Source organism: Clostridium tertium (assembly GCF_017873245.1).
GTDB lineage: Bacteria > Bacillota > Clostridia > Clostridiales > Clostridiaceae > Clostridium > Clostridium tertium.
The window spans coordinates 57672-115342 of sequence record NZ_JAGGJY010000001.1 but is presented as its reverse complement, the minus strand read 5'-3'; the positions used below and the strand labels follow the sequence as shown (position 1 = coordinate 115342).

At 27.8% G+C, this 57671-nt stretch carries 55 protein-coding genes and 2 other annotated features (2 of these 57 cut by a window edge); of the genes, 12 read left to right on the top strand and 43 right to left on the bottom strand.

Features of this window, described 5'->3' with window-relative positions:
• The 8 genes from J2Z25_RS00560 to J2Z25_RS00525 form a co-directional block, all read right to left on the bottom strand.
• On the bottom strand, positions 1–2048 hold the 5' portion of the coding sequence (locus tag J2Z25_RS00560; RefSeq protein ID WP_209737568.1) for a DNA topoisomerase IV subunit A. Its footprint begins 859 nt before the window's first position; only the first 2048 of its 2907 coding nucleotides appear in the window; it begins with the start codon at positions 2046–2048; its stop codon lies off the left edge, out of view.
• A gap of 20 nt (positions 2049–2068) precedes the next feature.
• Entirely contained in the window at positions 2069–4018 is a 1950-nt protein-coding gene (locus J2Z25_RS00555) for a DNA gyrase/topoisomerase IV subunit B (RefSeq protein WP_209737566.1), read from the bottom strand.
• Positions 4019–4468: 450 nt separating this feature from the next.
• A complete protein-coding gene (locus J2Z25_RS00550) occupies positions 4469–5863 on the bottom strand; it encodes a glycosyltransferase family 2 protein (RefSeq protein WP_097032668.1) in 1395 nt (464 codons plus the stop codon).
• Between the two features lie 539 nt (positions 5864–6402).
• The gene (gdhA, locus tag J2Z25_RS00545) at positions 6403–7749 is read right to left on the bottom strand and encodes an NADP-specific glutamate dehydrogenase (protein ID WP_209737563.1); all 1347 of its coding nucleotides are present in this window, start codon (positions 7747–7749) and stop codon (positions 6403–6405) included.
• Positions 7750–8013: 264 nt separating this feature from the next.
• Complete coding sequence (locus J2Z25_RS00540) at positions 8014–8646, bottom strand: DUF2238 domain-containing protein (RefSeq protein WP_370836764.1); 633 nt, start codon at positions 8644–8646, stop codon at positions 8014–8016.
• A gap of 79 nt (positions 8647–8725) precedes the next feature.
• Positions 8726–9703, bottom strand: a complete 978-nt coding sequence (locus J2Z25_RS18865) for a rhomboid family intramembrane serine protease (RefSeq protein ID WP_008677979.1) — start codon at positions 9701–9703, stop codon at positions 8726–8728.
• A gap of 72 nt (positions 9704–9775) precedes the next feature.
• Positions 9776–11578, bottom strand: a complete 1803-nt coding sequence (gene pepF / locus J2Z25_RS00530) for an oligoendopeptidase F (protein ID WP_008677977.1) — start codon at positions 11576–11578, stop codon at positions 9776–9778.
• A gap of 31 nt (positions 11579–11609) precedes the next feature.
• Positions 11610–12008 (bottom strand): DUF6762 family protein, encoded by a 399-nt coding sequence (locus J2Z25_RS00525; RefSeq protein WP_209737561.1) that lies wholly within the window; start codon positions 12006–12008, stop codon positions 11610–11612.
• Positions 12009–12434: 426 nt separating this feature from the next.
• Between J2Z25_RS00525 and J2Z25_RS00520 the strand changes: the two genes are divergently transcribed.
• Both J2Z25_RS00520 and J2Z25_RS00515 read left to right on the top strand, forming a co-directional pair.
• On the top strand, positions 12435–13106 hold the full coding sequence (locus J2Z25_RS00520) for a metal ABC transporter ATP-binding protein (RefSeq protein ID WP_008677975.1): 672 nt from the start codon (positions 12435–12437) through the stop codon (positions 13104–13106).
• Between the two features lie 26 nt (positions 13107–13132).
• Entirely contained in the window at positions 13133–13930 is a 798-nt protein-coding gene (locus J2Z25_RS00515) for a metal ABC transporter permease (RefSeq protein ID WP_097032665.1), read from the top strand.
• Between the two features lie 65 nt (positions 13931–13995).
• Here J2Z25_RS00515 and J2Z25_RS00510 read toward each other — a convergent pair whose 3' ends face one another.
• The gene (locus J2Z25_RS00510) at positions 13996–14412 is read right to left on the bottom strand and encodes a Fur family transcriptional regulator (protein WP_097032664.1); all 417 of its coding nucleotides are present in this window, start codon (positions 14410–14412) and stop codon (positions 13996–13998) included.
• A gap of 62 nt (positions 14413–14474) precedes the next feature.
• Entirely contained in the window at positions 14475–15029 is a 555-nt protein-coding gene (locus J2Z25_RS00505; protein ID WP_008677972.1) for a manganese efflux pump MntP, read from the bottom strand.
• A gap of 189 nt (positions 15030–15218) precedes the next feature.
• Here J2Z25_RS00505 and J2Z25_RS00500 point away from each other — a divergent pair, with 189 nt between their 5' ends.
• The gene (locus tag J2Z25_RS00500) at positions 15219–16436 is read left to right on the top strand and encodes a 6-phosphofructokinase (RefSeq protein ID WP_008677971.1); all 1218 of its coding nucleotides are present in this window, start codon (positions 15219–15221) and stop codon (positions 16434–16436) included.
• A gap of 191 nt (positions 16437–16627) precedes the next feature.
• Entirely contained in the window at positions 16628–18547 is a 1920-nt protein-coding gene (gene abc-f, locus J2Z25_RS00495) for a ribosomal protection-like ABC-F family protein (RefSeq protein ID WP_209737559.1), read from the top strand.
• A gap of 135 nt (positions 18548–18682) precedes the next feature.
• On the opposite strand, the gene dut is transcribed toward abc-f, so the two are convergent.
• From dut to J2Z25_RS00475, 4 genes are all read right to left on the bottom strand, one after another.
• The gene (dut, locus tag J2Z25_RS00490) at positions 18683–19123 is read right to left on the bottom strand and encodes a dUTP diphosphatase (RefSeq protein WP_209737557.1); all 441 of its coding nucleotides are present in this window, start codon (positions 19121–19123) and stop codon (positions 18683–18685) included.
• A 270-nt stretch (positions 19124–19393) separates the two neighbouring features.
• Positions 19394–20050, bottom strand: a complete 657-nt coding sequence (locus J2Z25_RS00485; protein WP_209737555.1) for a SpaA isopeptide-forming pilin-related protein — start codon at positions 20048–20050, stop codon at positions 19394–19396.
• A gap of 95 nt (positions 20051–20145) precedes the next feature.
• A complete protein-coding gene (locus J2Z25_RS00480) occupies positions 20146–22377 on the bottom strand; it encodes a sensor domain-containing protein (protein ID WP_342451327.1) in 2232 nt (743 codons plus the stop codon).
• A gap of 158 nt (positions 22378–22535) precedes the next feature.
• Positions 22536–23813 (bottom strand): uracil-xanthine permease family protein, encoded by a 1278-nt coding sequence (locus J2Z25_RS00475; RefSeq protein WP_209737552.1) that lies wholly within the window; start codon positions 23811–23813, stop codon positions 22536–22538.
• A 323-nt stretch (positions 23814–24136) separates the two neighbouring features.
• On the opposite strand from J2Z25_RS00475, the gene J2Z25_RS00470 reads away from it, so the two are divergent.
• On the top strand, positions 24137–24883 hold the full coding sequence (locus J2Z25_RS00470; RefSeq protein WP_209737549.1) for a polysaccharide deacetylase family protein: 747 nt from the start codon (positions 24137–24139) through the stop codon (positions 24881–24883).
• A gap of 57 nt (positions 24884–24940) precedes the next feature.
• Here the strand turns inward: J2Z25_RS00470 and J2Z25_RS00465 are convergent, their stop codons facing one another.
• The 8 genes from J2Z25_RS00465 to J2Z25_RS00435 all read right to left on the bottom strand — a co-directional run bounded on the left by J2Z25_RS00465 (position 24941) and on the right by J2Z25_RS00435 (position 33202).
• Complete coding sequence (locus J2Z25_RS00465; protein WP_245173023.1) at positions 24941–25471, bottom strand: tryptophan transporter; 531 nt, start codon at positions 25469–25471, stop codon at positions 24941–24943.
• Positions 25472–25599: 128 nt separating this feature from the next.
• Positions 25600–25831 (bottom strand) — a binding site (T-box leader).
• Between the two features lie 32 nt (positions 25832–25863).
• Complete coding sequence (locus J2Z25_RS00460; protein ID WP_209737547.1) at positions 25864–27240, bottom strand: MATE family efflux transporter; 1377 nt, start codon at positions 27238–27240, stop codon at positions 25864–25866.
• Between the two features lie 139 nt (positions 27241–27379).
• On the bottom strand, positions 27380–29116 hold the full coding sequence (locus tag J2Z25_RS00455; protein WP_209737545.1) for a putative bifunctional diguanylate cyclase/phosphodiesterase: 1737 nt from the start codon (positions 29114–29116) through the stop codon (positions 27380–27382).
• Positions 29117–29168: 52 nt separating this feature from the next.
• Complete coding sequence (locus tag J2Z25_RS18710; protein WP_008677958.1) at positions 29169–29294, bottom strand: hypothetical protein; 126 nt, start codon at positions 29292–29294, stop codon at positions 29169–29171.
• Positions 29295–29314: 20 nt separating this feature from the next.
• Positions 29315–29503: a DUF4250 domain-containing protein gene (locus J2Z25_RS00450; protein WP_209737543.1), complete on the bottom strand. Its 189-nt coding sequence runs from the start codon at positions 29501–29503 to the stop codon at positions 29315–29317.
• A 494-nt stretch (positions 29504–29997) separates the two neighbouring features.
• Complete coding sequence (locus J2Z25_RS00445; RefSeq protein WP_111928640.1) at positions 29998–30864, bottom strand: tRNA 2-thiocytidine biosynthesis TtcA family protein; 867 nt, start codon at positions 30862–30864, stop codon at positions 29998–30000.
• Positions 30865–31015: 151 nt separating this feature from the next.
• Entirely contained in the window at positions 31016–31780 is a 765-nt protein-coding gene (locus J2Z25_RS00440; RefSeq protein WP_209737541.1) for an EFR1 family ferrodoxin, read from the bottom strand.
• Positions 31781–31843: 63 nt separating this feature from the next.
• On the bottom strand, positions 31844–33202 hold the full coding sequence (locus J2Z25_RS00435; RefSeq protein ID WP_209737539.1) for an FAD-binding oxidoreductase: 1359 nt from the start codon (positions 33200–33202) through the stop codon (positions 31844–31846).
• 333 nt (positions 33203–33535) lie between these two features.
• Between J2Z25_RS00435 and J2Z25_RS00430 the strand changes: the two genes are divergently transcribed.
• The 3 genes from J2Z25_RS00430 to J2Z25_RS00420 are packed head-to-tail and all read left to right on the top strand — an operon-like array spanning position 33536 to position 34649.
• Complete coding sequence (locus J2Z25_RS00430; protein WP_008677949.1) at positions 33536–33811, top strand: spore coat associated protein CotJA; 276 nt, start codon at positions 33536–33538, stop codon at positions 33809–33811.
• The gene (locus J2Z25_RS00425) at positions 33811–34074 is read left to right on the top strand and encodes a spore coat protein CotJB (RefSeq protein WP_209737536.1); all 264 of its coding nucleotides are present in this window, start codon (positions 33811–33813) and stop codon (positions 34072–34074) included. The genes J2Z25_RS00430 and J2Z25_RS00425 overlap by 1 nt, the downstream gene beginning before the upstream one ends.
• Positions 34074–34649: a manganese catalase family protein gene (locus tag J2Z25_RS00420; RefSeq protein ID WP_209737534.1), complete on the top strand. Its 576-nt coding sequence runs from the start codon at positions 34074–34076 to the stop codon at positions 34647–34649. Before J2Z25_RS00425 ends, J2Z25_RS00420 begins: the two co-directional genes overlap by 1 nt.
• A gap of 60 nt (positions 34650–34709) precedes the next feature.
• On the opposite strand, the gene aspS is transcribed toward J2Z25_RS00420, so the two are convergent.
• Positions 34710–35996, bottom strand: a complete 1287-nt coding sequence (aspS, locus tag J2Z25_RS00415) for an aspartate--tRNA(Asn) ligase (protein WP_209737532.1) — start codon at positions 35994–35996, stop codon at positions 34710–34712.
• A gap of 220 nt (positions 35997–36216) precedes the next feature.
• Positions 36217–36438, bottom strand: a binding site (T-box leader).
• Between the two features lie 114 nt (positions 36439–36552).
• On the opposite strand from aspS, the gene J2Z25_RS00410 reads away from it, so the two are divergent.
• Together J2Z25_RS00410 and J2Z25_RS00405 are read left to right on the top strand one after the other, a co-directional pair.
• Positions 36553–36726, top strand: coding sequence for a hypothetical protein (locus tag J2Z25_RS00410; RefSeq protein WP_209737524.1), 174 nt, complete (start codon positions 36553–36555; stop codon positions 36724–36726).
• 17 nt (positions 36727–36743) lie between these two features.
• Positions 36744–36989, top strand: a complete 246-nt coding sequence (locus J2Z25_RS00405) for a spore coat protein (RefSeq protein ID WP_209737522.1) — start codon at positions 36744–36746, stop codon at positions 36987–36989.
• Between the two features lie 90 nt (positions 36990–37079).
• Here J2Z25_RS00405 and J2Z25_RS00400 read toward each other — a convergent pair whose 3' ends face one another.
• The 11 genes from J2Z25_RS00400 to J2Z25_RS00350 form a co-directional block, all read right to left on the bottom strand.
• Positions 37080–38018 carry an ROK family protein gene (locus tag J2Z25_RS00400; RefSeq protein ID WP_209737520.1) on the bottom strand — a complete coding sequence of 313 codons (939 nt, stop codon included), beginning with the start codon at positions 38016–38018 and terminating at the stop codon, positions 37080–37082.
• Positions 38019–38020: 2 nt separating this feature from the next.
• A complete protein-coding gene (locus J2Z25_RS00395) occupies positions 38021–38719 on the bottom strand; it encodes an N-acetylmannosamine-6-phosphate 2-epimerase (protein ID WP_209737518.1) in 699 nt (232 codons plus the stop codon).
• Positions 38720–38800: 81 nt separating this feature from the next.
• Complete coding sequence (locus J2Z25_RS00390; RefSeq protein WP_209737516.1) at positions 38801–39766, bottom strand: acetylxylan esterase; 966 nt, start codon at positions 39764–39766, stop codon at positions 38801–38803.
• Between the two features lies 1 nt (position 39767).
• Positions 39768–40733, bottom strand: a complete 966-nt coding sequence (locus tag J2Z25_RS00385) for an acetylxylan esterase (protein ID WP_209737514.1) — start codon at positions 40731–40733, stop codon at positions 39768–39770.
• Positions 40734–40737: 4 nt separating this feature from the next.
• The gene (locus J2Z25_RS00380) at positions 40738–42363 is read right to left on the bottom strand and encodes an FAD-binding protein (RefSeq protein ID WP_209737511.1); all 1626 of its coding nucleotides are present in this window, start codon (positions 42361–42363) and stop codon (positions 40738–40740) included.
• On the bottom strand, positions 42353–43282 hold the full coding sequence (locus J2Z25_RS00375) for a dihydrodipicolinate synthase family protein (protein WP_209737509.1): 930 nt from the start codon (positions 43280–43282) through the stop codon (positions 42353–42355). The genes J2Z25_RS00380 and J2Z25_RS00375 overlap by 11 nt, the downstream gene beginning before the upstream one ends.
• On the bottom strand, positions 43275–44303 hold the full coding sequence (locus J2Z25_RS00370) for an ABC transporter ATP-binding protein (protein WP_185955565.1): 1029 nt from the start codon (positions 44301–44303) through the stop codon (positions 43275–43277). Before J2Z25_RS00370 ends, J2Z25_RS00375 begins: the two co-directional genes overlap by 8 nt.
• Positions 44293–45330, bottom strand: coding sequence for an ABC transporter ATP-binding protein (locus tag J2Z25_RS00365; protein WP_209737507.1), 1038 nt, complete (start codon positions 45328–45330; stop codon positions 44293–44295). Before J2Z25_RS00365 ends, J2Z25_RS00370 begins: the two co-directional genes overlap by 11 nt.
• A 12-nt stretch (positions 45331–45342) precedes the next feature.
• Positions 45343–46272 (bottom strand): ABC transporter permease, encoded by a 930-nt coding sequence (locus J2Z25_RS00360; protein ID WP_209737505.1) that lies wholly within the window; start codon positions 46270–46272, stop codon positions 45343–45345.
• A gap of 9 nt (positions 46273–46281) precedes the next feature.
• Positions 46282–47241: an ABC transporter permease gene (locus J2Z25_RS00355; RefSeq protein WP_035285092.1), complete on the bottom strand. Its 960-nt coding sequence runs from the start codon at positions 47239–47241 to the stop codon at positions 46282–46284.
• Positions 47242–47310: 69 nt separating this feature from the next.
• Positions 47311–48945, bottom strand: coding sequence for an ABC transporter substrate-binding protein (locus J2Z25_RS00350; RefSeq protein ID WP_209737503.1), 1635 nt, complete (start codon positions 48943–48945; stop codon positions 47311–47313).
• A 309-nt stretch (positions 48946–49254) separates the two neighbouring features.
• On the opposite strand from J2Z25_RS00350, the gene J2Z25_RS00345 reads away from it, so the two are divergent.
• Positions 49255–49704 carry a NanQ anomerase/TabA/YiaL family protein gene (locus J2Z25_RS00345; RefSeq protein WP_209737501.1) on the top strand — a complete coding sequence of 150 codons (450 nt, stop codon included), beginning with the start codon at positions 49255–49257 and terminating at the stop codon, positions 49702–49704.
• Positions 49705–49761: 57 nt separating this feature from the next.
• Here J2Z25_RS00345 and J2Z25_RS00340 read toward each other — a convergent pair whose 3' ends face one another.
• From J2Z25_RS00340 to J2Z25_RS00330, 3 genes are all read right to left on the bottom strand, one after another.
• Positions 49762–50562 (bottom strand): MurR/RpiR family transcriptional regulator, encoded by an 801-nt coding sequence (locus J2Z25_RS00340; RefSeq protein WP_176494789.1) that lies wholly within the window; start codon positions 50560–50562, stop codon positions 49762–49764.
• A 248-nt stretch (positions 50563–50810) separates the two neighbouring features.
• A complete protein-coding gene (locus J2Z25_RS00335) occupies positions 50811–51161 on the bottom strand; it encodes a DUF2500 domain-containing protein (RefSeq protein WP_008677919.1) in 351 nt (116 codons plus the stop codon).
• A gap of 142 nt (positions 51162–51303) precedes the next feature.
• Positions 51304–51444 carry a hypothetical protein gene (locus tag J2Z25_RS00330; RefSeq protein WP_209737498.1) on the bottom strand — a complete coding sequence of 47 codons (141 nt, stop codon included), beginning with the start codon at positions 51442–51444 and terminating at the stop codon, positions 51304–51306.
• A gap of 461 nt (positions 51445–51905) precedes the next feature.
• On the opposite strand from J2Z25_RS00330, the gene J2Z25_RS00325 reads away from it, so the two are divergent.
• Positions 51906–52148: a DUF6241 domain-containing protein gene (locus tag J2Z25_RS00325; protein WP_209737496.1), complete on the top strand. Its 243-nt coding sequence runs from the start codon at positions 51906–51908 to the stop codon at positions 52146–52148.
• A gap of 63 nt (positions 52149–52211) precedes the next feature.
• On the opposite strand, the gene J2Z25_RS00320 is transcribed toward J2Z25_RS00325, so the two are convergent.
• The 6 genes from J2Z25_RS00320 to codB all read right to left on the bottom strand — a co-directional run.
• Positions 52212–52469 (bottom strand): helix-turn-helix domain-containing protein, encoded by a 258-nt coding sequence (locus J2Z25_RS00320; RefSeq protein ID WP_008677909.1) that lies wholly within the window; start codon positions 52467–52469, stop codon positions 52212–52214.
• Between the two features lie 17 nt (positions 52470–52486).
• On the bottom strand, positions 52487–53476 hold the full coding sequence (locus J2Z25_RS00315) for a hypothetical protein (protein WP_209737494.1): 990 nt from the start codon (positions 53474–53476) through the stop codon (positions 52487–52489).
• Between the two features lie 349 nt (positions 53477–53825).
• Positions 53826–54440, bottom strand: coding sequence for a TraR/DksA C4-type zinc finger protein (locus tag J2Z25_RS00310; RefSeq protein WP_209737492.1), 615 nt, complete (start codon positions 54438–54440; stop codon positions 53826–53828).
• Positions 54441–54593: 153 nt separating this feature from the next.
• Positions 54594–55355 carry a GNAT family N-acetyltransferase gene (locus J2Z25_RS00305; protein ID WP_209737490.1) on the bottom strand — a complete coding sequence of 254 codons (762 nt, stop codon included), beginning with the start codon at positions 55353–55355 and terminating at the stop codon, positions 54594–54596.
• A gap of 124 nt (positions 55356–55479) precedes the next feature.
• Positions 55480–56745, bottom strand: a complete 1266-nt coding sequence (locus J2Z25_RS00300) for a cytosine deaminase (protein WP_209737488.1) — start codon at positions 56743–56745, stop codon at positions 55480–55482.
• Positions 56746–56757: 12 nt separating this feature from the next.
• On the bottom strand, positions 56758–57671 hold the 3' portion of the coding sequence (gene codB, locus J2Z25_RS00295; RefSeq protein WP_209737486.1) for a cytosine permease. 337 nt of this gene lie beyond the right edge of the window; 914 of the gene's 1251 nt are visible here — the last part of the coding sequence; its start codon lies off the right edge, out of view — the gene reads right to left on this strand; the stop codon is at positions 56758–56760.

Below are 57671 nucleotides of genomic sequence, written 5' to 3'. Positions count from 1 at the left end.
AATCCCTCTTTTGTTTCAAAGCTTATAAATTCTTTTACCTCTTCTTGATTTAATAATATAACATCTATAACTTCTTCAAGTTCTTTAAGCTTTATAGCTTGCAATTTTGTATAGCTTGTTTGGAATTTATCTAATGAACTTCTCTTAATTCCACCTCTTGATGTTATAAATTGAATATATTTGCTTGGTATAAATGAAGTTACTGAAGTTGCAAATATAATATTTTCTTCTTCAAGATTTAAAGTTTTTATTATATTATCTACTTTTTCACCTTTTTCTTTCCATTTACCTTCTGGAATATTTATACCTTTAGTTTGATACATATTTCCTTTGTTTGTAAATAAAAGAATGCTTTCTGTAGTATTAGATTTAAATAAGAACTTTAATTCATCACCTTCTCTATATTCAATATCTTCTGCCTTCGCATTAAGTCTATTGAATGTTTTTAGCGGTATTCTTTTTATAAAGCCATCCTTAGAAAGTGTTATCATAACATCTTCTACAACTATAAGCTCTTCAACATCTATTTTTGCTTCATTATCATCCTTAATAATAGATGTCTTTCTAGGATTTCTATATTTATCTGATACTTCTTTTAATTCATTTTTTACTACTTTTAGAAGTTCTTTTTCTTCTGATAATATCTTTTTAAGTTTCTTTATAGTTTTTTCTAATTCAGCATATTCCTTTTGGAATACTTTTATCTCAAGTCCAGTTAATCTATATAACATCAATTCTAAAATTGCTTCTGCTTGTATTTCTGTAAATCCAAATTTACTTATAAGATTTACTCCTGCATCTTTCTTAGATTTAGATTCTCTTATTGTTTTAATAATTTCATCTAAAACATCTATAGCCTTAATAAATCCTTCAACTATATGAAACCTTTTTTCAGCAATAGATAATTCTTTTATAGTTCTTCTAGTTACTATTTCCTTTTGGTGGTTTACATAATGCTTTATTATAGTTTTTAACCCCATTGTTTGAGGCTTTCCATCTGCAAGAGCTACCATATTAAAGCTTAAATTACATTGAAGATCTGTTCTTTTAAATAAATATTTTAAAACCTTATCTGCTACTTCTTCATCAGCTGCTTTTCTTAACTCTATAACAGCTCTTACCCCACTCCTATCTGACTCATCTCTAATATCAACTATTGATTCTAAAGCCTTAGCATGTCTTTTATCTCCAGTCATTTCAGATATAGTTTGAAGAAGTTTTGCTTTATTTCTTCTAAAAGGGAACTCAGTTATTACTATTCCAACTCTTCCATTTTCAAGTCTTTCAATATTAGTTTTAGCTCTTAAAGTTACCTTACCCTCTCCAGTTTCATAAGCTGCCAAAATAGAATTTTGTCCTATTAATATTCCACCAGTAGGTAAGTCTGGTCCCTTTACATAATTCATAAGTTCTTTAGTTGTTATTTCCGAATTATCTATATATGCTAATACACCATCTGTAACCTCACCTAAGTTATGAGGAGGAATATTAGTCGCAAGCCCTACTGCAATTCCAAATGTACCATTAACTAAAAGATTAGGATACCTACTTGGAAGCACTTTAGGTTCCATTTCACTATCTGAATAGTTTGGAACCATATCAACAGTCTCTTTATCTATATCTCTAAGCATCTCCATAGCAATTGGAGCAAGTCTTGCTTCTGTATATCTCATAGCTGCTGCTCCATCACCATCCATAGATCCCCAGTTACCATGACCATCTATAAGCGTTTCTCTAGTTGAAAAGTTTTGAGCCATTATAACCATAGCATCATAAACTGATGTATCTCCATGTGGATGATACTTACCTAAGATATCTCCAACTATTCTCGCAGACTTATAATAAGGTCTGTCTGGAAATGCTTTTAGCTGATATGCTCCATATAATATTCTTCTATGAACTGGTTTTAATCCATCTCTAACATCAGGCAGTGCTCTATCCTTTGCAACTTCAATAGCATAGGGCAAATAGTTATCAGGCATTGCCTCTTCTAAAGGGACTCTAATTATATTATTATCCCTTGGTATATCATTAACTTTCTTCGCCATATTTTTTCTCCATCCTATAATTAAAATTCTCCATATTTGTACATATAAGTTTTTCTTGGTTCAACTATATCCCCCATCAGTAAAGAAACCATTTTTTCAGCTTTAGCAGCATCTTCAATAGTTACTTGAAGTAGAGTTCTTGTTTCTGGATTTAATGTAGTTTGCCATAATTGATCTGGATTCATTTCACCAAGCCCTTTATATCTTTGTATAAGTGCACCTTTACCAATTTCTTTTTTTACATTTTCAAGTTCCTCATCACTATAAGCATATTTATGAACTTCTTTTCCTTTAACTGTTTTATATACTTTATATAGTGGTGGTTGTGCTAAATATAAATGACCATTTGCAATTAAAGGTCTCATATATCTATATATGTATGTCATCCATAAAGTTCTTATATGATATCCATCTACATCAGCATCACTCATTATTATTATTTTGTCATACTTTAAATCTTCTTCTTTATAATTGTCTAAAGTTCCTGTTCCTAAAGCTGTATTAAATATCTTTAACTCCTCTGAAGCTAAAACATTTTCTAACTTTTGTTTTTCTGTATTCATTATCTTACCTTTTGAAGGCATTATAGTTTGGAATCTTCTATCTCTTGCTTGTTTTGCAGAACCACCAGCTGAATCTCCCTCAACTACTATAAATTCATTTACTGTATTATCTTTCAAAGTACAAACCGCAACCTTACCTGCAAGTGGCGCAGCACCTTTTCCTACCTTTTTCTTTTCAGCTTCATTAATTTTTTTAATTTTTTCTCTTCTTTGGGCTGCTTGAAGTGCATTATTTATAAGCATAGTTGCAACTTCTTTGTTATCTTCGATCCATTCGCTAAACTTAGTGTATGCCAAGTCATTCATCATAGTATATGCTTCAGTACTACCTAGTTTAGTCTTTGTTTGACCTTCGAACATAGGATTAGTTATTTTAATTCTTATGATAGCAGTCATACCTTCTCTTAAATCGTCACCTTCAAAATCCTTATCCTTTTCCTTCACAAGTCCAAGTTTCTTAGCACCTTCTTTAAAGGCTCTAGTCATTCCTGTTTTAAATCCTGTTTCATGAGTTCCTGCTTCTGTAGTAGGAATATTATTAACATAACTAGCTATATTTTCTGTTGATGAATCTGTGAATTGAATACATAATTCCCCAAACATTTGTATATTATTAACTACTCTTTCTCCTTCAAAGTAAATTGGAACTTGATGAAGTGTAGTCTTACTTTCATTTAAATATTCTATAAAATCTAAAAGTCCCCTTTCAGAATAATATTCTTTTCTAAATTCTTCTTCTTTTCTTAAGTCTATTAACTCTAGATGTATTCCTTTATTTTGGAATGCTAATTCTTGTAGCCTTTCATCAATTACATCAATTTTAAAGTCAACACTTGAAAAGACTTCTTTGTCTGGCATAAAAGTAACTTTAGTACCTGTATTTTTAGTTTTTCCAACTACCTCAAGCTTTGTTATAGGTGTTCCAGGCATATCTCTCTTTAATTCTTTATCATAAGCATATCCAAACCTTTGCTTATATATATTTCCATTTTGATGTACTTCAACCTCTAACCATGATGATAAAGCATTCACAACAGCTGCTCCTACACCATGTAATCCCCCAGAAGTTTTATAATTTTTATTATTAAACTTTCCACCAGTATGTAGTTCTGTAAAAACCATCTCTACTCCTGACTTCTTTTTAATTGGGTGAATGCCTGTTGGGATTCCTCTTCCATTATCAATAACTGTAATACTTTTATCTTTGTTTATAACAATTGTAGCCTTATCTCCATACCCATTGGATATTTCATCTATAGAATTATCTAAAACTTCCCAAACACAATGATGTAATCCCTTTGTTCCTGTAGAGCCTATATACATCCCCGGTCTTATTCTAACTGGCTCCAATTTTTCTAAGGAAGTTAAATCAGTAACATCATATCCTTTCATTAAATCTTCGTTCATACAAACCTCCAAAATCACTATTAATACGTCAAACCAAGATCTTTTAATTAGTTTAACCATCCATATTCAATATATATATATGCTTCAATTAATAATGTAAATAATTAAAACTAATTGTATATTAAATAGCCAACATACTTATTTAATTAAAATTTAAATTGAAATCATACATACTAATATTTTTTAATATAAGTTACTCAAACATTAAATTTATTTTATAATATCGATTACTTAAATTAATTATTTAAGCCTTAAAGCTTTATTGTAACCTATATAATCTTTTTAATTTTATCATAATTAACTTACAAATAAAAATATAAATCTTTATATCAAAAAAGTCAAACAAACGTTCGTAAAAGAATTTAAAATTTAAAAATATTTATAATCCTCTTTACATATTTAAAGAGCTGTTATAAAACTATTTTAGTAGTTTTATAACAGCTCTTTTAATTACTGAACATCACAAATTTCTATATTTCTAACATGCTTAGTCGGATTCCATTCCTTATTATTCTTTCTTATTATACCTTCTATTGTAATTGGTATCCATGTTAATGTATATAATGAATATAATAAGAATCTAAAGAATAAAATAAGTTTCTTTTTACCTAAGAATAATGCTGTAGCTAATAAGAACGCCAAATTATAAACTATGTCTATTAATAAAACTGTTGCATAATTTTCTGCCTTCGTAGCAAATACAGGTAATATAAATACACTTAGAGAATAGAATATAAGCATTACAAAAAGTCCAGGTGATATCTTTTTATCTAATCTCATAATTAAAGGAGTAATTAAAAATTGCATAATACCAATAACTTTAAAGAAAACATCTCCTGTTAAATAACTAATTAAAAAGATATTAAGTCCTTCTGGGCTCATGCCTTGAATAAAGCTTAATACTGCTGATATACCAATCATTAAAGTAAAGAACGGCTGTATAACATATAAAGCACAATCTAAAACAAACCATTTTCTTTCTTTGATGCCTTTTTTGACAAGTTTAACAAAATATCTAGATGCTACATCTGTAAATCCTTGCATCCATCTTCTTCTTTGTACCCATGATTGTTTTAATGTTAATGGCTTTTCATCATAAATTATTGCATCATGAGCCCAACCTACTTTTTCGCCATTTAAAACTAATTTACAACTAAATTCTAAGTCTTCAGTTAAGCATGTAGCTCCCCAACCAAACTTCTTTAAAATATCTGTGTCTATAGCAAATCCTGTTCCACCAATTTGATTTGATAATCCAACATTTGCTCTTGCTAATTGATACATTCTATTTTGTGTCCAAAATGCTATTGAATAAGAAGTAGCTATCCATGAGTCATTAGGATTTTTACTATCTATATAGCCTTGTACTACTTTATAACCTTCTATCATTTTTGAATTTATTTCTTTACACCAATTTTTTGATACTAAATTATCAGCATCAAATACTGCAACTGCATCATATTTCTTTTGCATTTTGAATATTTTATCAAACATCCATTCTAATGCATATCCTTTACCCTTTTGCTCTTTATTGAATCTTTCATAAACATAGACTCCATATTTTCTTGCTATTTTTGCAGTGTTATCATCACAATTATCTGCAATAACAAAAACATCAAAAAGTTCTCTCGGATAATCCTGATTTAGCATACTCTCTATTAACTTTCCAATAACAACTTCCTCATTATGAGCTGCAACTATCATTGCAAACTTTTTTGTAGGTGTATAATTTTTCTTTTCTGCTTTTCTTCTTAATCCAAAAAAAGCTAATATGAAATAATACATCATTATTGCAAAGACAACAATCTGAAATGCACCTGTCACAGTAAAAATAATCTCTTCCATTACATCCACTCCTATAAATAAAGGAAATTTTCCTTGTATTACTATTTTTGAACATTATCTTTGACATCTTTATTAAATATATTCTAATAGGGGTAAAAAATCAAGTGTAGAAATCTTAAAAATTCATTAATATTATATTAATCCAGCGTGCTTCAATTAATAATCTAAGTAATTAAAACTAGTAATATATTATAAAAATTGTAATTACATATTATTTAATTTTTCATTAGAATTACTAAAATAATAATTCTAATTATATATTTCAATTACTCAGTTTATCAAATACCAAATAATTATTTATATATATTATTTTATCCTATATAAATAACATATATAAATAATATGCTTATGTAATAATTCCCTAATTTTTTTACCCTAAATAAATATATTGTTGATGGTTTCCTTTTATTAATAATTTTCTTTATATCTTTATAAAATTTATACTATTAAAATATAAAAGCCACTTAGCTTATAGTATTAACTTAAAACTAAGTGACTTCTTATTAATAATCTTAAAATAGGGGTTGCTATTTTTGAGATTATACTATTCCTTGAGCTAACATAGCCTCTGCAACCTTCTCAAATCCAGCTATATTTGCTCCCATTAATATATTTCCTGGCTCACCATACTTTTCTGCTGCACTTTTAGAGTTCTTATATATGTTTTTCATTATATCTTTAAGCTTTAAATCAACCTCTTCAAAACTCCAAGCTAATCTCATACTATTTTGAGACATTTCTAAAGCAGAACAGGCAACTCCACCTGCATTAGCAGCCTTTGCTGGACCAAACATTACTCCAGATTTTTGAAGTAATTCAATTGCATCTAAATCAGTTGGCATGTTAGCACCTTCTGACACAACTTTTACTCCATTTGAAATTAATATTTCTGCGGATTCTCTATCTAATTCTCCTTGTGTTGCACAAGGAAGTGCTATATCACAATTAATTTTCCAAATTTCCCCAAATCCTTCTACATACTTCGCAGTTGGAACTGAATCTAAATACTCCTTGATTCTACCTCGTTTTACTTCTTTAATTTCTTTTATTACATCTAAATTTATTCCATTTTCATCATAAATATATCCATTTGAATCACTTAAAGCTACAACCTTAGCACCTAATTCTGTTGCTTTTTCACAGGCATATATAGCAACGTTTCCTGACCCTGATATGACTACAGTCTTGTCTTTAAAACTTAAATTATTATCATTTAGCATTTCTTCTGTGAAATACACTAATCCATAACCTGTAGCTTCTTTTCTAGCTAAACTTCCACCATAAGTTAATCCTTTTCCAGTTAAAACGCCTTGATCATTTGCATTTCTAATTTTCTTATAATAGCCATACATATATCCTATTTCTCTAGCTCCAACTCCTATATCTCCAGCTGGAACATCTGTATCAAGACCTATATGCTTACATAATTCTGCCATAAAGCTTTGACAAAATCTCATTACTTCTCTATCAGATTTTCCTTTAGGGTCAAAATCTGATCCACCCTTACCTCCACCTATAGGTAAGCCAGTTAAGGAATTTTTAAATATTTGTTCGAAACCTAAAAACTTTATTATACTTTGATTTACAGATGGATGGAATCTTAGTCCACCTTTATAAGGTCCAATTGCACTATTAAACTGAACTCTAAACCCTCTATTAATTTGAACTTTTCCTTCATCATCTACCCATGGTACTCTAAAAAATATTTGTCTTTCAGGTTCAACAATTCTTTCTAATATTCCCTCTTCTATGTATTCAGGATGCTTGTCGAATACTGGCACTAAAGAATTCAGTACTTCTTTTATTGCAGATAGAAATTCTTTTTCACCACTATTTCTTTTTTCTACTTCAGTAATAACTTTATTTACATATTCTCTTCCGGACATTGGCCCCAACTCCTTTAATTTCCAATAATATTTATAATACATTATTATAATATTTTTTACTATATTTTTCTTTAATATTCTATAAAATTATTAATTTAATAATTTTATACGCATTTTCATATTATTTTAAAAATTTGAAAACATTTAAAAATCATTATATAAATTTTATTATGTAACGAATTTAAGTACAGATTATAAATATTACTAATAAAAAAATAATCTTTATAACCTGTACTTAAATTATAATAATTTATTTAATAAAATTTATTTTCTACTTTTTTCTACATCATCTATTATATACTTTATTATTTTTATATCTTTACCTTTGCTATACATATATATTGGAATAGCTGTTATTATCCCAACCACAGTTCCACATATTATATCCCACATAGTATCATTTAAACTACCATTTTGAGCATGAAGTCCAAATAAAGAATCTGTTGTAAACTCCCATATTTCCCAGGTTCCTGCTGCAGCTGTTGCAAATAATATAACAAACATAACTGAAATAAGCGGGTTCATTTCTTTTCTTGATTTTTCATTAGTTAAATATAAAAATAAAACATATCCAATTATAGCAATTATAGCACCAGATAATAAGTGCAAAAATTTATCATAATTAGTTATTGAATAAAAATCCCAAACACTTGCTAAATACATTGATAAGAATATAAAACTCATATTTATATAGTATATAATTCTAGATCCCTTAAGAAAGCTCTTTATATATAATAAATATGCTCCTACTATAGTTACAAATGTAAGTCCTATTCTAAAAAGCTTTTCTCCATCCCTTACCATAAAATCGTATATAGCAGTTATTATTAGTAGTAAAGTAAAAATAACTGCTAATATAAATTCATTCTTATTTTCTTTATTCTTCAATGATATCACTCCTAGAATTTAATACTGATAATTATAACAAATTTAAAAATTTATTTTTACTTTATAAATATTGTTTACTAAATATTAACTAATTAATCTTAAAATTTTTCTTTTTAAATAATATAAATGAAGTTATTGTTCCAAGAATCAATCCACCTAAATGAGCAAAATTATCTATATTCGGAATAGTTATACCTATAATAACATTCAATCCTATAGTCTCTAATATATTTTTCATATATTGCTTTCCAATTTTATCTCTTTCTTTTAATCCAAATATAAGCATTGCTCCTAAGAGTCCAAATATTGCACCTGATGCACCTACAGATATACTATTAGGCTTAAATAAATAACTAACCACAGATCCACCTAAAGCTGATATAACATAAATTGCTATATATCTCTTACTTCCATATACAGCTTCGACTTCTCTTCCTATGATATTAAGCGCACTCATATTAAAGAATATATGAATTATTCCACCATGTAAAAAAGCAGATGTTAATAATCTATATATTTCCCCACTATTAATTAGAACATTAACTTTTGCGCCCATTTGAATTAAGGTATAAATATCAATATCAATTAAATTTCTGGATTTAATAACTTCAATTAAATATAATAAAATATTTAAAATAATTATTGTATATGTAACTTTATATTCCTTAAAGCTTATCCTTCTTTTACTATCTATATTCACTATATAATCTATAATTGGAATAAACGCCTTAGATCCATTACTACAATATATTATTTTTCTTTCTTTTAAAGAAAATATTAATTTATTATAATTACTTTCTCCATAATTTATATATTCTCCTGAAGTTAGAATTATTAAATTTAAGATAAATGGCTTATTTAATGATTTTGCTAGATATTCTCTTGCTTCATTAAAGTCAACTTCTTCATCTGAATCCTTTACTACTATAACTCCAACCATTACTTCATCTAAATCTAATAATCCTATCCATTTATTTTTATTATGATAATTACTATAATAATCCCTCATAAAGAATTTTAATTCCTTAGTTATTGAATTAAAAAATACTTTTTCAAACTTCTCCACCTATATCCCCCTATCATTTGAATAGTAATAAGCAATTGGCATTTTGTTTACCAATTGCTTATTAATCTTTTATTAATTAATTTCTTTATCTAGCATATCCAGAAGTTCATTAAATCTTTCTATAGTTGCTTCTAAAGGTCTTGAAGTAGTCATATCAACTCCAGCCTTCTTTAAAATTTCTATTGGATAATTGCTACCACCACTCTTTAAAAATTCTATATACCTCGGAACTGCATCTTCTTTTCCTTCCAATATTGATTTTGCAAAAGCTGATGCCGCAGCATATCCAGTTGCATATTGATAAACATAGAAATCAGAATAAAAATGTGGTATTCTTGCCCATTCAATATTAATTTCTTCATCAACTATCATATCTGGTCCAAAATACTTAACATTTAACTCATGCCATGCTTTATTATAATCTTCAGCTGTTAAAGGTATTCCTTTTTCTAAGCTTTCATGAGTATATAATTCAAACTCTGCAAACATAAGTTGCCTAAATACAGTTGTTCTTATTTGCTCTAATTCTTGATTTATTAAATATAATTTTTTCTTCTTATCTGTTTCTTTATTTATTAAATGATGTATTAGAAGTGCTTCATTAGTAGTTGATGCTACTTCTGCACAAAATAGTGTATATCCTGCATAAATATATGGTTGCTCTTTTCTTGAATAATAAGAATGAATAGAGTGGCCCATTTCATGAGCTAACGTAGACACATCATGCAACTCATAATTATAGTTTAATAAAACATATGGCATTGTTTTATATCCACCCCAAGAATAAGCTCCTCCTCTTTTACCTTTGTTTTGATATATATCTATCCAGCCTTCTTCAACTCCACCTTTAAATATATTTAAATATTCATCTCCTAATGGTTTTAATCCTTCTAAAACCATATCTACAGCACTATTAAATTCTATATGCTCTTTAGGTATTTCAATAACTGGAACATATAAATCATACATATGCATTTCATTTAATCCTAGTAGTTGTTTCTTTAATGCTACATATCTATGAAGAGATTTTAAATTTTCATCTATAGTTTTTAAAGAATTCTTATAAACTTCTAGCGGTATATCATTTGGCTTTAATGAAGCTTCTAGTGCAGAATTATATTTTCTAACTTTTGCACTAAAATTAAAGTTCTTTATTGAACTTGTTAATGTAGTTGCAAAAGTATTTTCTAAATCTTTATATGACTTAAATAATGTTTTAAATGCTTCTTCTCTTACTTTTCTATCTTTACTTTTTATAAATCCTGAATAATTACCTTCTGTTAATTCTACCTTTTTACCATCCTCATCCAATATATCTCCAAACTTCATATCTGCATTTGTAAGCATATTGTGAATTGAGTCTGGAGCATCTAAACAATCTGAAACTTGTGCTAATAGTTCTTCTTGCTCTTTACTTAAAATATGAGGTTTTTCTTTTAATATATCTTCAAACATAAATGAATACATCTTTAGCTTTTCATTAGTATTTATAGTATTTCTTATAAAATCATCCTCTAATGACAATATTTCTGGTACAAAATATGCTGTATATGATGCAAATTCTGCCATATAAGAATCTACCTTATTCATCATAGATTGATATTTAGGATTTGATGTGTCTTCATCACACTTTAAATGTGCATATACATATACTGTTTCAGCCTTTATACCTAAATCTACATATTTATTTAAGTAGCCTAGAATATTTTCTTCATCATTTAACTTTCCTTCAAAATCCTTAAGTGATGGCGCTTCTTTTTTTAACTCCTCAAAAGTTTTTTCCCACTCTTCATCAGTTGAAAATATTTTATCTACCTTCCACTTATACTTATTTTCTATTTCTTCTCTTTTTTTCAATACCTTTGATTCACTCATAATTTCCGCCTAATTTTTTAGGCCCTCCCTTCTAATTATATTCTTCTTCTTTTCCTACAATATCCTTAAAAGCGTTTTCCATAGAATCTTCAATTAATTCTACACATCTTGTTATTCTTTCCTTCATAACCTCATAATCATCTACATATTCAAATTTTATTAAAAATGTAGGATTATATTCATCTAACACATCCTCAATTTCAAATTCTTCTTTTATAAAGGCATTATAATTAAAAACATCATATATTGCTGAGTATTCCCATTCTTCTACATCTTTATTTGTATCAAAATATAAATTTACAACTTCATTAACAACAAAAAGTTTATTTACATATAAAGCTCCCTCTGAAACTTGAAAACTTCCAAGCTCCTTAGTTATAAATCCCGTATCCTTATCCTTTTCCATTAATACTAAACTTGAAAAATCCATATATATTCCTCCACAATCTTTACTTTAGTTTTAATAACTTACCTATATTATATGTTTTATTCATAATATAAATCAACTGAATAAAATAATTAAGAAATGAAAGAATCTAAAAATTAATATAAAAAATCTTTAAGAATTTTTTCAATAGAAAATGCTTTCACCAATATATTTTAAGTTTTGCATATCAGGCATTGAATATTTAGTCAAATGTAGTTATGTTCCTACTGAACTTTACCCTAGTAGATTTAAATTAACGTCTCACCTTTTCATGCTAACTTTTTAGCAATAAGTTGCTTCACAATTTTAAAATATGGTAATAATATAAATAATTAAGTAAATATATAATGTATATATAAAGTAATTGTTGCAAACCATTTGCATTTTCATATATAATAAGTCTAGACTATTTAGGAGATGATTTTTTTAATGATTAATATAAAAGATTTATGTTTTTCATATTCCAATAAACCACCATATTTACTTAAAGATATAAATTTAAATATACCTGAAGGTATATATTTATCTATAGTTGGCGAAAATGGAAGTTGTAAAACAACACTAATAAAACTAATACTAGGTTTATTAAAACCAACATCTGGTTCAATTGAAGTTCAATCTAATTCTATTGGATATGTTCCGCAAAGATTAGATTCTTTTAATTCTCAGTTTCCTATTACAGTAAAAGAAGTTTTATCTTGTCACAAAAAAAGTTTGAAAAATATTAATATAAATATTTCTTCTATACTTGAAACTGTAAATATGAAAGATTATGAAACAAGACTTTTAGGAATGCTATCAGGTGGACAGCAGCAAAGAGTTCTTATTGCTAGAGCCTTAATGGGAAATCCAGATATTATTATTCTCGATGAGCCATCTACTGGTGTTGATGAAGCAAATCAAATTGAAATATACAGTATTTTAAAGAAACTAAATCAAGTGGATAAAAAAACTATTATATCAATCGAACATAATATAGATATTGCTTTAAATAATTCAACTCATATACTTAAAGTAGATAATGGAAACATTACATTATTTACAGTTGATGAATATAAGAATTTTAGAAATAATAATTTTAAGTTAAATGATGCTATTTAAGTTTATAATCAAGAAAGGTAGATTATATGTTTCAATTAGATTTTATGCAAAATGCCTTTATGGCTGGCTTTATAATATCAATACTTTGTCCTTTCATAGGACTTTTTTTAGTGCTTAGGCGCTACTCCATGATTGGTGATACATTATCACATTCATCTTTTGCTGGAGTTGCTATAGGATTAGTTTTAGGGGTTAATCCTCTTATAACAGCATTTTTATTTACAACTCTTTGTGCAATAATTATCGAATTATTAAGAGAATATTATAAAAAATACGCTGAACTTGTTATGTCATTAGTTTTAACTTTTAGCTTAGGAATAGCAATAATACTTATAAGTAGTGGAAAAGCTTCCGCTAAAGTTAATTCATTTTTATTCGGTAGTATCCTTACCGTTTCTACACAAGATATATTCATGATATTGATTGTAGGAATAATATGCTTAATAGCACTTATATTTTTATATAATAAGCTTATTTATATTACCTTTGATGAAGAAGGTGCAAAAACTGCTGGGATAAAAGTAAAATTAATAAATTATATTTTCACTATATTAGTTGGTGCAACTATTTCTATGTCTATACGAATAATGGGGATACTTGTAATTTCATCTATAATGATTGTCCCTGTTGCTACTGCAATGCAATTAAAAAAAGGATTCAAAACAACATTATTATATTCAATATTTTTTGGAATGTTTGATATTTTGATGGGATTATTTTTATCGTATTATATAAATAGTGCTCCTGGAGGTACTATTGCAATTACCTCAGTATTTACTTTAATTATAGTAATAATATTAGATAAATTTTTAAATTTTAAATAATGTTTTAATTTTAAATTATAAAAGGGATATTTTTACGAAAATATCCCTTTTATAATTTATTAATATTAATTTTTATTTGTTTTTTTACATTGATCACAAATACCATTAAGCTCTAGCTTATGTTCTGTTAAACTAAAACCAACCTTAGCCTTTATAGCTTCTTCTATCTCTTCCATTGGACAAGGTATTTCAACGCACTTATGGCAAACATCGCATTTTAAAGTATGCTTATGACTTTCTTTTTTTAGTATATATATTGCAGGTCCATCTATATTTATTTTCTTAATTATATCTTTTTCTTCAAGTAACTCTAGTGTCCTATATATAGTGCTAAGATTTAAGTTTTCATTTTGCTTTTTACATTCACAATATATATTTTCTGCTGATAGCCCTTTATCTGAAGACTCTATTATATTTAAAATTGAAATTCTTCCTGCTGTTACTCTCATTCCATTTTCTTTTAAATAATTTTCCCAGCTCATTTTATTCTCCTAACGTTCTAATCTTTATATAATTATAACACTAATACTCTACATATTAAATATTAAAAAAATATCATTTTAAATCCCAGTATTAATAATATTAATCCTCCTAATAAATCAGCATATTTACATATAAAATCAACTCTTCTAGCATATCTACACATAAAAAATCCACTTGTACATATAAGTAATGTTATTAATCCTACCAAAATAGCATCAATAAATAATAAGATTTCATTAACTTCATGAAATGCAGTAAAGCCAACTACTAAAGCATCAATACTAACTGACATACCTAAAATCATATACATTGACTTTCTTATTAACACTGACTCATCATTATCATTCTTTTTAAATGCTTCTAGTATCATTATAAATCCTATTAAGGCTATTATAACTCCACCTATAAAATTAGGTATAGCAACTATATATGTATCAAAAAACTTTCCTCCTACTCCTCCTAAAAATATAAATAAAAATTGAAAGAAAGCAAATGAAGCTATAAACCCTATTTTATTTCTTCTTTTTAATATAGGATTTATTCCTAAACTTATACTAAGTCCAAGCGCATCCATTGCCATAGCTACTCCTATTAAAATCACTTCTTTTAATCCCATTTTCTAGAAACCCCTCCAAATTATATAATTCTACTCTATATATAATTATAAAGTATAGTATTTATGTATTATTTTTTTTTAATAAGTACTTTTAATAAGACAAATTTTATTGTATATTATTAAATAGAGTATATGATATTCGAAAAAGTATATCATATTTTGTAGTTTTATATAAAGGAGAGTAACTTAATGGCGAATTGTATAATTGCTCAATCTGGAGGTCCAACATCTGTTATTAATTCAAGCGTAGTAGGTTTACTACATGCAAATAAGGATTTGGGTGCATTTAATAAAGTATATGCAGGTCTAAATGGAATAGAAGGTATATTAAATGGAAATATAATAGAATTATCTTCCTTTACTGATGATGAAATAAATACATTCAGATATACACCATCTTCTGGTTTAGGGTCTTGTAGATATAAAATGAAAAACTTAGAAGAATCAAGTGAGGAATATGACAAGCTTTTAGATATATTAAAAATTAATGACATAAAAGCCTTCTTTTATGTAGGCGGAAATGACTCTATGGATACTATTGCTAAGTTAGGCAAATATGCAAAAAAAACTGGGATAGACATAAAGTTTATTGGTATCCCCAAGACAATAGATAATGATTTAATGTATACTGATCATACTCCTGGTTTTGGTAGTGCAGCAAAATTTATTGCAACTACAGCCCTTGAAACATATTTAGATTCATCAGTTTATATAAATAACGGAATATTTATTTTAGAGACAATGGGTAGAGATACAGGCTGGCTAGCTGCTTCTGCTTGTACAGCTAGGATCAATGGAGAACCTGTTGCAGATTTTATATATTTACCTGAAGTTGCTTTTGAAATAGAAAAGTTTCTTTTAGATGTTAGAAAAAGATTCCAAGAAAAAAATAAAGTTTTTATAGTTGTTTCAGAAGGCATAAGAAATTCTGAAGGCAAATTTATAACTGAAGTTGAAAAACAATCTCATGATAAATTTGGACATGCACAATTAGGTGGCGTTGGTTCTTACTTAAAGAACTTAATAATCCAGTCTGGTATAACATCCAGAGTTAAATCTTTAGAATTAGGTGTATTACAAAGATGTGCAATCCATTGTGCTTCCGATGTTGATTTAGAGGAAGCTTTTGAAGCTGGATACTCTGCATTAAAGTTTGCACTTGAAGGGCATAGTGGATATATGGTTGCTATAAAAAGAGGTTCAAACTCAACTTATTCTACTTCTCATTTCCTTGTAGAAGCAGATAAGATAGCTAATAATGTTAAGTACTTTCCTATGAATTTAATTAATGATGAAGGAAATCATATAAAAGAAGAAGCATTAGATTACTTCTTACCTCTTATTTCCGGAACTCCTTCATTAGTTATAGATAATCATTTACCTAAATTTAAGACTATATCTAAATAGTGAAAAGCATGTAAGCCTTCTTACATGCTTTTATTTGTATACATATGCCATTATTTTAATTCTATTAAGAATTCAACATAAAAGTTTACGTATTTGATTAGCTTAACACCTTAGAGTATAATAAAATTGGAATTATTGAAATTTATAAGTTTAAATATATTTGATATATAGGATAAGCGTAGGAGGATAAAATGATAGTTTTAAGTTGCAAAGATATATCGAAAAGTTATGGAATAAGAGATGTACTAAAAGATATTACCTTTTCAATTAATGAAGGTGATAAAGTTGGAATTATTGGTGGAAATGGTGAAGGAAAATCAACATTATTTAAAATAATATCTAAAGAATTATCACAGGATTCTGGTGAAATATTTATAGATAAAAATAGAACTATAGGATATTTAACTCAACATGTTGATTTAGATTTAAATAATACTATATATGATGAAATGAATTTAGTATTTAAAGATCTTCGTAATATTGAAGATAGACTACATTCGTTAGAAATAAAGATGGCTGAACCTTATAATGAGGATAATGCAGCTTATCATGAAAAAATTATAAAAGATTACACTACCCTTCAGGATTTATATTCTCATAAAGGTGGTTACACATATAAAGGCGAAATATCTAGAGTATTGAAAGGTCTTGGTTTTCTAGAAGAAGACTTCGATAAAATTATAAATACACTTAGTGGTGGACAAAAAACTAGAGTTTCACTTTGTAAACTGCTTTTAAAAAACCCAGATATAATTTTACTTGATGAACCAACTAACCATCTTGATTTGGAAGCTATAGAGTGGCTGGAAGAATATCTAAAAAATTATAAAGGAACAGTTTTAGTAATATCTCATGATAGATTTTTCTTAGATGCTGTTACAAACAATACCTTTGAAGTAATTAATGGCCATGTTAATTGTTACAATGTTTCTTATACTAAATTTATTGACCTAAGAAAGAAAAATTATGAAGCTCAACTTAAAGCTTATAATCTTCAGCAAGCTGAAATTAAAAGACAAGAAGCAATAATAGAAAAATTTAGAAGCTTCAACAGAGAAAAAAGTATAAGAGCTGCTGAAAGTAGAGAAAAAGCCTTAGAAAAGATGGATAGACTAGATGCTCCAGATAAGGAAAAAGAAGCTTCTAAAATTCAATTCGAAGCCTCTGTTAAAAGTGGGCATGATGTTCTTCATATTGAAAACCTCGCTAAAAGCTATGGAGATAATAATCTCTTTTCAAACCTTAATTTAGATCTTAAAAGAGGAGAAAAAGTAGCATTAATTGGAGAAAATGGTCGTGGTAAAACAACTCTCTTTAAAATTATTTTAGATAATTTAAATCCTGATAGTGGTAAAGTTATTCTTGGAACAAACGTAAATGTTGGATATTATGATCAAGAACAATCTGATTTAAACCTAGATAAAACTATTTTAGATGAAGTATGGGATGAATTTCCCAACTTAACTACATCTAAATTAAGAGGTGCATTAGCATCGTTCTTATTTACTGGAGATGATGTATTTAAAATAATAAATACTCTTAGTGGTGGAGAAAAATGTAGGATAAATTTATTAAAGCTTATGTTATCAAAATCTAATTTATTATTATTAGACGAACCAACAAACCATCTTGATATAATGTCTAGAGAAGCTCTTGAAGATGCACTATTAAGTTATGATGGAACATTAATGGTTATATCTCATGATAGATACTTCCTAAATAAAGTAATTAATAGAATATTAGAACTTAATGAAAATGGTATTAAAGAATTTTTAGGAAACTATAGTTATTATCAAGAAAAGAAAATTAATCCTAATAGGTTTGAAGTTTTAGAAGAACTATCAAATGGAAAAACTAAAACTCAATTAAAAGATGAAAAAAAGAAAAAAAGAGAACTTGAAAAAGAGGAAAAAACTCTAAAGCTAAAAATAAAGAAAATAGAAGATGATATCTCTACCGGAGAAGAAAAGTTATTATCGCTACAAGAAGAACTTTGTCTTGAGAAAATTTATTCTAATCCTTCTGAAAGCGAAAGAGTTAATAAGGAAATAAAAGATTTAGAAGAAAAAATCGCTAGTCTATATGAAGAATGGGAGAATTTATCCAATTAAACGACTTTGCGCAATTTATAATTGATAGTATAGAATTAATGAGAATATATAAATATATTTTTCTAAAGTAATTCATGTTAATAGGGGTGCCTTGCGGCAGCCCCTTAATTTTTACTTAATATCATGTAAATTGTTTTATCTTTTCCCTGTGGAACCAAATCCCCCCTCTGCTCTTTCAGTTTTACTTAACTCTTCTACTTCATCAACTTCAACATACCATACTGGTTTTACTACCATTTGTGCAATCTTCATACCTTTTTCAACAATAAAAGTTTCCTTTCCATGGTTTATTAATACTACTCCTACTTCACCTCTATATCCTTCATCTATAGTTCCTGGTGTATTTAAAACAGTAATCCCATGTTTTAATGCTAATCCACTTCTAGGCCTAACCTGCGCCTCAGTTTGAGGCGGTAACTCTATCTTTATTCCAGTTTTAATCAATGCTGTTTCAGATGGATTAATTTTAACCTCTTCTACTGAATATAAGTCTAACCCAGCATCCCCTTTATGTGCATAATTAGGTATTATAGCTTCATTATGTATTTTTTGAACTTTCAATTTTAAATTATTCATTTGTATTCCTCCAATAAAAATCTTATCTTTATTGTAACAAGTAATTCTTATTTATGTCTATACTTATTATATTCAAAATAAAAAGAGGCTGTACAAACAGCCCTTTAACGTAAAATTTAAAATCTTGTAATATTTTATAATAAAGTATTTAAACTTATACTATTTAAAAATTACTGTCAACAGTTCTCATCTTCATTATTCATTTTATATTTTACATTTTTAATTGCGCGACAGCTCCTTTTTATAAGTGTATAAATATTTTCTCCTATTCTATCTTCTGTAATAAGCTGACTTTATTTTATTTACTACACATATATTTGCTGATTTATTATTTTTATCTATAGTAACCTCATTCCAAGTATAGTATAAAGGCTTTTCAAAAAATCTTCTATCTACTATTGCTATAACCCTATAACATCCATTTTCTAAATTTTCAAATACTACTTCTCCATTTGAATCAGTAAATTTTGAATCATACAATTTAGGAGATATACCATTTAATAGATATAAGTTTATCCTTGCTCCCTTAAGTTCTACTCCATCTCTACTTGCTAATCTTGATATGATTTCAATTCTACCTTTTTCCTCTACTCCATTATAACTATTAAAGTTATTTTCTGAGCTATACTGTGAATTATATTGTTCTTGTGAGCTATCTTGTGCGATACCTTCTAATTTATCTTCTATATTTGAATATAGTCTATCATAAGGGTTTTCACATTTTTCCTCACTAAAATCACTTTCTATTATTTCTTCTTGAGTATTACATATGTTGTCTCTATTAATGGTTCTTGTAGAATTATCCTCGCTAACTTCCCCATCAACTTGAATAAATAAATTCAAATTTCCATTTTCATCTACAGTATATTGATCTTCATTATTATTATTTTCGTCACTATGATATTGATCGTCAATAACTATTTTCATATATACCTCCAAAGCATAATATAGTTACATAATATGCTTTGCCTATGATTTTGGTGATAAAATAATAAAAAAAAGTGTCAAAAGACACTTTTTACTTAAGTTGAAATCATTCTAATAGCTTCATCAAACTCGACAGGTCTACTAAAATAATATCCTTGAATAACATCACAACTAATTTTCTTTAAAAAATCAAGTTGTTCTTTAGTTTCAACTCCTTCTGCAACTACTAATAGACTTAAGTAGTGTGAAAGTTCAACAATACTATTTATTATATACTCACTTTTTTCTTCTATAACTATTCCATCTATAAAACTTTTATCTATCTTTAATACATCTATAGGCAAAGTTCTTAAATAACTTAATGATGAATATCCAGTTCCAAAATCATCTAACGCTAATGAAACTCCTAGCTTTTTTAACTTCTCTAATGTACTTATATTTTTTTCTGCTGATTTCATTATTATACTTTCTGTAATTTCAAACTCTATATATTCAGCACTCAAATCATAGAGCTTTAATGATTCAGATATAAATGAAACTATATCTTCATCTCTAATTTGCACCTCAGACAAATTAATCGCCATTTTAAACTTCTTATTATTTTTTAATGTTAATTCCTTACACCTTCTAAAACTTTCATTTATTATGTATTTTCCTATAGGTATTATAAGACCTGAACTTTCCGCTATTGGTATAAATTCACTAGGTGATACTATTCCTAACGACTTACTATTCCACCTTACAAGAGACTCGAAACCTATAACCTCTTCTGTATCTACTTTAATCTTAGGCTGATATAGCATTTTTATTTCACTTTTGTCAACAGCAACTCTTAACCCTTTTTCTATATCAAATTCTCTATTTAGAATTTCTAATATTTTTATGTCAAAAAATTCATATCTATTTTTTCCATTAATTTTTGCAAGATACATAGCCATATCTGCTCTTTTTAAGAGAATTGGCATATCCCCTCCATCTATTGGATAAACACTAACTCCTATACTTAATGTACAAAAAATTTCTTTATCATTTATTATTATTGGATTACTTAATTTCTTTATTATATTATCTAAAATATACTTAATTTGATTTTTTTCTTGTATATTATATTGAACTATTATAAATTCATCTCCGCCATATCTAGCAAAAAGAGAATCTTTTATTTTCATATTTTTTATAATTTTTGCAAATTCAATTAAAAGTAAATCTCCAGCATCATGCCCATATGTATCATTAACATATTTGAAATTATCTAAATCTATAAAAATAAATGCTATTTTTTCATTAGGATAATTATTTATATGATTTGTAACCTCTCTCACAAAAAACCTTCTATTTGGAATCCTTGTAACTTCATCATTGAAGCTCAAATAATTAATTTCAATTTCTTTTTCCTTTCTATCTGTTATATCTGAAAAAGCTCCATGAATAAATAAATCCCCATTTTTCTCTAATGTTTTTTTCCCTTTACTTTGAAGCCATACAACTTTATTATCCTTACTTAATATTCTATAATCTATAGAATAAAACTCATCCTTTTTTGAATTTAAAACCTTATTTATTTTCTTATTATATAAATCAATATCATCTTCTAATATAAACTTTTTCCAACTTTTATCTGAAATTAATACATCTCCTTCTCCTTTAATTTCTAAATATTCTCTAATACTATAATCAATTGATATAATATTTTGATTAACATTCCACCAAAATGCAATGTCCTTAGATCCCTCTACAGCTAGTCTATTCTTATTTTCTATAACCTTATTCATATTTTCTACTCTTTTTCTTTCAGTTATATCTACAATAAGTCCAGATAAATAAAAAACATTATTTCTTACCTTCCCATTTCCTTGCACTTTAAGTAATAGTTTTTCTCCTGAAAAATCTACTATGGATGATTCTAAAATAAAGTTATCTAATATTCTATTATGTATAATGTTTTCAATGAAAATTTTTATATCTTCTCTTTCATCTTCAACAATAAATGAAAACCATTCATCAAAACTCTCTATATCCTTATTAATTTTTAAAATATCTTTTATCTTTTTAGACATATACAATTTATTATTTTCACTATTCCATTCCCAAATTGCACCTTCCAATGCATCTATAGCCATTCTATATCTTCTCTTGCTTGATTCTGCTAATTTATATAGCTTTTCATATTTTTTATTTATATAAAACAATCTAATCATCAACAATAAAATAATAAATAACATGATAGATAATAATGAAGTTACATTGTCAAAATTACTTTTAACTATTAATATAATTAAACATAAACTAGCAAATATGAAAATAAAATTATTTTTTCTTTTTTTCACGATTATCACCAGTACCTTTTCCTTAAAATTATATTCTAACAATTATATATTTTATCATATTTTTCCACATATTAACATAATTTTAACTTGATAAAATTAAAAAAATAGACGAATGTAAATATATCAGCTTACATTCGCCTATTTTAATCTTTTATTATTTATTTAAATATCTTTGTTAATACTATATTTAATGTAACACCTACAAGTGCTGATAAACTTAACCCAGATATACTTACAGTTTCAGTTATACTTATTCCTATAGCCTTTGGCATAAATAATCCTGATAATCCTATAAATATAATTGTTATCATAACTATAATATTCTTTATATTAAACTTTACGCCTTCATTCTTAATTGTATTTACTCCAACTAAAGCTATCATCGAAAATAACATTATGCTTATTCCCCCCATAACTGATGAAGGTATTGTTCGAATTGCCGCTCCAAACTTATCTATAAAACTTAAAATTATTGCAAAAACTGCTGTTAATCTTAATATTGATGGATCGTAATTTTTAGTTATTGCTAATACGCCTGTATTTTCTCCATACGTAGTATTTGCAGGTCCACCTATAAGTGATGCTGTCATAGTAGCAAGTCCATCTCCAAGCAAAGTTCTATTTAAACCTGGATCTTCAATAAAATTCTTTCCTACAATAGTACCATTAGTCGTTATATCTCCTATATGTTCCATAAATACAGCTAATATAACTGGAACTACTATCATTATTGCTCCTGCATCAAACTTGGGTAAAGTAAACTTTGGAATTGCTATAAAACTTGCATTTTGAATTGCAGTTACATCAACTTGTCCTAATACTAAACTTAGTGTATATCCAACTATGACTGCAATTATTATTGCTAGTTGTGATATAAATCCTTTTGTAAATCTTTTTATGCTTAAAGCCAATCCTAATGTTATTATAGCTATTATTAATGCTTTGCCTGAACCTGCTTCGCCAGCTATAAATGAATTTACTCCAGCCATATCTAAAGCTGTTGGTATAAGATTTACACCTATAACTATTATCATTGGTCCAACAACTTGTGCTGGTAAAATACTTCTTATTTTAGATACTCCTATCTTTTTTATTATAAATGAAACCACAACATAAACTAACCCTGCTACAAACATTCCACCTTGTGCATATCTTAAATCTCCATATTGAGTTGCAACTGCACCAATTACTGGAATAAATGCAAAGGATGATCCTAAGAATACAGGCACTTTGCCTTTAGTGCATAGATGAAATATAAGAGTTCCTATTCCAGCTGAAAATAAAGCAACTGATGGATCCAATCCTGTTATTATGGGTACTAAAACTGTTGCTCCAAACATTGCTATTAAATGTTGAAGACCTAAAACACTTTTTATTAAACCTTTCTTAACATTACTTAAGGTGTTTATTTCTTTTGTCTCTACATATTGTGCCATTTAATGACCTCCCTATTTTTATTAATAAGGAGAAATTCATATTTCTCCTTTTCTAGCCTCTCTGGACTAATTTTAAAAGGTATTTTTGCATAAAAAAAACTTCTCTACAAATTTCCAGAGAAGTCATAATAATCCCACAATAATTTTACTTCTTTTGAGTCTCTCTGGACTAATTTAAAGAATAAATTTTCTTTTTCTAAAATTATATCACCTATTTATTATTATTTCAATATAAATTTTAATTTCCATATAATAAACATTGTATTCTTCGAATTCTTGGGAATACTAGTACTAGCATAATAATCTTTAGGAGGATACTTAATATGAAATTTAAAAATTTTAGAAAGACGTTAACTACACTTTCTATGGCATTGATATTATCTTTCTCTTTTATAACTAATGCCCAAGCCATAAAAAATACTGAAGATTCATCTAAAGATAGTGAACAGGAAAAGGTAGTCTATCTTACTTTTGATGATGGTCCTGGTGGAAAAGTTACACTTCAAGTTTTAGATACACTAAAAGCTGAAAATGTTCCAGCTACTTTTTTTGTTATAGGCTGTCAAATCAAAGGACAAGAAAATACTATCTTAAGAATGAAAAATGAAGGACATAGTATTGGACTTCATAGCTTTTCTCATAATAGAGGAAAACTATATTGCGGAGATGAAGGCTTTTTAAAAGAGATGCTACAAGATCAAGAAACATTGTATGAAGTTACAGGAGAAAAATATAATATTTTAAGATTTCCATTTGGCTGTAATAATCAATCTTACAAATTAACACAAAAATTAGTAGATACATTACATGAAAATAATTTTAAAATATACGACTGGAATACTGATAGTGGTGATGGTGCAAATCATAATTTAGCTCCTGAAAACATAGCAAAGAAAGCATGTAAAAGTGAGGATAAGGATACTGTTGTGATTTTAATGCACTGTACATATATAAATAAAAATTCAGCTAAAGCTTTACCTTCCATAATTAAATATTATAAAGATAAGGGATATACTTTTAAAGCTATTGATGAAACTACTCCAGAGTTGTATAAAGTATCTAAAAAATAATTTTTAGGAGCTGTTTCAATACAGCTCCTATTAAAAGTTTTTAATTATCAATGTAATTTATTTTCTTATTAGTACCCCAGTAGCTTTTAAAGCTATTACAATAGCTTTATATAATATCATACCTAAGAATATATTCATTATTGCAGCAGGTATAACAACGATACTAATTAAACTTACTAAGGAACCTGGTAAACCTACTAATAGACTTGCAGATCCTAAAAATACAAATCCACTTAATATAGTTCCTAAACTTAAAGCTATTATAATCTTTATATTATTATTCATTCTATTTCCTATTAACTTAAATATAAAATATATTACATTTGCTGTTACAACTTTATCTATAATATTAGGTAGTTGTCCACCTGGAAATTTTGTAGTAAGTGCAGTTAATATCCCTATTATAATACTTGATATCAAAGTTGTTTTATAATCATTATTTATTACTATAATTATAAATAGCATTGCAAGTGCAAAATCTGGTTGCATAGGTAAACCTAAAGCTGGTGTTATTTGATGTAATAGAGCTCCAATAGCTATCAATATTGCATTTAGTATCATTTTTTTTACATTCATATTTCTATTCATATTCGAAATCTCCTTTTATAAATTAATTTACTTCAATCTAATTTATCTCCTCTAGTTCACAACATAATTACCAGCTCCTTTAACCTTTATTTTAATTTAAAAAAATAAAAAAACGTCCTATACAAAATGTATAGGACGATATTATCCGCGTTGCCACCTAAATTGCTTTAAAAGCCTCTCTTATCAGGTACTAACATACCCTATTCCCTATATCGTGGGACTTACGGATCAACTACTTTAATAAAATTTCGTATCACTCCTCAGAGGCCCATTCACTATTTGCTTTAGTACCGAAATCACACCATCTTCGGCTCTCTGAAACCTTACATAATAGCTACTCTCCCTCATCAAAGGATTATTCTAATAATTAATTTACTAATATATTATGCTATTTATTCATAATTGTCAATAACTTCAAGAAGTTTTTTTCTATTTGGCACTATTATCATAAAAATAAATAATAATAATAATAATATTCCCTTAATGATGCTTGTACCACTTATACTCCACCAAACTCCATTTATTCCAAGTGAAGACATTCTGCTTAATAAAATAGATAGAGGTACTCTAAGTCCAGTAAATAATATACTAACCCATGATGGCGTAACCGTATTCCCAAGCCCTGAAAATGCTCCTGCTGTTGTAATTTCTATACACATAAATAATTGGGAATACCCTAATATTTTAAGATATATTGCACCTTGTGAGATAGCTTCAGCTTCAGGTATAAATATTGAAAAAACTCTCTCTCCTGCAAAAACTAACAATATTGTAGAAAAAATACCCACTAAAATTGCCATAATCATAGTTGCTTTATATCCCTTTAAAATTCTATCCCATCTATTGGCTCCATAATTTTGTCCCACAAAAGCTGTTAAAGCTGCTGCAAAACCTTCTGCCGTCATCCATGATATAGCCTCTATTTGTGAACCAACCTTTTGAACTGCAATTGCTACTGGTCCCCAAGATGCAATTACTCTTCCAATTATCATAGCAAAAACTGAAAACATACAATTTTGAAGTGCCGTTGGAATCCCCAGCTTACATATTCTATAAATATAAATTTTATCTAAATACTTTTTATTTTTTAAACTTAAGCTATATCCATTTTTCACAAATGATATTATAAATATAATAGTTACAACAGCTTGTGCACTAATAGTTGCTAGAGCTGCTCCAATTACTCCAAGCTTTGGGAACCCAAAAAGTCCAAATATCAATATTGGATCAAATATTATGTTAAAAGCTAATCCAATAGTATTTATTAAAAAAGGAATTTTACTACTACCAGAAGCATTAAAAATACCTGTAAATAATGGATTTAAAAAGCTAAATATCATTCCAAATGATACTACAATTAAATAGTCTATAGACATTTTTATTATATTTTCATCACCTAAATTAAAGAATCCTATTAATTGATTTCTAAAAATTATTAAAATAATTGTATATAATATTGCTATTACTATATTAATAAATAAACTATTATATATAAATTTATTTCTTTCCTTAACATCTTTCTTTCCTATGGCCTGAGAAACTCCTATTTCGGCTCCTATTTTAGATATAAATACAAGTGCACTTCCAAACCAAGTAAAAAAACCTGCTGTTCCTACTGCTGCAACTGATTCACTACCTATCCTTCCTACCCACATCATATCTATCATATTATAAGCCATTTGTATGAAAGATGTCCCTAAAATAGGAATAGACAATTTTAGTAATGAATTAAATATATTTCCTGAAACTAAATCCACTGATTTTTTCATATGTACCTCCTTCTGATGATATTATTATCTTCAAATTATATATTTAGTAATATATTTTTTCAATATACTTAAATTTATTTCTTTGTTTTTTTAATATTTTATATTTTTAACAAAATTTAAAGGATTACCTAGGTAATCCTTATTTACTTAGCATACTTATTATATTTTCAAAATACTCAGGTTTACTATAATAAAAACCTTGTACTGTATCGCATTCTATACTTCTTAAATAATCTACTTGCTCTTTTTCTTCGACTCCTTCAGCAACAACTGTCATGCCAAGTTTATGTGATAATTGAATAATATTTTCTACTATGTACCTGCTTTTGTCATTTTCAGCCATATCAATAACAAAACTTCTATCAATTTTTAAAACATCTATTGGTAGCTTAGTTAAATGATTTAAAGAAGAATATCCAGTTCCAAAATCATCTAAAGCAATAGATGCTCCCAGTTCTTTTATTTGTAGCAAACATTCTATGTTTTTATCTACTGATTTCATTATCATACTTTCAGTTATTTCTACTTCTATGTACTTAGGGGAGACATTAAACTCCTCTATCAAAGAATTAAAGTATTCTAATAAATTACCATCTCTCAATTGTATTTCAGATAAATTAACTGCTATTTTAAAATTATCATAGCCTTCTGATAATAAATATTTTACCTTCGCAAAAACCTCTCTTAATACAAATTTGCCTATTGGTATTATAAGCCTAGTATTTTCAGCTACTGGAATAAATTCCCCAGGACTAACAAAACCTATTTCATTACTTTTCCATCTAAGTAATGCCTCAAATCCATTTACTTCATCATCAGTAAGCCTCACTTTAGGCTGAAATACAACAAACATTTCATCATTATCTAATGCAGTTCTAAGCCCTCTTTGAATTGAATAAATTCTATTTATCTCTCTCGATATATTATTATTAAACATTTGCCACTGATTTTTACCATTACTCTTTGCTATATACATTGCAGCATCAGCATTTTTAAGGAGTACTTCAAAATCCTCACCATCATCTGGAAAAACTGATACTCCTATACTTGTTGAAGAATAAATTTTATGACCATTTATATCATATGGATTTTTTAATATGTCCATAATCTTTCTTACCGTAGTATTTATTTCATTTAAATAACTTATAGATGAAATAAATATTAAGAATTCATCTCCACCAAATCTACATAATAATTGATCATCATTAAATATTTTCTTTAAGTCTTCTGAAAACTTCTCTAAAAGTATATCTCCACATTTATGTCCATAAGAATCGTTTATAAATTTAAAATTATCTATATCTATTATTATTAATGCTCCTCTAGATTCTGAAGCAATATGCTTCTCCAGTTCTTTTTCTATAATATTTTTAAATTGCTTTCTATTATTTAATCCAGTTAATTCATCATAATAACTAATATACTCTAACTTTAAATGTGCTTCTTTTTCTTTTGTTATATTATGAACATATCCTTCAAAGCCTAAAAACTCGCCTTTATTACTCTTTCTTGCCTGACCTTTAACGCTAATCCATATATCTACCCCTAAAATATTAGTTATCTTAACTTCAATTTCTTCTAAATTATTTTTTATACCATCATTTAATATATCAAAACAATCCTGGCGAAAGTAGCTTCTAAACTTATCAAAAGTCATTATAATAAAATCTTCTTTGTATCCTGTAATTTCTTTATTGTTCCCATAAAGCATTATTAAATCTTCCTCTTTATTTACAGAAATAAATAGTCCTTTAATAGACTTAATAAAAGATTCCTTTGAATTTAATAAAAACTCTTTTTGCCTGTCTTTATGATTATTCAAATCTTTATTATTAAGGGAACCAACATCCTTGTTATAACTCATTTCCCTAATCATATATTTAATCCTTCTCAAAGTATATTTTTATATTTAGTATATAGTCAAATTTCTATTTATTTTCTTCTACTTTCACTTCATTTTTTGATTTTTCTTTATTATCATTTATTAATGTTGCAACTAAAGCAGCCCCAGCAGCTACAACTACTGCTAATTTACCAAAGTTTTTCATTTTCATAAATTATTCCTCCTACCCAATTACTTAAATTGATTTTGATCTCTTTCATATTTATATCCTATTGAATTTAACTTTTCTTTTAATTCCTCTTCTGTTACTCCTATATCTTCACATAATGCTGATAAATTAGAGTAAAAATCTCTTAATTTCATATTTACCATACTTAATAGAATATTAGGATCCATAGATAAAACGCTTTCTCTATCCATACTATTTCTCCTTTTTATATATACAATTTCTATATTTTGAAATCTTAAATAAAATATACCATATATTTTTTAATAAAAAAAGCATATTATTCATCTTTTGGTATATTTATTAAGATAAAAATACAATACTAATTCATTTTTATTATCGTAATTAATTATATTATTTTTATATGTTTTAATTATTTTTTATAAAAGCTAAGGAACTACTCTTAAGTTTTATTTTGAGTAGTTTCCTTTATAAGCTTTAATCAATTAATTATTTAACTTCTGGTACTTTAGAAGCTTCACTTTTCTTTGGAGATTTGTATCTTTTCTTTTCCCAACTTGCTTCTTGATTTTTTTTAGCCATTATATTTCACCTCCATTATGTTATTAGTATTTATAATCTATTTTTTAATTATTCCATATACCTTTAATAAATTATTATTTCATAAAAAATAAAGATACTATGTAGAAATTCTTCATTACATAATATCTCTATAATCAAATTTTAATTATTCTTCATCATAAACTTCTAAATACTTAGTCTTTATACCATCTTTTTCCCAACCAAGTATAGAATCTAAACTAACATTTTCAGCTGCCTTAAATATTGATTTTTCAACACCATCAAAATTCTTTTTAAGCTCTTTTATTAATTCTTTAATTTCATATCTCTTATTTCCTATTTTTTCAGCTGAAACCATACATGCACAATTTAAAGGCCAAATTCCTGCATTATTAGTAAATCTCTTTATATACTCTTCTTCTACATAATAAAGTGGTCTTATAAGCTCCATTCCTTCAAAATTAGCTGCCTTCAATTTAGGGAGCATAGTTTTAAAATTACCTGCATAAAGCACATTTAATAATGTAGTTTCTATAACATCATTATAATGATGTCCTAATGCCAACTTGTTGCATCCAAGTTCTTTTGCTTTACTATATAGTGATCCTCTTCTCATTCTTGCACAAAGATAGCATGGATAATCTCTTGCCATCTTATCTACAACTTCGAAAATTTTCCCTTCATATATATGTACTGGTATTCCAAGATGATTACAATTTTCTATAAGTAATTCTTTTATTTGCGGATGATATCCTGGATCCATTGCTATAAACTCTAATTCAAAGTTCATTTGTCCATGTTTTTTAAGCTCTTGGAAACACTTAGCCATAAGTAGCGAATCTTTACCACCAGAAATAGCTACTGCAATCTTATCCCCTTCTTCTACAAGGTTATAATCTTTTACCGCTTTTACAAACTTAGTCCAAATATGTTTTCTATATTTTTTAACAAGGCTACGTTCTATTTCTTCTAAAGGCTTTTTTTCTTCAGTAGGAATTAGTCTCTCGCAGCCTTTACCTGCTATACTACTCATTTTATCACCTCATTTAATAATCCCTATCAATTATATCACTTTTTAAACTTATTGTCTTTATATAAATATTGACCTATAGTACATTCTACATTTTCTATTAACTCTATTAATAGGCAGCCTTCTAACACTTATACTTAGTATTTTACTTTAACTAACTTATCAGTTCATTAACCTTTATATATGGGTTCTTATATCTATTTTTCTTTACTGTACTTTTCCCTATATTTATAGCTTTTTTAGGACATAAATTTATACACGCCATACAATCTGTACAATTACCTTTCCAAGTTGGAATATTATTTTTCATTATAATATTATCTACAGGACATGCCTTTTTACAAATTTCACATCCAATACAGTCATTATTAACATTAAATTTTTTATCCTTATTTTTATATACATTTTTCCAAATAGAATAAAGAACCTTATTTAAACCAAATTTATAATTACATTTTTTTATTTTTCTTTCATTAATTTCATTAATAAAGACTTCTAGAATTTTCTCATTTTTATCAATTGCTTCAATAGCTCTTTTTTCACTTGGATTTCTACCTGCTCTAATATAGTTAGAAATATATTTTATACATACAAAATTTGATAAAATATTTGTGTCTTTAATAATTTCATTTATATGAACAAAACTACTTTTTGCTTCTCCTCCACCAGATACCCCTACTGCAAAAACATAGGAATTTTTCTTTAATTTCAATTTGCATAAAAAATCTAAAACTATTATAGGTAAAGAACCACAATGTATTGGATATATAAACCCAACTGCATTATCATCACAAATAAAATCATTGTCTCTTAATGCTTTTGTCATGGATATTAACTCTACATTTTCATTTAATGCTTCTTTTATTTTCTTTGAAACATATAAACTATTTCCAGTTGAAGAAAAGTAATAAATTTTCATAAATAATCCCCTATCCTACTTTATATAATCTATAAATGATTATATCACGAATAAAATAATTTTCTATTTTACACTTTTAATAACTTGAGGATAATTAAAAACATTATATGGATCATATTGTTTTTTAATCTCTTTTAATCTTTTAATATTTTGCCCATAATATTCCTTTTCATAATTATCTAATTCATCTAATGGAAAGTTAACAAAAGATCCTTCTGTTAGTATCTCTATTAATCTAAAATTGCTCTTAACCCATTCCCTATTTATATCAGCATACTTATTTTCTTCCCAAACAGATTGAATTCCCATTATAAACTTAGCATCTCTATAATAGTATGCTGTATCTAATTTATCTACATCAGCAATAGCCCCACCAGCTCCATAAAATGATATTGCAGTATAAACTGATCCTTCTGCAGGAGTATCTATTATTTCTATAAGTTGTTTTATTTCATCATAATTATAGTCTCTATAAACAAATCTACCTGTTGACTTATACTTTTCATAGTCAGGATGACTATCCTGAATCCATCTATTACATTCTAATATACTCATATCCTCTATTTTAGTCTCTATTGAACTTGTTATATTTTCTAAAGGATTAAGTATTTCTCTAGCCTCAATAGAATTTCCATAAAATAATCCTGTAAGCTTAACTCCTCTTCCTCTTTCAGGTGAATTATATATTGCAGTCTTTAAATTCATCCTTCTATCTAAATTCTTATATAATTCTTGAAGAACCTCAATAACTTTAATATTATCTTCATTACTAATATTAGGATAATTTATATATATCAAAGTCCCCATTTTTATTTTTTCTTTTAACTTTATAGTCATTGAAGTTATAATCCCAAAATTACATCCTCCACTTCCCTTGCAAGCCCAAAACAAATCACTATTTGATTGTTCATTAAGAATTAATTTTTTTCCTTCATAATTTATCATTTCAACTTCAATTAAACTATCACATGCTAATCCTAGGAATCTGCTTGAATATCCCCAGCCACCGCCAAGCACAAGCCCTGCTACTCCTACAGTTGGACATCCTCCTCCTGGGAATGCATAATTCCTGTTTCCTAGAGCTTCATATATTTCTCTATTTCTTACTCCACCCCCTATTCTTGCAAAATCATTATTTTCATCTATGTAAATTTCATTCATTTTACTTATATCTATAATAGCTACATCATTACCTGTTGAATATCCTTCATAGCTATGAGCACCTGATCTTACTCTTATTTCTATATCATTATTTTTTGCCCATAGTATTGCATTAATTACATCTTCCTCATTATTGCAATATATAATCACTAATGGATATTTTTCAATAGCTCTATTCCAAGCTAATCTACTTTCTTCATATTCAAAACTTTCTTTGGTAATTATCTTGCCAGTTAATCCTGAATAATCAACACTTCTCATTTAATCACCTTCTGTAAATTATTTTTATAACTTCTGTAAATTATTTTATATATAAGATGATAACATATCATTCTTTAAAATCAATAAAAAGAGTGCGAATAAAACTGATTCATAATTATAAATTTGTATAATCCCTTTTTACTTAATTATAATTTGAATCCTATTTTAAGGCCTTTAAAATGACTTATAAACTGTATTTACCTTTTATCCATTATATCTACAAATACTTTACTTTTTTTGAATCATTTTTATTTTTTATTTATTTTTTATCACATTTCTACTTTTTTCTACATAACTTAGAACTATAGCTACTAAATGAAAGGATGTTAATTTATGTACTATCGTAAAGATAATGATTGTGAAAAATGTAATGATTGTGTAAACGACCCTAGCAAGCTTTATTGTGATATATCTTGTCCAGACACAACTAAAAACTGCCGTGAGTCATATAAGGTTTTTAATCCTCCTATATATGCAAAAGCATTTATTGCTCTTCAACCATATGAAAATTTATTTAATATAGAAGATGCATTTGCTGCTGGAACAATATTCAAAGACTTATATAGTCCTTATTGTGCTGTTCAATATATTAAAGGAGGGCATAAATAATGAAACGTGAAGACTATCTAGAAAAAATACAAAAATTGCAATTCTTTGTTGTTGATTTAAATTTATATTTAGATAACTTTCCTGAATCTGAAAAAGCAAGACATGATTATGAAGTAATATCTTGTGAACTAAAAAAAACAATTTGGGAATATGAAAAACAATTTGGTCCATTAACTAACTTTGGTTCTTCTTACTTCCAAGATCCTGAAGCTTGGGTTAATAGTCCATGGCCTTGGGAAAACATGAAAGGAGGAAAAAATTAATGTGGTATTATGTTAAAACACTACAACATCCCGTAAACTTAAAATCAACAGATTTAAAAATGGCTAAAGTTCTTATTACTCAATATGGTGGTCCAGATGGAGAACTTGGTGCTGCACTTAGATATTTAAACCAAAGATTCTCTATGCCTACAAACAAATCTAAAGCATTATTAACCGACATAGGAACAGAAGAAATGGCACACGTAGAAATAATAGCTACAATGGCTCATCAAATTATGGAAAATGCATCAATAGAAGAAATTAAAGCTGCTGGAATGGATGGACATTATGCGGATCACGGAAAAGCTACTTTCTATACTGATGCTACTGGAAATCCTTGGACTGCTACTTATATCCAAGCTAAAGGTGATGTAATTGCAGATTTACATGAAAATATGGCAGCTGAACAAAAAGCTAGAGCAACTTATGAATGGCTAATGAACTTAACAGATGATGCTGAAATTAAAAGGATATTAGGATTCTTAAGAGAAAGGGAAGTTGTACACTATCAAAGATTTGGCGAAGCTTTAATGGATGTACAAGATAACACTAAACTTACAGATTTTTGTAAATAAAATAGTGTTAGGACTACCGTAAAAGGTAGTCCCTTATTTTTTATTAAACTCATTCATCAATTAAGGTGTTATACGAGTTCTATCTCTAGGAATAAGTGATGCCTCCCTAACATTTTCTAAATTTAATAATTGAGCTGTAATCCTTTCTAATCCTATTGCTAATCCACCATGTTTTGGCATACCATATCTAAATATATCTGTATAACTTTCATAATTCTTTGGATTTAGTCCCTTATTTTCTATACTTTTTATAAGCATATTATAATCATTAATTCTTTGTCCCCCAGTTGTTATTTCAACACCTTTAAAAAGCAAATCAAAACTTCTAGTTCCTTGCTCTTCAAATGGCATTGTATACATCGGCCTCTTTCTTTTTGGATAATTAGTTAAAAATATAAAATCACACCCATATTCTTCTTTTGCATACTTACATATAAGTTTTTCTCCTTCTGGATCTAAATCTCCTTCTAAATCTCCCTTGCCATATACTTTTTTTAATATTTCTATTGCTTCATTAAGTTCAATTTTCGGTATACTAACATCTATTTTAGGAATATTTACATTTAATATTTTTAAATATTCTTTACCTTTTACTTCTATAGCTTTTAATATAAACTTTATTAAATCTTCCTCTAAATTCATTATATCAAACTCATCATTAATAAATCCTATTTCTAAATCCATGCTTATATATTCATTTAAATGTCTACTTGTATTATGCTGCTCGGCTCTATATACATGTGATACTTCAAAAACCCTTTCAAATCCAGCTCCCACCATCATTTGCTTATAAAACTGAGGACTTTGCGCAAGATAAGCTGTTTTTTCAAAATATTCTACTTTAAATACTTCTGTTCCACCTTCTGCACCTTCTACAACTATTTTAGGAGTAAATATTTCTGTAAATCCTTTATTTATTAAAAATTCTCTAAAGCTTTGAACTATTATATTTTGTATTTTGAATATAGAATTAACTTTTTCATGTCTTATACTAATTGCTCTATTGTTTAATATAGTGTCTAAATTTACATCAAACTCTTTTTTGTTTAGTTCTATTGGAAGTTCATGTGCTTCACTTATTATTTCAAAACTCTCAACTAATATTTCAAATGGATTTAATGAATTATTACTTTTCTTAGCTATACCAACAATTGATACTACTGATTCAAGCTTTAATGAACTTAAATCAATATTATTATTCTCTATAACACATTGTACTAATCCTAATCTATCTCTTATTACCAAAAAAGTTATTGATTTTAGCCTTCTTACTCTATATAACCAACCTTCTATCTTAATTTCTTTTTCTATAAAATTAGGAATATTTTTTACTAATATTCTTTTCATCTCTATCTTCCTTTCGTAATTTAATACTATTTTTTATTATTTAAAACCTTTATACTTAATTATTTTATTTATTCCAAAAAATAAGCCCCTTGAACAAACTGTCCAAGGGGCGATAAAACTTCGCGGTGCCACCCTTTTTAACTTTATAAATATAAAATTAAGTTCAATTCTAAAACATACGCATAAAGCGGGCCCACTTTATAAAAAAACCTCCACTCCATATAGGAGCGAAGGCTATGTTCACGGTACCATCCTAATTTAACTTAATTAAATAATTAAAAAGTTATCTCAATCTATTAACGCTAGAACACGTCTTACCCTACTCAATTTCAAGTAAGCATCTCCAAGATGTCTTTCGATATCAATTTCTCATGAAGCTTCCACCATCCTTCACTCGCTGAAGATACTCTTAAATATCTACTTTTCTTTTCATCGATTTTTGCTTTTTATTTATATTATACTATTCCCTTTAAGAATAAATGTCAATATAAATTACAAAATTATTAAGAATATATTCAAAACATTCTGCTCATAATAAATTTGGAGGTGATAAATTATGACTTCAAAAGAATTATTATATATTGAAGACGCTTTAGGACATGAGCAATTTATGGAAACAAAGTGCAAAGAAACTTCATCCAAAATTCAAGATGCAGAATTAAAAAATCTAGTAACTCAACTAGAAGCTAAGCATAAAGAACTATTTGGAAAGTTATATTCATTATTATAAAAAGGAGGGTTTGTAGTATGGATGATAAAAATTTAATGGAAAATATTTTATTACTTACAAAAGGCGCTGCTGATTTATATTTACATGGAACAATTGAAGCTTCTACTGAAAATATACATCAAACCTTTGACGATATCCTATGTGAAACATTAAAAATACAGCATGAAATCTATAAGAAAATGGAAGCCAAGGGTTGGTATCCTACAGAACAAGTAGATGCTCAAAAGATTCAACAAACAAAGCAAAAGTATACTATGCAATAATATAAGGAAAGATGCTAATTATACTTAGCATCTTTCTTCATATTATTGGAAGTATCTATGAATTTAAATTATTCATTATTCTAAATAAATCTAGTTATTTATATTATAATAAACTGCACCAACTAATCCCGCACTATTTTCTAATTCAGCAGCTTCAACCTTTAAATTTTCTCCAAACTTTTGCATAACATGAGATAATACATAGTTTCTAACAGGTTTTATAAATAACTTTTCTTGTTTACTTACTGCTCCCCCAATTATTATAATTTCAGGATTAAAAATATGAGTTAGGCTAACTAGCCCCTTACCTATATCCTCTATCCAATTAATTACAACAGACTCTAATTCCTTATTTCCTTTTTCTAACTCATCAAAAATATACTTTCCATTTATCTCTTCTTTTGATATAGATAAATTCCCTATATCAATATATTTTTCTTTAACATTTTTAATTAATGCTGTCATAGATGCATATTGCTCATAGCAACCTATATTGCCACAAGTACATACTTTCCCATTAGAATTTATAGAAAAATGTCCTAGCTCTCCTGCTATTCCTATGTTTCCTAATAACACATTTGAGTTAACTATTATTCCTCCGCCAACTCCTGTACCTATTGTAATACCCATTATATTTTTATAATTCTTTGCTTTACCTATCCATTGTTCTCCAATAACCATACTATTTGCATCATTTATAACTGTAGTTTTTAAATTATATATTTCTTCTAGTTCTTTTTTTATTTCTGTATTACACCAATTTTTAATATTTCCTCCTACACCGACAATAATTCCAGTATTACTATTAACTTGACCAGTTGCAGAAACACCAATACCCATAAGTTCATCTTTATTTATAGAATTATCCTTTAAAAATCTTTCTATTGATTTTTTAACTGTTTCAAATATAGGAGTTTTATAATTATCAAATGCAACTTCATAATTATCTGAAGCTAATATTTTTCCTTTATCTGTTACTAACCCTAACTTTACTGAAGTTCCCCCAATATCAATTCCTAAATACTTCATAATTACCTCTTCTTTATTGCTTCCATAAATCTTGTTGTAATCTCTAAAGGTCTAGTGATAGCACCTCCAACCACTACAGCATAAGCTCCAAGGTCGAACATTTCAACAGCTTGGCTTGGATAATGAATCCTTCCCTCTGCTATAACTGGTATATCTATAGATTCTACTAAATTTTTTACTAATTCGTAGTCTGGCCCATCTAACTTAGGAGTATAACTTGTATATCCACTTAAAGTTGTCCCAACCATATCAACTCCTGCTCTAAAAGCATTAATTCCTTCTTCTAAATTCGATATATCAGCCATTAACAATATATTCGGATACTTTTCTTTTATAGCTTTTATAAATTCCTCTACAGTCCTTCCGTCTTTTCTTTTCCTTAATGTGCAATCAAATGCAATAATATCTGCACCAGCCTTTGCTAAAGAATCAATTTCATCCATAGTAAATGTAATATATGGTTCAAATCCTTCATATGATTTCTTAATTAATCCGATAACAGGTAAATTTGTTTCTTCCTTTATTCCAATAACATCTCTTACTCCATTTGTTCTGATAGCACAAGCTCCTGCTTTTTTTGCTGCTCTTGCCATTAATGGCATCATTGAATCCTCTTCAATATAAAGTGGCTCATCAGGAAGAGCTTGACAAGATACTATTAATCCACCTTTAATCTTTTCCATAATTTCTTCTTTTCTCATAAAAACACCCCTAACTTTTATACTTAACCTGTAATTTTCTATATAACATTTATAGTAATTATCAATATCAATCAATATATTTTAATTAACATTATTGAACTGCATAAACTTTAGATTTTCATTTTCAAAAAAGTTATTTAATTCATGCCCATATTTATGGAATATTAAATGTTTCTTTTTACAATTTACATTATTAAAAACCGCATACTGAGTACTTGGTGGACATATGCTATCTAATAAACCTGTTCCAATTAATAAATCACAACTTAATTTGCTTGAAAAATTCACAATATCTATATATGCAAGTTTTTCAAAGACTTCTTTTTCTCTCATGTGCATTGGATCAAACCATCTAAAATAATATCTAATTCCTTCATATGCATTTACATCTAAGTCCATATCCCAAACCCTTTTAAAATCAGCTAAAAATGGATATTGCAAAGAACACTTATTTATATTTTTATTTAAGGCAGCTACTACTAAGGCAAGTGCAGCTCCTTGGCCTTTTCCAAATGATATTATTTTGCTTATATCAGTTTTCTCAAATTTTTCTATTATCCTAGATAATATATAAGCATCCAAATATACTTTTCTATAGTACATATCTTTAAGCCCTCCATCTAAACCATTAATTAAATGTCCACACACAGTAGAGCCTTTTATTCCACCAATATCTTGACTTTTTCCCCCTTGTCCTCTACAATCCATAGCAACTACTGAATATCCAATTGCCACGTATCTACTCAAGTGATACCAGCCTTTACTTGCTTCTTTATAATCATGAAATTCTAATACTATTGGAAATTTCTTTTTGCTTGATGGACAAATATATTTTGCATAAATTTCAGCTCCATCTATACCATTAAAATAAATTTCATAATATTCAGCTTGTTTGTTTTTAAACTCTTTTTTTACCATCCTATATTTTAAATTTTCTTCAGTAATACTATTTATTTCTCTATCCCAAAAATTATCAAAATCATTTGGCTTTATACTACTTCCTAAATACGCCTCCATTTCCTTTATTGGCATATCCATCATCGGCATATCATTTTCCCTCCTTTAAGAAAAAGTCTATTAACATATCATCAAATTCACTTATTTCTTCATGTGTATAATCTGGGAAAATAATATGTTTCTTTTTAGAAGTTATATTATTATATACAGCAAACTGAGTTGATGGAGGACAAATATTATCCATAAGTCCTGTCCCAAATAAGACTTCTGATTTTAATCTATGGGCAAAATTATGTACATCTATGTACCCAAGCTTCTCAAATACTTCATCTTCCTTTTCTCCCATAGTATTAAACCATCTTGAATAATATCTCAATCCTTCATAAGCTACTAAATCTAAATCCATATCATATACTCTTTTATAATCTGAAAGAAATGGATATAATGCCGCACATCTTTTTATAATTGGATTTAAAGAGGAACATACTAATGCTATTCCAGCTCCTTGACTTGCTCCGTTAGCATATATTCTATTTGAGTCAATATCTTCTAATTCTTGAGCAATTCTACATAATATTGAAGCATTTTGAAACAACCTAACGTAATACATATCTTTAGTATTACCATCTAATCCTGAAATGATATGTCCAGAAACTGTAGATCCCTTATAACCTCCAATATCTTCACCTTTTCCCCCTTGCCCAGGGCAATCCATAGCTAAAACTGCACATCCCATACCTGCAAATGAAGACTGTTCAAACCACCCCCTACTTGCTCCTGGATAACCATGAAACTGTAATATTAATGGTATTTTGTAATCTAATTTAGGTTTAATATATTTAGCATATACTTTTTCTCCATTTATGCCTTTAAACCACAAATCATAATAATCACATGAACTAAAACAATTAATTTCACTACAAGTGAGATAATACTCTAAATGATGATTATATACTTCCTCCATCCTATTATCCCAAAATGAATCGAAATCTTTTGGGATGGGATTCGTACCTTTATATTTTCTAAGTTTTTCTAATGGCATATCTACTACAGGCATTTTATCACTCCCCTTGAAAATAGACTTTAATATCATTATCAAATTCTACATTTATTCTTCTATCCATTTTTTCATTTGTAGTTGGATAATCACTCCTATAATGTGAACCTCTACTTTCCTTTCTAAGATCAATTGCCTTTAATATTGATTTAGCAAGTAAAATATTAGATTCTAACCTATATGAATATTTTATATTTTTCATATTTATATCTTCTTTATATATAAAATTTTTAGATATATTATTTATCTTTAAAAGTGCTTCATCAACCCCTATTTGATTTTTTTCTATCATTGCATTTTTAAACATAATATCTTGAACTTCCTCAATAATCTTATTTGCTTTATCTATTTCATAAAGTTCAAACTCTATTTCTTCCACACAAATATCTTTTTTAGCTTTTGCATATTCAGCAGCACTTTCACCTGAAATTTTTCCGAATACAAGTCCATTAGCTGTAGATAAACCTCCTATTCTATCCGCACCATGCATTCCACCTGTACATTCTCCTGCTGCAAACACTCCTTTTATTTTTGTTTCAGCTTTTTCATTTATGCTAATACCTCCATTAGCCGCATGAAAAAACATTCCTACATTTATTTCATCATCTATTGTTAGATGTTTATTTTCTTCTAACCAATTAAAATATAATCTTATAAACTCTGGTATATTATATTTTAATTCTTCATTATATTTAATAGTCACACCATTTTTATTTCTTAAAAACTCTTTAAATATAGAATAATCAATATCTCTAGAAATTAATCTTGAAGTAAATGGACCGTAAGTTGATCTCATATCAAGTTTTTCTTTTAAATTATAAATATCCTTGAATACATCTACTCCTTCTCCATCTTTAGCCTCTATATATTTAAATGTTTTTTCATTAAATATTGTTTTATAACATGGCTTAATATATCCTGGCATCATTTGCATAAATTCTATATTATTTAATGTGCAGCCAGATTTTAATGCTAATGCTTGTCCTTGTCCTGTAATATCATTAGTATTTAATCTATGTTTAAATAATCCTCCTATTCCACCACTTGCAATAACTATTGATTTACACTTAATAAATTCTAGTTTATTTAATTTATTAACAAGAACTACCCCTACTACATTACCATTTTGTTTCACTATATCTATAACTTCTGAAAAAGGATATTTTATTACCTTATTTTCTTTTAATTTCTTTCCAAAGACTTCTTTTGCACTACTAAATAAAATTCCATTCCAATTTCTTTTTTTATGATCAAAGCATGGAATAAATTCTTTTTCACCTTCATTATCTGCTTGCTTTAATTTAATTCCCATATCTTTCAGTTCTTTTATACATGGATTTATATTCTTCACAAATGTTTTTACTAAATTTCTATCTACAACATTACAACCGACTTCAATGATTGTTTTAATTAAATCATCTTCATCATTTTTGTCTGTTGGCCCAATTAAACCTAATCCCCATGTACCAGGATAAAAACTTGAACCCGAAAATATATTAACACTACTTGAAAGTATTACTTTGCATCCTTTATTTGATGCTTGGATTGCAGACATTACTCCTGCAATCCCAGCTCCAATTACAAATACATCACAATCAGTACTCTTTCTTAGCTTTACTTTATATTTCATCTAAGAACTCAACCCCTGTTATATTGTAGGTTTCTTTTAATTTCTTATATCCTTCTCTAAACTCTATTTCTTCTTTTTCTGTTAAATTTTCAAATGGACTACGACAATATCCTGCATTTATTCCTCTCCATCTTAATACAACTTTCATCCCTGCATAAAATGATGGTAGTTTTAGTGAATACATTATTATCTCTACTGCTTGACGTTGAAGTTTTTGCGCTTCATCTATGTTTTTACTATCTACAGCTTTTTTAATGTTAATAAATAATTCTGGCATTATATTATAAAATGAACCTATTATTCCATCTGCACCTGCTAAAAGTCCTGACATAGCCATTTCATCTGCACCTGAATAAACTAAAAACTCTTCTCCTACTTCATCTTTTATTTGTGTTATTTCATAATGAGATAAAGCAGTATATTTTATTCCCTTAACATTCTCTATTGATGCTAACTTCTTTATAGTATTCATTCCTAATAATCCTACTAAAGGTACGTTGTAAACTATCATTGGAAGATTACATGAATTTGCAATTTCTTCATAATACTTAACTATTTGATTTTCGTTAAACTTCCAATAAAATGGTGGAACACTAGATATTCCATCAGCACCTGCTACTTCTGCATGTTTTGCTAAATCAATGGATAATCTTGTCCCTATTGCTCCAACATGAACTACAACTGGTACCCTTCCCTTATTTTCATCTATAACTATTTCAACAACTCTTTTTCTTTCTTCACTATTCATAGTAAATCCTTCTCCAGTTGATCCTGTAAGATATAGCCCGTCTACTCCTTTATTAATTAAATATGATACTAATTGCCTCATTCCTACTTCATCTATATCTTCATTTTTATCAAAAACTGTTAATACTGCTGGAATTACACCCTTAAAATCTTTAATATCAAACTTACTCATTATTATTCTCCTTTATATTCATTTCTGCTAAGTGACAGGCAACATAATGCTCCTCCCCATCAACTATATGCTTTTTTAATAATGGTCTTTCTTTTTTACAAATATCCATACATTTTCTACATCTTGGATGAAAGTTGCATCCTTCTGGTGGATTCACTGGACTTGGCACATCCCCTTCTAATACTATTCTTTTTCTTTTATGATCTAAATCAGCTATTGGAATTGCTGACAATAACGCTTCAGTATAAGGATGTAAATTATTTGAGAAAATTTGAGATGTTTCTGCAAGTTCAACTATTCGTCCTAAATACATTACAGCAATTCTATCACTTATATATTCCACTACACTTAAATCATGTGTTATAAATATATATGTTAAATTTCTTTCTTCTTTAATCTTCTTTAATAAATTTAATACTTGTGCCTGTATTGAAACATCTAAAGCTGATACAGATTCATCGCAAATAACTAGTTCTGGATTAACACAAAGTGCCCTTGCTATACCAATTCTTTGTCTTTGTCCACCTGAAAACTCATGTGGATATCTATCCATATATTCTCTTCTCATATTTACAGCTTCTAATATATCCCCAATTATCATTCTTCTATCTTTTTTATCCTTTACTCCAAATTTCTTTAAAGGATCTGACAAAGATTGATAAATTGTAAATGCAGGATTTAATGATGAATGTGGATCTTGAAAGACTATTTGCATCTTTCTACGTGCTAAATCCATTTCTTTAGGATTTAATTTTCTTAAATCTTTTTTACCTACATCTCTTTTAAAATCATAGATCATTTCTCCTCCAGTTGGCTTAACTAATTGAAGAATAGACTTACCAAGTGTAGTTTTACCGCATCCAGATTCCCCTACTAATCCAAGAGTCTCACCTCTATAAACAGTTAAATCAATATCATTTACTGCTTTAACAAATTTAGTAGGTTTCTTTAGCATACCAGCTTTTATTGGAAAGTATGTTTGTGCACCTTTTAACTCTAATAAAACTTCTTTATTTTCCACTTGATATCACCTCTTTTTCCTTTAAATTATTTTTAATCACAATATTATGATTAAAACAACGTACCATATGAGTTTCACCTATAACCTCTTCACTTGGCATTTCATTGCATTTTTCACAAGCATAATTGCATCTTGGTGCAAACTGGCATCCAATAGGCCTATCATATGGATCAGGTGTTGAACCTTTTATAGGATTAAGATCCTGATCTTTTCCTTTTCCTAGTATAGGAATTGACTTTAAAAGAGCTTCAGTATATGGATGTGCTGGAGTTTTTAAAACTTCTTCAACTGAACCACTTTCAATTATATTTCCCATATACATAACAGCAACCTCATCTGCAAGTTCACTAACAACTCCCATATCATGAGTTATAAGTAATATTGCTGTATCATTTTCTTTTTTTAGCTTATCCATAAGCTCAAATATCTGAGCTTGAATTGTAACATCTAAAGCTGTTGTTGGTTCATCTGCAATTAAAACTTTAGGACTACAACTCATTGCCATTGCAATCATAGCTCTTTGCCTCATTCCACCTGAAAACTGATGGGGATACTCATTTATTCTTTGTTCTGGAAATGGTATTCCCATGTCTTTAAGTAAATTTAAAGTTCTCTCTTTAGCATCTTTTTTAGATACCTTTTCATGACATAATATATTTTCAGTTATTTGATAACCAACTGTGTAAACAGGATTTAATGCTGTCATTGGGTCTTGGAATATCATAGCTATATCCTTGCCTCTTAGATTTCTCATTTCTTTACCATTTCTAGGTAGCTTGTCTATTCTTATATCACCTTTGTCTCCATGATATATTATTTCACCTTCTTCTATCCTAGATAGTTTTGGTAATAGCTGCATTATTGATGATGCAGTTACACTTTTTCCGCAACCTGATTCTCCAACAACACAAAGTGTTTTTCCCTTTTTTATTTTAAATGAAACTCCATTTATTGCTTTGTTACATCTTTGATTTGTATAAAAGTAAGTCTTTAAATTATTAACAGTAATTATAGGTCTATCCTTCATATTTCTTCCTCCTTAACCTTGTTGTGTTGGATCTGTTGTATCACGAAGACCATCTCCGACGAAGTTAATACTCATAACAAATAAAGAAATTACTATACCTACTGGTAACCATAACCACCAGTTATTTTGTAATGTAAACATATCTTGAGATGCATTTAAAATATTTCCCCAAGTTGCAATTTCAAGAGGTACTCCAAGTCCTAAAAAACTTAGTGAAGCTTCTTCTAATATAAACATTGCTGTACTTAAAGTTATATTTACAACAATTGGTCCTATTGCATTAGGTAACATATGTTTATAGCAAATTATAAAATCATTTAATCCAAAGGATTTAAGTGACTGTACATATTCCTCTTCCCTAATTGAAAGAATCTTTGCACGAGCCATACGATAAACGCTACCCCATCCTGTTAAAATAAATATTATTATAAGATTAGTTAGACTTTGTCCTAATATCGATACTAGCATTAATACTAATACTAATTGAGGGAATGACATAAAGACTTCTGATAAACGTAAAACTATACTATCAAACCAGCCTCCTTTATATCCTCCATAACATCCAAGTAAAACTCCAATAAATGCACATCCTAGTGCACTACCTAATCCTATTAAAATTGATATCCTTCCACCATATAATACTCTTGAAAATACATCTCTTCCTACTTTATCTGTACCAAATAAATGCTCTGATGATGGTGACCTTAAAACATTATTCATATCAACAGCTAGGGGATCATATTTAGTTAAAAGTGGAGCAAATATCGCTGATAGTAAAATTATAGAAAATATAATTATTCCAATTACTGCAAGCTTATTATTCATAAGCTTTCTTAATGAACGATTTACATTTTTCTTCCCTAAAGCTCCAGACTCCTCTAATTCCTTTATCTTATCTAACTTACGATCAAATCTACTTCTTTTAATTCTTACCTCTGCCATACTATCCTCCTAATCTAACTTAACACGTGGGTCAAGTAAAGCCGTTAATACATCAACTAAAAAGCTTGAAACTAATACTGCTGTAACTGTAAGTAAAGCTATCATCATAACTAATGGATAATTTTGAGCACGAACTGCAGTTGCAAATGCACTTCCTATACCCGGCCATCTAAATATTGTCTCTATTACTACTGCACCACCAATTAAAGTTGGTAATCTGAAGCCAATTAAAACAATAACGGGTGTTAATGCAACTCTGAATCCATGTACTAAATTTACCCTCCACTCTGGCAACCCCTTACTCCTAGCTGTTCTTATATATTCTTTGTTCATAGTATCAAGCATACTTGAACGCGCATATCTCATTACTCCTGCTGTAAGTGAAATTCCTAATACAAGTGCTGGCAATATTAAATATTCATATCTATCTATAAATGCTGTTTTTCCTGGCATCATACGTCCACCTACAGGTAACCACCCTAAATTTAAAGAAAAAATTAATATACAAACCATTCCGAAGAAAAATTGTGGTATTGATACTCCAATCATACCTGCAACTGTTAATAAGTTTTCTGAGAAAGTTCCACGACGTATTGCACTAAATAATCCTAAAAGACTTCCAAGAATAGTTGAAATAAGTAAAGCTGCAATAGCTAATTCTAAAGTAGCTGGTAACAAATCTTTTATTATATTTATTATAGGAACTCCACTTGATACACTATATCCAAAGTTTCCTCTTAGTATTTCTCCAAGCCACCTAAAATAACGCAATATAAAAGGGTCATTTAATCCATAAGCTGCACGTATTTCATCTAACTTAGCTGGATCCATATTTGACAATAATTCAGGACTTATCATATGTGATACTGCATCTCCTGGAGTTAACTCAAGTCCTAAATAAATTATAAATGTTATAAGTAAAAGCATAGGAATTAATCCTAATATTTTTTTAATTATGAACTTTACCATAATGTCCCCCCTAATTTGAAATTTAGGGACTGCCATATGCAATCCCTAAATTTAATTATTTAAACTACATTAGTTTATCTTCCAGTTTTGAATATTCCAATCATAGTTGAATTGAGGATTACCATATTTCTCAATGCCGGTTTCAATTCTATTGCTTTCGATTAAGAATATAGGTTGATAATATAATGGGATTGAGAATAAATTTTCATTTTCGTATTTTTGTAATTCAAAATATGCTTTCTTTTGATCTTCTGGATTCATTGATGAATTTGTTGCATCTATTAATTTATTTAATGTTTCATCTGCTGGGGTATGTGAATTCGAAGGTGAGCCTGTCTTATATCTGTCATAATATTCATGCATTGAAAGAGCTGCATTAGCTGCATAAGCCATATCCCATTCTACAGCACTTGGACCATTTACTTGATCATCAGGTGCCTTCCAAAGAATAGTTGCTAAATCTCCTTCAACTAATCTAAAGTTCATTTTTATTCCTACATCTTTTAAGAATGATTGAATTGAAGTCATTAAATCTACTGTTAATTGATCTGTATAATAATAAACAACGTCTAATGTGTAATTTGGATCCCAATTAGCCTCTGCTAATAATTGCTTAGCTTTTTCTGGGTTAAAATCATAATTATTTAAGCCTTCTACCTTATCTGCTCCATTTGGAGTTAAACTATTTGCTGGAATTATAGTATCGTCAAATAAATTTTGTCCAATAGTTTTCATGTCTATTGCATATTTAATTGCTTGACGTACCTTTGGATTTGCTAACGGAGATTTTGTTCCATCAGCCTTATTAAATTTATTTACATAAAATAAACGAGTGTATCTTACATCTACTTGAGTTAATTTTACATTACTTGAATCTTTTAAAGCCTTAACATCGGCTACGCTCTTTGTATATCCATAATCTAATAATCCTGATTTAACATTATTAACTAAGTTAGGATCACTATCTCCTGGGCTAGGTGTTAAATGAATTGTATAATTAGCAACACCATCATAATATTTATCAAATGGTACTAATGTTGTATAATCATTCATTTTAACTTCTTCTACTTTAAATGGTCCTGAACCAATTGGATTTTGGAAGTATTCTGCTTGTTGGAACTTTAATGGATCTACTCCTTCAAAATATTTTTCTGGTAATGGGGCAAATTGTGTAAATGTTAACAATGCATCTGGTGCAACTTTATCAAAAGTAATAGTTATTTTATTTCCGTCAATTACAATTCCTGAAAGTTCTTGTGCTTTTCCAGCTAAGTAATCCTCGCTACCTTTTATAGCTTTGAATGTATTTAAAAATACAGGATTAGCAACTGCTGTTTTCATGGAATATTCTATACTCCATTTTATGTCTTGCGAAGTTATCTTTTCTCCATCATGCCAATATATATCGTCTCTTAAATCAAATACTAATTCCGTTCCGTCATCACTAAGCTTGTACTCTTTTGCTAGTTCTCCTTTAGATGGTTTCAAGTCTGCATCTGCTTCAATCAAATGATCATATAATACCTTCGAATAAGTATATGATCCTGGATTTAACCATGGTGTTTCAAAAAACTCTACCGGCCCACCATTAGAATACATAATTTTTTGTTTGCTTTCGTTAGAAGCTCCACTTTTGTTACCACCACACGCAACTAAAGATAATGACATTACAGCAGCAATAACACAGCTAATAACTTTTTTCATTCTTTTCCCTCCATCTCTTTACCCTATTAAATTATCAAAATAAAATTTTCACTCCATTTTTGGTTTCATTTTTGGAGTTTAACTTCACTTATACTTTGATTATATCACCAGAAAATTCCATTGTAAACGTTATTTAATCCATTTAATACTATTTATGGATTTTACTATTTAATTAGTATATTTTTAATAATTCGTTAAAATATTCTGAATTTTCTTTTTGTTTTTAATAAATTTGATTCTAAATCATAATTTCAATAATAAATTATTGTATAATGATAATGAAAATATTATAAAGATGAGGGTGAATTTATGATAGTTGGAAAGTTAAAAGATTTAAACCGTTATAAGGGATTAAACCAAAATTTGGACAAAGCTATTGACTACATATACTCTGCCAATCTATATGACTTAAAGCTTGGCAAAAATTATATTGATAATGAAAATATATTTATTAATCGATTTAACTATATTGGTCAAAAAGAATTTGATTGTTTTTTTGAAGGTCATAAAAATTATTTAGACATACACATTATCCTAAACGGTAAAGAAAAATTAGGTTATTCCGATATTTCAGAACTAAATCAGGTATCCAAATACGACTTAGAAAGTGACTTTATAAAATTTGAAGGACCTATAAAAAATTATATAGACCTAAAAGTTGGTGACTTTGTAATAACTTTTCCTGAGGACATTCATATGCCTAAAATTTCAATTAATGATGAAACTATAGAAAAAATAGTTTGTAAAGTTCTAGTTTAAAATTATTATAAAAATAAAAAGCATATTTTAAGCCTATATAGACCTAAAATATGCTTTTTATGTTGCAGATTTATCAATTAGTAACTCAGCTGTTTTTTCTTTCAAGCTTAATATACTTTCTTTATTTAGTAAAGCATAACCTGTACACAATAAATCTATTATATAAAGCTGTGATATTTTGCTTATTAGTGATCCACCATCTAACAAATTTTCCTTTCCTGCTGTTAATAAAACACAATCTGCTATTTGTGCAACAGGTGATAGTGCATAATTTGTTATCGCTATAATTTTTGCTTTTTGCTTTTTAGCTACCTTTAAAGATTCTATTATATCTTTAGTATATCCTGATAAACTAAGTGCAATTATTACATCATTTTCATCACAAACAGATGAATACATAAGTTGAAAATGACTATCTGTAATAGAAAGACCTGTTTTCCCCATTCTTATAAATCTACTTTGTGCTTCATATGCAGCTAAACCCGATGCCCCTACACCATAAAAGAATAATCTATTAGAACTTTGAATGAATTCAATTGCCATCCTTAATTGATTGGAATCTAATACATTTTTTGTATTTTGAATCGTATTTGTCATATTGGCTGCAATAGAGTCTATATAATTTTCATGATATGTTTCATTCACAGGCTCGTCATCTTTTGCTATTTGAAGCTTTAAATCCTGAAATCCACTAAATCCTATCTTTCTTACAAATCTTAATATAGTTGCTTCTCCCACCTTAATCTTTTTAGATATCTCTAGAAGTGTTTCATAAATTATATTACCTTTTTCTTGTAAAATATAATCTGCAACCTTTCTCTCAGATTTACTTAATGATGGATAACAAGATTCTATCATTGCTATATACCTGATAATAACACCACTTTCCTTTTATATTATTATAAAACAATTAATATTCTCATTACTAATTATTCCCAAAATTTATATATTAGCTACTTATTAATTTAATATACATTATATAACTTTCTATTTTATAACTCAATATTGTATTTTTAGTTCTATATATCTATAAATTTTCAAGTTATCCTATTATAAAAAATATATATTTATATCAAATCCTCTATATTATTACTGTATTTAATATATTATTTTCTTTCAAAACTTATAAACCTACTTCCTTGAAATGAAAGGATTCCTCTATCCCCTTCTGCTAATAATCCATATTCCCTTCCTGATAATTTCAATTCAATTCTTTCTCCGTTAGAAAATTCAAAGGTTACATAATATTTTGTAGAAGATGTTGACATAGAATCGTGATGATTATGATGCGATACTGACGCTCTTTTAGATACAATCAATGCTTCAACTGGTATAATTGGTTGTTTATTATTATTACTCCATTCTTTTACATTCTTAACTATTGTAAATATAAAAAGGCAAAAAAAAGCTATAAAAAATAGTGGGAAAATAAATGAAAACAAATTAAATCCATACATGATAAATAACTCCTCCTGTTTTATACTTTTATTACTATAATTGTATAAAATTATTTAAGTATATACAACATAAACCTATCATTAATGCTTATTGTAAGGTAGTAAAATACCACTAGTACTTTGCATTCTAGTGGTATCAAAATTAATCCATTGTGTTTTCTTTATGGCCGCATTCTTCACATTTATAATATTTCTTTCCATATTGATTATTATCATATGCATAATCAAATTCCTTCATAACTTCGCCACAAATAGGGCAAAGTTTATTTTCATTATTTTTCAATAGATTCCCTCCTATAACTTATTAAATTATAAGTATTTATTTTCATAATAAATTATTATATACACATATAATAATTTATTGGTTAAAAATAATTTTAATTTACATATATTTAATATATTATATAACTTTTTATTTATTTCTTTATTATTTATATATATGTATATTTAAATTATACAAATTATGGATTATAATAAATATAAATTCTATTTAAGGAGGTTATTAATATATCTAAATTATTTAAAAATAAAGCTATTATTACCATAATAATTATTGTACTTTTAGTTATCATAGCTGTATCATCATTTTTTTATTATAAAGAACGTTCATCTGGTAACATAAGCGCTAAATCAAATATATCTGAAATTGAAAAAATAAATGAAGAAATTTCAAAGGAAGAAAATAATGAAATAAAGGAAGATGAATATTATCCTGTTGAAAAAATTTATGACATACTTCACAGAATGAGTAACACAAAAATAATTGCAGAAGATAATCAAATTTGGGGCAGAATATCTATGGACCCTGAATATATTGTATCCTTAAAAAGGCTAATAGAAAAAGTAGATTATGAGGATAAAGATTATATGTTAGAAGTTCTTACTAGATGGGAAAATAACGATTTTTCAAATGCTGTAGAAGAACATAATTACTTTTGGAAAAAGCTTGGTGGAACTATCGGAAAAGCAACTTCTGTAAAAGAATAGAACATCTTTATACATTTATTTATAAAAATAGTACAAGCTACACAACCTTGTACTATTTTTTATTTATTTAATTAATAACTCTTTAATTTCTGGAATGCTATATCCTTTATTTTTTAATTCCTTAATTTCTTCAATCCTTTTAACTGCATGTTCGCGTAAAAATCTTCTTGTTAAATTCTCTTCTTCTTGCTCAAAAGGTATCATACCTTCCTCAGTATAATATTTAAGTGTACTATATCTAGAGTTAGTAATCCTAACAAGTTCTCCAATCGATACATACTCTGATTCTAGTATTTTTTCCATAGATCTTTGTCTAGACATTAAATTTTACAACTCCTTTAAATAGGATATCTTCTAAGACGTACCCCATGAATCGGTATTCTTCCTTGAGTAGCTTCTGGTACAGCTTCATAAATAATATTATCTACTTTAATTAAAGGCACTGCTCCTTCACGTATAATAGTATAATTATGGCCATTTTCTTCTAATCTTTTTCTAACTTCATCTAATCTTTGAGACGCGTTAGGAAACCACTCTTCTGTATCAATAAAAATGGATTGAGAACGTTCAATAACAGGAAATATAAAATTTATCCCTGTTCCTGTTGGAGTTTTAATTGCATTTTTCTTCATATTTAAAAATCCCTTTACAGCCATTTCAATTCCATGATAAATGTGAATATTATATAGTTTCTTTGAAATCTTATTATTTATGATTAAATTATGCATCCTTTTATCTACTATTTCCAAATCTCCCTTAGAAAAAATATCTTGTATACATCCACTTTCTCTAAGAAGCCACAGCATAAACATATTTTCATCACTTAAAACTCCATCTTCTAGAACTTCAGCTCTAAGAAATTCAACTACTCTAGAATATTCCTCCATATTACTTCTATATTCCCTTAATGATAATCCAGCTGTTTTATAAAACATGTCACATCCTAATAGGCTTGATATTTCCTCCATATAATCATACCCTTTTAAAGAATCTGTCATAGAAACTTCAAGATTTTTCAAATGTTTATTAGATAGATTGGATGCTTTTGATAACCACCAATTCAAATCTTCCTCTATAATTTCCTTCTTATTAAAAAGTGGTTTAAAAACTGCTTCCTGATATAAAGTGATATTAGGATTTTCAAGATATGATTTTTTTAAGGATAGTTTATCATTAACCTCTATAAAATCTCCATTCAAATAAGATTCTAGAATAACAGATGCTGCAATACAATGGAGTGATATTTTTTTTATTGTTGTCATATGAATACTATCTTGTGCATTTAATGCAATAATTGAATAACTTTGTGATAATTTAAAATCTCTCATATAAATACCTTCTTTACCCTAATTTTCGTCTTATAATAAGCAAATTATATGAAATTCACTTATTACTTACCACTTACTACTTATGATTTAATCATACTACTACAATGCCTAATTGTAAATATATTTCGAATAAGTAATCATTTATTTTTCAATAAAAAAAGTAACTAACCCTCTGTTATGAAAGTTAGCTACTTTTGATTAATATATTTTTTTATTTTTTCAAAGGGTATCACATTTCGTTATATCCTTTGAAAATTAGTAAAATCAATACTTTAAAATACTTCTATATAAAATTTTCTATATCTATTATATATGCAGAAACTTGATATTTTAGTAGTTTTAATAAAATTTAATCAGGTAATTGATTCTTATATTGCTCATTACTTATTTTTTCGATTTCTTCAACATAATTTTCGTCATCATAATCATATTCATATTGTGGCTCATTTCTTATTTCATTAAATCTTCCAACAGATTGATAACTATCTTCTTCATCAAACCCTATTTCATCTTTATCACCATATCTTGATTTATGTCCAAATGGATTTCCAATTACACTTTCTTCTACTACTCTTTGATTAGAGTTATAAGTTTTTATTGTACTAACCACATCTTCGCATTCAATACAATTTAACGCATATGGCAGAAAATCTAACCTTTCTTTATCAATTTCTTTTCCACATTTTTGACATTTACCGTAACTTCCTTCATCTATAGCTCTTACAGCATCATCTATCTTATCAAGAAGTGCTCTTTCATTTGCTTCAAGTGCTCTACCTTTCTCAACTTCAAAAGTTTCACTAGCTATATCAGATGGATGATTATCATAAAATGATAATTCACTTGCAACCTCTGCATTAAATCTAGTCACTCCATTATCATCTAATTGATTAATGAGATCTATAATTCTCTTTTTTTCTTTGTTAAGTTTATTTTTATAATATGTTAATTCTTCTTTATTCATATAATCATCCTTTCAAAAGTAATGCTTATTTATATTCTTCCAAAAAGACAATTTTTAATCCCTCTTACAAATGGAATTTCTAATATACTTATATAAAATTATTTTTATGTCTCAACATAAATTACAGATAATTCAGGTGCTAAACTATTAAACTTACTTATTATCATTCTTAATAATTTTTCTAATCTTTACTTCTGCAAAAGCTGGATAAAAACCAGATTTCAGTGCAACTTTCTGTGAAATTATGTGAGATTCAACAGTTCCATAAAAAGGTACTTTGCCTCTATTTAATGTTTCATTTTTCAAAGCTTGTACAATAAAACTAGCAATTCCTTTTCCTTTTTCATTTTCTAATACATTAATTCCAATTTGCCACATAATTTTAGAATCCTCACTTGCTCCTGCCATCCCTAAAATATTGTCTTCATCATCTACTGCAGCAACTGCTAATACATCTGGATAATTTTTATTAAAAGCAAAAGCTTCATTAAATCTATCATCATCTCTAAATTGCAATATTTTATCTTTTTCATACCATTTTAATTTAATATTATTTTTGTTTGTAAACCCTTTGTCTTTTGGTAAATAATAATGGTGTGTATTATCTATTTCATAACCAAATTCATTTAGCTTTTTATCTATTTTTCTTAAATTTGAGTATAAAAACATCCATGCTCCTGGAAACCTAGATAGATTTTTAATACACCACTCTTTAATACATTTATCTGCAGATATTATTGCTTTTCCATTAAATATAAGGATCTTTAAAATTTCTTCTTCATCATTATACTTTCTACTGCCTTCTATTATTTTCTTATCTGTAATTAAAGTATTTTGATTATTAAAATCCTCAATGGTGCAATTATAATCTTTTGCTAACTGATCTTTTACCTTTATTAAAATATCTTTTCCCATGAAATCACCTCCCCTTTCTATTAATTATATTATTTTGATAAATTTACAACAATAAAAAAGAGCTAACTTTATGCTAGCTCTTAATATTCTTTATATAACTAAATTATATAATATTTAGTAAATATTATTTTTTAAAATTAATTTCTTTTTCTTCACTCATATTTATAAATGATTTACTAGGCATAGTCTTAGCAATAACTTTCCCTTCTCTTATAGAATATAGAACTTCTGCTCTTCTTCTAACAGCATCATAACCATTTTCAGCATTTAGTAAAATTAAGTTGCCTAGCTTACCTATTTCTATTCCATATTTATCTTCAATATTTAAAGTTCTTGCACTATTAGTTGATATAAACTTTAATGATTCATTTATATCATCATAGCCCATCATTTGGCATACATGTAATCCAAAGTGTACTACTTCTAACATATTTCCTGTTCCCATTGGATACCATGGATCAAATATGTCATCGTGCCCAAAACATACATTTATTCCTGCTTCATTAAGTTCCTTTACTCTTGTAATTCCTCTTCTCTTTGGATATGTATCAAATCTTCCTTGAAGATGAGTGTTTACTAGAGGATTTGAAACAAAATTTATTCCTGACATCTTTAATAATCTAAATAACTTATATGTATATGCATTATTATATGATCCCATAGCTGTAGTGTGGCTAGCTGTTACCTTATTCTTCAAACCTGTTTCTAAAGCTCTTGCAGCAACTACTTCTAAAAATCTTGATTGTTCATCATCTATTTCATCACAATGAACATCTACTAATACATCGTATTTTTTAGCTAATTCAAAAATTTTATTAATAGATTCTACTCCATATTCTCTTGTAAACTCAAAGTGAGGTATAGCTCCAATTACATCTGCGCCTAATTTTATAGCTTCTTCCACTAGTTCTAATCCATTTGGATATGAAAGTATCCCTTCTTGTGGAAAAGCTACTATTTGTAATGTAACATAATCTTTAACTTCTTCCCTTACTTCTAACATTGCTTTTAATGCAACTAAGCTATCATCAGTAACATCAACATGTGTTCTTATAAATTGAATTCCATTAGCTACTTGCCATTCTATAGCTTTTTTAGCTCTTTCTTTAACATCTTCTTTAGTTAAAAATTCTTTTCTTTGAGACCATCTTTCAATTCCTTCAAAAAGAGTTCCACTTTTATTCCACTCTGGCTCTCCTGCTGTAAGCGTAGTATCTAAGTGAATATGTGGCTCTATAAAAGGAGCTGAAGCTAATGCACCATTTCCTTCTATCACTTCTTCATTTTCTAATACTTGTAGATTTTCATCTATTTCTGTAAATTTTCCATCTACTATTCTTATGTCAAATAATCCTTCTCTATCTAAAAGTCTTACTTTTTTAATTAACATATTATCATCACCTTATTTATTAGTTATTTTTGTTCCTATTACATAAACTAACATTGTTGTTATTATTGCATTTAATGCTATAACTCCTACTTGTACAACATTTGCAACTATAAATCCTGCTAAGAATGCTACTATAGCTACCCAGTTTATATCTTGGAATTTTACTTTTTTAATATTATCATACTTTCTTTTCTTTACAAAGAAGTAATCAGCTATTATTATCCCACCTACTGGAGGTAACATTGAATTTAAGAAAGTTAAGAATGCTGTAAAGTTATTATTTAACCACACTGCTCCTACTGTTCCTATTAAACCACTAATAATTACCAGCTTCTTTTTAGGTAATTTAGTTATATTTGAAAGCCCAAGTCCTGCTGTATATATTGCATTATCATTAGTTGTCCATATATTTAATCCTAAAACTAGTATAGCTGGTATAATTAAACCTTGTGAGAACATTACATCTGCTATATCTGAGTTACCTGTAACCATTGCCCCTATTGCTCCAAATAAGAACATTAATGAATTTCCTATAAAGAATGCTATTACAGTTGTTGATACTGCTACTTTTTTATTTTTTGAGAATCTTGCAAAATCTGGTGTAGCTGTTCCTCCACTTATAAATGATCCCACACATAATGTTACTGCTGTTACTAGCGCCATTTTACTACTTGGCTCTATATTCATTAATCCTTGAACTCCACCTGCTGAATTCGCGGCCATTACTGCTGAAGTACTACCTAATATAGCTATTGCTGGTACTGCTATTGCACTTAAAATAGTTAGGGATTTCATTCCAAAGTAAGCTGTTGCTGTCATTAATATTCCTGTGATCCCAACTAATAAGTATAAATTTACATTAAATCTATTTGCAACTGGTATTGCAAACATTGCTATTCCAACGCCAAACCAACCTATTTGTGTAA

What these genes read in the sequence shown, in the direction of transcription:
- J2Z25_RS00500 (WP_008677971.1), top strand. Translation starts at nt 15,219, where the DNA reads ATGGCGAATTGTATAATTGCTCAATCTGGAGGTCCAACATCTGTTATT.
- J2Z25_RS18710 (WP_008677958.1), bottom strand. Translation starts at nt 29,294, where the DNA reads ATGAAAATGAAAAACTTTGGTAAATTAGCAGTAGTTGTAGCTGCTGGG.
- J2Z25_RS00460 (WP_209737547.1), bottom strand. Translation starts at nt 27,240, where the DNA reads ATGAAAAAATCAGTGGATTTAGTTTCAGGAAATATATTTAATTCATTA.
- J2Z25_RS00310 (WP_209737492.1), bottom strand. Translation starts at nt 54,440, where the DNA reads ATGAATAAAGAAGAATTAACATATTATAAAAATAAACTTAACAAAGAA.
- J2Z25_RS00465 (WP_245173023.1), bottom strand. Translation starts at nt 25,471, where the DNA reads ATGAATAGAAATATGAATGTAAAAAAAATGATACTAAATGCAATATTG.
- J2Z25_RS00390 (WP_209737516.1), bottom strand. Translation starts at nt 39,766, where the DNA reads ATGCCGATGATGGATATGCCAATAAAGGAAATGGAGGCGTATTTAGGA.
- J2Z25_RS00420 (WP_209737534.1), top strand. Translation starts at nt 34,074, where the DNA reads ATGTGGTATTATGTTAAAACACTACAACATCCCGTAAACTTAAAATCA.
- J2Z25_RS00400 (WP_209737520.1), bottom strand. Translation starts at nt 38,018, where the DNA reads ATGAAGTATTTAGGAATTGATATTGGGGGAACTTCAGTAAAGTTAGGG.
- J2Z25_RS00335 (WP_008677919.1), bottom strand. Translation starts at nt 51,161, where the DNA reads ATGTATGGATTTAATTTGTTTTCATTTATTTTCCCACTATTTTTTATA.
- J2Z25_RS00475 (WP_209737552.1), bottom strand. Translation starts at nt 23,813, where the DNA reads ATGGCACAATATGTAGAGACAAAAGAAATAAACACCTTAAGTAATGTT.
- J2Z25_RS00300 (WP_209737488.1), bottom strand. Translation starts at nt 56,745, where the DNA reads ATGTTAATTAAAAAAGTAAGACTTTTAGATAGAGAAGGATTATTTGAC.
- aspS (WP_209737532.1), bottom strand. Translation starts at nt 35,996, where the DNA reads ATGAAAAGAATATTAGTAAAAAATATTCCTAATTTTATAGAAAAAGAA.
- J2Z25_RS00455 (WP_209737545.1), bottom strand. Translation starts at nt 29,116, where the DNA reads ATGATTAGGGAAATGAGTTATAACAAGGATGTTGGTTCCCTTAATAAT.
- J2Z25_RS00320 (WP_008677909.1), bottom strand. Translation starts at nt 52,469, where the DNA reads ATGTCTAGACAAAGATCTATGGAAAAAATACTAGAATCAGAGTATGTA.
- J2Z25_RS00375 (WP_209737509.1), bottom strand. Translation starts at nt 43,282, where the DNA reads ATGAGTAAGTTTGATATTAAAGATTTTAAGGGTGTAATTCCAGCAGTA.
- J2Z25_RS00520 (WP_008677975.1), top strand. Translation starts at nt 12,435, where the DNA reads ATGATTAATATAAAAGATTTATGTTTTTCATATTCCAATAAACCACCA.
- dut (WP_209737557.1), bottom strand. Translation starts at nt 19,123, where the DNA reads ATGAATAATTTAAAATTGAAAGTTCAAAAAATACATAATGAAGCTATA.
- abc-f (WP_209737559.1), top strand. Translation starts at nt 16,628, where the DNA reads ATGATAGTTTTAAGTTGCAAAGATATATCGAAAAGTTATGGAATAAGA.
- J2Z25_RS00395 (WP_209737518.1), bottom strand. Translation starts at nt 38,719, where the DNA reads ATGAGAAAAGAAGAAATTATGGAAAAGATTAAAGGTGGATTAATAGTA.
- J2Z25_RS00380 (WP_209737511.1), bottom strand. Translation starts at nt 42,363, where the DNA reads ATGAAATATAAAGTAAAGCTAAGAAAGAGTACTGATTGTGATGTATTT.
- J2Z25_RS00485 (WP_209737555.1), bottom strand. Translation starts at nt 20,050, where the DNA reads ATGAAAATAGTTATTGACGATCAATATCATAGTGACGAAAATAATAAT.
- pepF (WP_008677977.1), bottom strand. Translation starts at nt 11,578, where the DNA reads ATGAGTGAATCAAAGGTATTGAAAAAAAGAGAAGAAATAGAAAATAAG.
- J2Z25_RS00435 (WP_209737539.1), bottom strand. Translation starts at nt 33,202, where the DNA reads ATGAGAAGTGTTGATTATTCAGGATTAACTGGCAAGATAATTACCAAA.
- J2Z25_RS00315 (WP_209737494.1), bottom strand. Translation starts at nt 53,476, where the DNA reads ATGAGAGATTTTAAATTATCACAAAGTTATTCAATTATTGCATTAAAT.
- J2Z25_RS00525 (WP_209737561.1), bottom strand. Translation starts at nt 12,008, where the DNA reads ATGGATTTTTCAAGTTTAGTATTAATGGAAAAGGATAAGGATACGGGA.
- J2Z25_RS00355 (WP_035285092.1), bottom strand. Translation starts at nt 47,241, where the DNA reads ATGGTAAAGTTCATAATTAAAAAAATATTAGGATTAATTCCTATGCTT.
- J2Z25_RS00345 (WP_209737501.1), top strand. Translation starts at nt 49,255, where the DNA reads ATGATAGTTGGAAAGTTAAAAGATTTAAACCGTTATAAGGGATTAAAC.
- J2Z25_RS00340 (WP_176494789.1), bottom strand. Translation starts at nt 50,562, where the DNA reads ATGATAGAATCTTGTTATCCATCATTAAGTAAATCTGAGAGAAAGGTT.
- J2Z25_RS00445 (WP_111928640.1), bottom strand. Translation starts at nt 30,864, where the DNA reads ATGAGTAGTATAGCAGGTAAAGGCTGCGAGAGACTAATTCCTACTGAA.
- J2Z25_RS00440 (WP_209737541.1), bottom strand. Translation starts at nt 31,780, where the DNA reads ATGAAAATTTATTACTTTTCTTCAACTGGAAATAGTTTATATGTTTCA.
- J2Z25_RS00405 (WP_209737522.1), top strand. Translation starts at nt 36,744, where the DNA reads ATGGATGATAAAAATTTAATGGAAAATATTTTATTACTTACAAAAGGC.
- J2Z25_RS00555 (WP_209737566.1), bottom strand. Translation starts at nt 4,018, where the DNA reads ATGAACGAAGATTTAATGAAAGGATATGATGTTACTGATTTAACTTCC.
- J2Z25_RS00470 (WP_209737549.1), top strand. Translation starts at nt 24,137, where the DNA reads ATGAAATTTAAAAATTTTAGAAAGACGTTAACTACACTTTCTATGGCA.
- J2Z25_RS00505 (WP_008677972.1), bottom strand. Translation starts at nt 15,029, where the DNA reads ATGGGATTAAAAGAAGTGATTTTAATAGGAGTAGCTATGGCAATGGAT.
- J2Z25_RS00350 (WP_209737503.1), bottom strand. Translation starts at nt 48,945, where the DNA reads ATGAAAAAAGTTATTAGCTGTGTTATTGCTGCTGTAATGTCATTATCT.
- J2Z25_RS00430 (WP_008677949.1), top strand. Translation starts at nt 33,536, where the DNA reads ATGTACTATCGTAAAGATAATGATTGTGAAAAATGTAATGATTGTGTA.
- J2Z25_RS00360 (WP_209737505.1), bottom strand. Translation starts at nt 46,272, where the DNA reads ATGGCAGAGGTAAGAATTAAAAGAAGTAGATTTGATCGTAAGTTAGAT.
- J2Z25_RS00425 (WP_209737536.1), top strand. Translation starts at nt 33,811, where the DNA reads ATGAAACGTGAAGACTATCTAGAAAAAATACAAAAATTGCAATTCTTT.
- gdhA (WP_209737563.1), bottom strand. Translation starts at nt 7,749, where the DNA reads ATGTCCGGAAGAGAATATGTAAATAAAGTTATTACTGAAGTAGAAAAA.
- J2Z25_RS00305 (WP_209737490.1), bottom strand. Translation starts at nt 55,355, where the DNA reads ATGGGAAAAGATATTTTAATAAAGGTAAAAGATCAGTTAGCAAAAGAT.
- J2Z25_RS00550 (WP_097032668.1), bottom strand. Translation starts at nt 5,863, where the DNA reads ATGGAAGAGATTATTTTTACTGTGACAGGTGCATTTCAGATTGTTGTC.
- J2Z25_RS00450 (WP_209737543.1), bottom strand. Translation starts at nt 29,503, where the DNA reads ATGGATAGAGAAAGCGTTTTATCTATGGATCCTAATATTCTATTAAGT.
- J2Z25_RS00510 (WP_097032664.1), bottom strand. Translation starts at nt 14,412, where the DNA reads ATGAGCTGGGAAAATTATTTAAAAGAAAATGGAATGAGAGTAACAGCA.
- J2Z25_RS00515 (WP_097032665.1), top strand. Translation starts at nt 13,133, where the DNA reads ATGTTTCAATTAGATTTTATGCAAAATGCCTTTATGGCTGGCTTTATA.
- J2Z25_RS00385 (WP_209737514.1), bottom strand. Translation starts at nt 40,733, where the DNA reads ATGCCTGTAGTAGATATGCCATTAGAAAAACTTAGAAAATATAAAGGT.
- J2Z25_RS00410 (WP_209737524.1), top strand. Translation starts at nt 36,553, where the DNA reads ATGACTTCAAAAGAATTATTATATATTGAAGACGCTTTAGGACATGAG.
- J2Z25_RS00365 (WP_209737507.1), bottom strand. Translation starts at nt 45,330, where the DNA reads ATGAAGGATAGACCTATAATTACTGTTAATAATTTAAAGACTTACTTT.
- J2Z25_RS00325 (WP_209737496.1), top strand. Translation starts at nt 51,906, where the DNA reads ATGAGTAACACAAAAATAATTGCAGAAGATAATCAAATTTGGGGCAGA.